Here is a 50,895-nt window from a genome sequence, read left to right on the forward strand (position 1 = left end):
GAATCAAGCCTGAGGATATCACAGTAACAAGAGACAAGAACGATATGGTACTTCTTGTTGGCAACAAGGGAGACAGCCTGAGGATAGTAAACCAGTTCAGCAACTATAAGTATCAGGTAGAAAACTTTGAGTTCGCGGATGGAACTGTTGCGCATATCGACCTTAATAAGTCTGAATTTGTTATTGACATTGAAGGAACAGTTACGGTTGAACAGACAGCAGCAGAATACCTCTCAAATCTGTATACAGATGATGTATTCAGCGGTGAGCTTACCACAGACAATGCAGTTATCTCAGAAGTAACAGACAGCATGAGCATTGGTGATGAAAGCGACGATATATCAGATATCGCCAATATCCAGGCAATGGTGCTTGCGGAGAATATGTCGGCATTCAGCAATGAAAGCCAGATATCCGACGGTATTAATATCAGCGATATCACATCAGATTCTTCAGCACTCGACCAACTCCTTGTAAACTCATCAATGCAGTGAATTTAATTAAAAAAAGTGCAGCAGTAAAAACTGCTGCATTTTTTTCATCGAACAATAATTACCATGATTTAAAGCTGTTTTTCGCGGTATAATATTAACACGGCATCAATAATACTTTACAAGGAGATAATGTTATGAGCAATAACAGCAATAATAAAGGTGTAATGACAGAAAAGGGCAGAGAGGCTCTCGAAAGATTCAAGATGGAGTCAGCAAATGAGCTCGGTATCAATCTCAAGCAGGGTTACAACGGCGACCTTACTTCACGTGAGGCTGGTTCTATTGGCGGCAGCATGGTCAAGAAGATGATCGATTCTTACAAGATGCAGTAAGAGCAGTATCATAATGGAAAAGGGAACGCTCAGGCGTTCCCTTTTGTATATTATCTGAAAAGCAGATATGCACAGATCGCAGCTGCGATAAAGCCGAATACCGCACCGCATATGACCTTTATAAGCGGACTGCCTATGCTTTTTATGCGTTCTGCAGATATCTCGTCAAGGGGCTTGCCCTCCATGAAAGCCTTTATCTCCTTGTAGGTCTGGATATTGTTTGCCTTTTTCATTTTTTCGACCTTCACAGCCGTGAACATTGTAACGGCGAACAGGATACCCCATATAACTCCGCCCAGCCAGCCGAGATACTTTATCAGCGGTATAATAGAAACGGGCAAAGCCAGGAACTCTGCTGCATACAGCCACGACAAAGCATTGAATTTCTTCACGTCATTTTTTTCGATTTCATTTTTCATAGATTCAACATCTCCTTTAACTAATTCGTCAAGAGAAATATTGAAAAGATTTCCAAGCAGCAGAAGGCTGTGTATGTCCGGGTAGCTCTTGCCGTTTTCCCAGTTTGAGACGGTCTGTCTGCTGACATATGCTTTTTCAGCAAGGGTCTCCTGTGACCAGTTCAGCTTTCCGCGGTACTTTTTGATCTGATTTCCTATCTCCATGTTTTTCCTCCTTGGAGTTTTTTCTCCTGACTGACAACAGTATAGCATCAGCCGGGAGAAAGGTCTATAAATTTGTTTTTACATTGACCGAAAAAGCTGTCAAAATGCTTTTACAAACCATGTAAAAGCGCTTTTACATGGCGAAATACAGGCATTTGTACTATATACAAAAAGGGCAGCTTAAAGGTCTGCCCTTTTTAATGAAAGCTTATTTATTTTTTCGTCTTATGACGATAGCGACAAGGTCCGGACCTATATTTGATGTGACCACAGCTCCTATGCAGCCTGTCATCTCAGCTTTTCTGCCGGTTTTTTTAACGAGTTCCTTTTCAACTTCCTTTGCGACAGTGTCATCTCTGCCGTGGATAAGGATATAAGGAGTCTGAGGAGTCATATTCTTCTCGACGATCTCCACAAACTTCGGAACGATATTTTTCTCGCCTCTGATCTTGTCAACTGTCTCTGTGGTGCCGTCGGCAAAGAGTATGATCGGTTTCAGTCCGAGGAGTTCACCGGCAAAAGCCTTGGCTGCGGATATACGTCCCGACTTCTTGGCATACTTCAGCGAGAACGGAACAGCATAGACTGCGCTTACATTGAACCAGTCCTCAAGATAAGCGACAATCTCTTCGGCGTCAGCGCCGCGGCGTATCTTTTTGGCAGCTTCCATTACAGGATAACCGTACAGAAGGGTGTAGCATTTTGAGTCAAGGTTGAAAATTCGGAGCTTGTCCTTGGCTTCGGGATTGTTCTCGAAGAAGTCGTTCTTTGCCATTATGGAATTGTTGTATGTACCCGAACCCTGTGAGTTTATGGAAACGCTGATGATATCAGTATAGCCCTGCTCGAAGAGCTCTTTGTAGGCTTCCTCGAAAGCAATTGGAGAGATCTGCGAATGCTTCGGGATCTCATCAGTTTCACTGAGGAGCTCGTAGAATTCCTGAGTTGATTTGTCATACATTTCTCTGAAGCTCTCACCGCCAACTGTAAGAGTAAAAGGAAGGACCTTTATGCCCAGCTCATCAACAGTCTCTTTCGGCAGGTCACAGCATGAATCGGTAAGTATTACGATCTTTGACATTTTAATATCTCCTTTACCATGTATATTGAGTAAGTTTTCCCTCACGGGAGAGGTCGGGGTAGTCCCATTGCCTGAGCACCTCGTATACCGCTATTGCTACGGAATTCGAGAGATTAAGGCTGCGCAGTTCATTGCGCATGGGGATACGCAGACAGCTTTCGGGATTATCATGGAGCAGCTTTTCTGGAAGTCCCTTGTCCTCACGTCCGAATACGAGGTAGGAGTTATCCGGAAATTCCGCGTCGCTGTGGACCTGCTTTCCCTTGGTAGTGAAGTAGAAAAAGCGACCGTCCTTGTTTTTTATGAAAAAATCGCTGAGGCTGTCATAGTAGGTTATATCGAGCTTGTCCCAGTAGTCCAGACCGGCGCGTTTGAGCTGTTTGTCGCTGACCTCGAAGCCGAGGGGACGGACAAGATGCAGCCTTGCGCCCGTAACAGCGCAGGTACGGGAGATGTTCCCGGTATTCTGCGGTATCTGCGGTTCTACAAGGACGATATTCAGGTTTTGCATATTTCACCTTTTCAGAAACGGAATATTTTATTCCTTGATTCAGATAATAATAGCGTCCGCACTGCGGACAATAATTATTACGGAGCAAATGATATGAACTATAGATCTCTTGCAAAGGGAGCGGCTGCGGGAGCTGCGGTTGGCATAGCCTTCTACGCTCTTTCAAGTGCCGGACCTATGAAGAAAATGAGCATAAAGCGCGACGCCGGAAAGGCTCTTAAAGCCGCAGGCAACCTTCTTGACGATATCAAGTCGGTGATTATGTAGCTTCGCCGGAATTGCGCCTGAAGCCGAGATAGCTCTCAAGTATGAGAACTGCTGCCACAGCGTCAACTACCGCTTTGCGTTTTTTGCCGCGGGTGTTGGTGACGTTCAGCGCATTATGGGCTGAAACAGTGGTGCAGCGCTCGTCCCAGAGCTTTATGGGACAGCCAGTGAGCTTTTCCAGCTCCTCGGCGAAGAGCCTGCATTTTTCGGCTCTTTCGCCGACTGTTCCGTTCATATTCATAGGATAGCCGACAACTATCTGTTCCGCACGCTGTTCTTTTGCGAGAGCGGCGGTTTTTTCTATACATTTAACGAAGTCCTTTTCGGCGATGACGGTGACGGGAGAAGCTATCATTTCGCTTTTTCCGCAGACCGCGATACCCGTTCTTGCGTCGCCGAAGTCAACTGACATTATTATCATTGTTACCTCCGATAAATCAAAGTTTTGATAAGCAAAATTATGATTTAGTTTAGAGTTGAGAATTGAGAGTTGACAGTTGTGGCGTATCGCCTGCGGCGGTATAATTTAAATAATATGAGCGCAGCGAACTCATTAACTCTTAACTCTTCACTCTCAATTCTCAACTAAATCAAAATTTAGCAAAGCTGAATTTTGATTTACCAAGGCTTGACTGTGCCTATTATTTCCTTGACGGAAGCAATGCCCTTGCTGTCAAGCCATTCGTTCATTTCCTCAATTATCCTTACAGGAGCATAAGGGTCGGTGAATATGGCAGCTCCCACCTGTACTGCGGAAGCGCCTGCCATCATGAGCTCTATGGCGTCACGTCCCGATGATACGCCGCCCATGCCGATAACAGGGATATTTACCGCATTTGCTACCTGCCATACCATGCGAACAGCTATGGGGAATACCGCAGGACCGCTCATGCCGCCTACATTGTTGCGGAGTATTGGTCTGCCTGTGTTTATGTCTATCCTCATGCCGAGGAGAGTATTTATAAGTGAAACTGCGTCTGCGCCGGCTGCCTCAACAGCCTTTGCGATTTCCGCAATGCTTGTTATATTGGGAGAGAGCTTTACCACAAGGGGCTTTTTTGTGGCTGCGCGGACCCTTTTCGTGACTTCAGCCGCCATTTCGCAGCTCGTACCGAAAGCCGCTCCGCCCTGTTTTACGTTGGGGCAGGAGATATTCAGCTCAATCATGTGAACGTCTGTAGGTTCGAGCTTTACGGCTACCTCGGCACATTCATCGGGAGTTGAACCAGCTATGTTGGCAAGTACCACAAGATCCTTTGTAAGAAGATAGGGGAGCTCAGTCTCTATGAAATGGTCTATGCCGGGGTTCTGAAGTCCTACGGAATTTAGCATACCAGAGGGGGTTTCAGCTATTCTCGGCGCGAGATTGCCTGTGCGGAGATGAAGGGTAGTTCCCTTTGTGGCGATACCGCCAAGCTTGTCAAGCGGGAAGAGCTCCTCGTACTCTCTGCCGTAGCCGAAAACGCCGGAGGCAGGGATTACAGGGTTTTTGAAGTCAACGCCGCAGACTTTTACGGAAAGATCAGCCATTACCAGAGCACCTCCTCAGCATTGAAAACAGGACCGTCCTTGCAGACGTGGGCAAAGTATTCCTCGTCGTTGCGGACTGTACGGCAGGCACAGCCGAGACAGGCACCAATACCGCAAGCCATACGCTCCTCAAGGGATATCTCGCAGAATATGCCGTTTTTCTTGCATATATCTGCAACGCCCTTTAGCATAGGCATAGGACCGCAGGCGTATACCGCGTCTATACCGCCTTTTCCGGCAAGCTCCGCAAGAGGCTGGGTAACAAAGCCGTGTATACCGGCTGAGCCGTCGTCGGTGCAGAGAATGGACTCGGCACCTGTGCTGCGGAAGTCGTCCTGCAATATCACTGCGGAAGCGTTCCTGAAGCCGCTTATGGCTGCAGCCCTGCTGCCGTAGAACTTCGCAAGTGGAAGCATGGGCGGAGTACCTATACCGCCGCCGATGAGTATTACCTTATTATAATTATTATCTAACGTAAAGCCATGACCGATGGGAGCCAGCATATCTATGAGCTCGCCCTTGTTGAGCTTGGCTATTTCGGAGGTGCCCTCGCCGCGTATCTCGAATACTATCCGGAGAGTGCCTTTTTCCTTGTTGATACCGCAGATAGATATAGGTCTGCGGAGAGTGAAGCCCTTGGCTCTTATATGTACGAACTGACCCGGACAGGCAATTGCTGCAATTTCGGGACAGGAAATGGTGAAGCTGTATATTTCACGGGCGATAGCGGTTTTTTCCGTGATCGGGTATTGACCCTGGATATATTTCATATTTACCTCCCTTGATTTAGTTGAGAATTGAGAGTGGAGAGTTAAGAGTTAATGAGTTCGCTGCGCTTATATTATTTAAATTATATCGCCGCAGGCGATACACCACAACTGTCAACTCTCAATTCTCAACTCTAAACTAAATCATAATTTTGCTCCGCAAAATTATGATTTATACTATTATAACATATATGGTCAAAAATTGCAACAGGCAAGGCGGGACCCCTTTTAATATAGTATATATTGATTGGTCGGACCAATATGAAAAAGTGAGAAAAAAGCTGAAAATTAATGAAATACAATGATAAATCCAAAAAAATATTCAAAAAAACCCGAAATCGTTAAAAAACAAGATTTGCGGTTCAGATGAACTTATGTTATAATCATATCATCATCAGAGAGGAGTTAAAGACTATGAACAGACTGATACCTGGTACGACAATGAAATTTAATGAACAGGCAAGAGAATCCGCGTTTTCGCTTATTTCTCCGGTGCTTGAAGCAACTGGCGGACTTACGCTCTCACAGCTCTCAAAGCTCACAGGCCTTGAGGGCACGACCATCCAGAACTGGATAAAGAGGGGGTGGGTATCAGCTACCAAAGGCAAGAAGTATTCTGAAAAACAGATACTTCGTATACTCCTTATCAATATGCTCCGCAAGGCTATGAAGCTGGAGGATATTGCGAATCTGATGCGTTACATCAACGGTGACGTTGAGGACACTTCGGACGATATCATCGATGATATACTGCTTTATGACATACTTTGCAGGATAATATTCACAGCTGAGGACGAGGGCGCGTTCGATACGGAACACGTAAAACAACTCGTTGCAAATGAAGTCGCTGAGAACAACAAGGATATCACTGACGGTGAAAAGCTCAAGAAAGCTATGTACGTCATGGTAATGGGTTACAGAAGCGGCTGCCTCAGGACTGAGATGGAAAAGGGTCTTGAAGTGATACTTGACGAAATGTGATGTGATTTTGGGGTAAACAATACGTGGTATAGAATTATGGGAGGTTTTGAAAATGAATGTTGTAACTGCATTACTAATGAGCAAGAAGAAAATAATCAAGCTGTTTGAAGTATCAAAGGCGTTTTCGGCAGACAGTGCCAAGACTCTTCACGAAATGGGTATCTACAATCCCGAAGCCACCTTTGAGCTTCTCTACGACAACGTGATATCAGCCACGGGAAACGGAAAATATTATCTTAACAGGAATTAAAGCATAAGAAGTATTAAAAGAGGTGAACAGATATGGCTTTTTTCGTACCACCTGTATTCCTTATAAGGAAAAAAAGACTGATAAGATCGCTGATGAAAGCAAATGCTTATTCAGCTGACACTGCAAAGAGGCTTGATGAGCTTGACTTGCTGAATCCGTATGCGTTTCCCTTTCTGACAGTACGTATGGTAAGGCGGAACGAGATATCGGTCACTAACGAAGGAAAATACTATCTTTGCAAATAAAAGGAGAATTATTATGTCTGTAAATGTAAGAGAGATCAATAACAATATCCCTAAGAAGGCAGGCTTCAAGGGAATAAAATGGATGATAGCGGGAATTGCCGCAATATTTCTTGCCGCAAATTCTTTCACGATCGTTCCCGCAGGTCATACGGGAGTTGTCCTCACACTCGGTGAGGTATCCAGCAATCCTCTGTCTGAGGGCTTCCATGTAAAGGCTCCCTTCATTCAGACTGTAGAGAAGATGTCCAACAAGATACAGGTGTATCAGACAGACGCTTCAGCGGTATCGAGGGACCTCCAGACCGTAAAGAGCACCATAGCTGTAAACTACAGGCTCGTTTCGGATATGACTCCTAAGATGTACAAGGATACGGGCATGGAGTATGAGACCATTCTTATGATGCCTGTGGTACAGGAGTGCATGAAGTCCGCGACAGCCAAGTACAATGCAGAACAGCTCATAACAGAGCGTGAGTCTGTAAGCAACGAGGTCAAGGCTTCACTTGACGAAAAACTCAACGGCTACGGCGTTTACATAGAGAAGTTCAATATAGTAAACTTTGATTTCTCAAAGGAGTTCAACGAGGCTATCGAGGCAAAGCAGGTAGCTGAGCAGAACCTTCTCAAGACCAAGACGGAGCAGGAGCAGGAAAAGGTAGTCGCAAAGACAGATGCTGAGAAAAAGGTCATCGCAGCAAAAGCCGAGGCAGAGGCTATACTTGCTCAGGCTAACGCTCAGGCTGAGGCCAACAGGCTCCTTGAGGAGTCACTTTCAAACAAGGTCATCGCTTATGAGCAGATCCAGAAATGGAACGGCGTAATGCCTAAGGTAACTGGCAGTGACGGCGGACTGCTCATAGATGTTAATATAGATGATGCAGCGCCCGCTTCGGCAGCTGCAAACTGAAATGAATAATACCGGGGATAGGTTGGCTGCTCTCGGAGCGGTATAAAGATCTCTATCTCCGTCGGGGGGCGGAGATAGAGAAACTCATCTGACCAAAGTAGGGATCCGAAGCTGCTTTATTAGAAAGCTTCGCATTAATAAAAAAAGTGCAGCAGTCTGGGGAGACGGGCTGCACAGGGGTTGACATTTGATACAAGACGCATTTGACAGCGACATAATAAGCCATGATATAGGGGTGATCGGGGGTAAACGATCACTCATGCCGCAAGGCAAAGCATAAAATGCGGTGGTTTTCTTGAAAAAAAGCAGAGACAATTTAGGGTTCGGGTCTCTGAGGGATGTATTGGGCATCTCTTCACAACATTATAAGGGGATCAAGGAGAGCTTATGTAGGGGTACATAAGCTCTTCTGCATTTCTGAAGAAAATACGCTCCTTTTCATATTCTGTGAGAGGGAGCCTTTCTATCATGGCTATCTCGTTTGCCGGGTCGTCCCAGGGACAGTCGCTGCCGAAGAGGATCTTATCCGCTCCCTGCATACGGATTATGCGCAGAAGCTGTTCATCACTGATATAGCGTGAAATAACGCTGACGTCGAACCACAGGTTGTCATATCTTCCCGCGGTATATTTTTCCGTATCGTCCCACAGCTTCAAGCCGCCAAGGTGTGCGGCTATTATTTTGAGCTCCGGGAAGGCATCTGCCACAGCCGCAAAGCTCCGGGGCGTGGCTCTTATTATATCTCCGGAGTAGGGATCCCAGCCGCCGTGAAAGACCACAAAGAGACCGAGTTCAGATATTTTTTCGTATATCGGGAACATTCTCTTCTCGTCGGGACAGAAATTCTGATATTCCGAGTGGAATTTCACTCCGCACAGTCCCAGGGACTTTATCCTTTCCGCTTCTGAAATGGCGTCCCCGGCGTCAGGGTGTACCGTACCGCAGCAGAAAAGACCGTCTCCCATGACGGAGGCAGCCCAGTCGTTGATAGTTTTCTGCTGTGAGGGCTTTGTAGCCACAGGCAGCAGCAAGGCACGGTCTATGCCGTTTTCGGCAAGTTTTCTGCGGAGCCCGGCTATTGTACCGTCCGTTGCAGGAGCTATGCCGCTTGTCTCTGCAAGTCCTGAGAGAGCACGGTCTGCGAGCTCGTCGGTAAAAGCGTGAACATGAAAATCAAAATACCTCATTTATTACTCCATTACGTGCTCCATAGCGTGATAGAAGATAGTTTTTACATGATCGTCGCAGAGGGAATAGAATATGGTTTTTCCGTCCCGGCGCGAGCTGACGAGGCGGGCCTGTTTCAGCACTCTCAGCTGATGAGAGATCGCAGACTGAGTCATGCCGAGCAGCCTTGCGATATCGCATACGCACATCTCACTCTGGCAGAGGACGAAAATTATCCTTATCCTTGTTGCGTCACCGAATACCTTCAGAAGCTCGGCGGCTTCATACAGCTTTGCTTCGTCTGGCATGACCTTTGACACCTTGTCTACTATATCCTTATGTACTCCGTGAGTGCCGCAAATATGTTCTTCCATGTAATGCCTCCTTTATATCCTTGTTATTATGAGAACTGCCGCCAGAGCCGTGACAATACCGAGAATAAAACCGATAGTGCAGGTGGCGCAGGAGAATTTGTCGAAAACGAATTTTTTGTTCCTTGAGAGGAAAACTGTACAGCTTTTGTCGCTTCTGTAGAGCCTGTTCTGCATGAAGCCCTCTTCCGGGAATATATTGGGGTATTCCGCATCGTCTATTTTGTAGTAGGCGACCTTGAAATTGCTCCGTGGGCTTTTGTCTATACGTGAAAAAACAGCCTTATGCTTTTTTGCGAACAGCATACGCACGAAAAAGAACATCAGCAGAAGCAGGGAAACGGTGTAGATAAGTCCGAGGAGGGCTGCTGCCGCAGCGAGCAGATAAATGGGCTTTACGCCGATAACAAGGCAAAGAACGGCGATAATAGCTAAAACAAGTATGAACTCCACAGCGATCCCCCCCTGTACTGAAGTCTGACTGTATTTTTATATCATTTAAATCAATTAAGATGAATGCTTCGCATTCAATTATATCACATCAGGAATGAAATTTCCACTCTTTTTTGAAAAAAGTGGTTAGCGAGCTGAGCCAGCTCGACCGCTTGCCACGTTTCGCTCGTAAACTCGCTTACCCTTAACAACGCCCTTACCTGTACATCGCTTACGGTACTATTAATGGCGGATATTATCCGCCCCTACATACATTCTATCTATCTATCTATGTACTCCCTAAGCAATATACTTTAACGGTTTAACTCGTTATAGATACATAGATAGATTGAAACATTCAAGCTTAGTTGAGAGTGGAGAGTGGTTAGTGATCAGTGCTTAGTGATTAGAATTGTAGGGGTGCTTGACCAGCGCCCGTGCCTACACACTTACACACTTTCTGAGAGTAAGTGATGATCTGATAATGTGATAATGCTGACAGCTAAATAATACTTGCTTTTTTACCGGCAGTGTGTTATAATTATATCAATCATTCGGGATACACCGGATAACAAGAAAACGGAGGTTTTTATTATGAGAGCAGTCGTAACTGTTATTGGTAAGGACACTGTAGGTATCCTTCATAAAGTAAGCGGTATCTGCGCTGAATACAATGTAAATGTAATAGAGGTGACACAGAGCGTTCTCCAGGATATGTTCGCTATGATAATGCTTGTTGATATATCCGAAATAAAGGGGGATTTCTCCGAACTTGTTGACCGCATGACAGCTCTCGGAACAGAGCTCGGTCTTTCGATACACACAATGCACGAGGATATCTTCAACTCCATGCACAGTGTCTGATGAAAGGAAGTCCGCTAAATGCTTAATGTATATAATATACTTGAAACTATCCGCATGATACAGGACGAGTGCCTTGATATACGTACTATCACTATGGGTATCTCGCTTCTTGACTGTATCGATACGGACATAGACAAGGCTTGTGAAAAGGTCTACAATAAAATAGTGACGAAGGCTGGAAATCTTGTTCCTGTCGGTCAGCAGATAGAAAAGGAATATGGCATCCCCATCGTTAACAAGCGTATTTCTGTTACTCCTATCGCTATGCTTGCCGCAGCCTGTCCTGACAGTGATACCGTAAAGTTCGCAAAGGCTCTCCAGAGAGCAGCCGACACCTGCGGAGTAAACTTCATTGGCGGCTATTCGGCACTTGTACACAAGGGCTTCAGCGCAGGAGATATGGCTCTTATAAAGTCTATCCCGGAAGCTCTTGACGTAACTCAGAATATATGCTCATCAGTAAATATCGGCTCTACAAAGTCGGGTATCAATATGGACGCTGTCAAGCTCATGGGACAGATAGTCAAGGAAGCTGCAATAAAGACCGCTGACCGCGACTGCATAGGACCTGCAAAGCTTGTGGTATTCTGCAACGCCGTTGAGGATAACCCTTTCATGGCAGGAGCCTTCCATGGTGTGGGCGAGCCTGACTGCGAGATACACGTGGGCGTTTCGGGTCCGGGAGTTGTACGCGCAGCTCTTACAAAATACCCTGACGCTTCAATAAATGAAATTGCGGATATAATCAAGAAGACCGCGTTCAAGATAACACGTATGGGACAGCTGGTTGGCGCGAGAGCTTCCGAGCTCCTCGGTGTGCCCTTCGGTATAGTTGACCTGTCACTTGCTCCCACACCTGCCGTCGGCGACAGCGTTGCCCATATCCTTGAGGAAATGGGACTTGAGATGTGCGGCACTCACGGTACTACAGCCTGTCTTGCAATGCTCAACGACGCTGTAAAGAAGGGCGGCGTTATGGCTTCCTCCACAGTCGGCGGACTTTCCGGTGCTTTTATCCCCGTATCCGAGGACGCAGGCATGATAGACGCGGCTGTTGCAGGCGTTCTCAGCCTTGAAAAGCTTGAAGCAATGACAGCTGTATGCTCTGTCGGACTTGACATGATAGTTGTTCCCGGAGAGATTTCCCCGGAGACTATCTCCGCTATTATCGCCGACGAAGCGGCTATAGGCATGGTCAACTCCAAGACCACGGCGGTCCGCCTTATCCCTGCTATCGGCAAGAAGGAAGGCGATACTCTCGAATTCGGCGGACTCCTCGGAAGCGGACCTGTTATGCCGATACGTGAGAAGTCGCCTGCCAAGTTCATCAACCGCGGCGGACGTATCCCCGCGCCTATGCAGAGCCTGAAGAATTAGTAATCAAAAAGCAGTGAACACCGGGGCGGCGTTCCGTAATGATGAGGGCGGATATATCCGCCCTTTTCAATTACCGAGCTGAGCCAGCTCGACCGCCTCCACGCTGCCGCTTGCAAGCTCGCTCACTCTTATCAATATCCTTACTTGTACATCGCTTACAGCACATTTGATGTAATTGACGGGCGAGCGAAACTTGCCCCTACACTTAGTTCTTAGCTCTTAGTTCTAAGCTCTGAGGAAGCTGTCCCTACAATTACGCATTAAACAAGAGGTGATACTATGGATATCCGCAATATACCTGCGCTTTTCGGGCTTCCCGAAGCCGAAAGTCTCACAGAGCTGTCGGCAGGGCACATAAACCGGACCTTTCTTGTTGTCTGTGAAAATAAAAAATATATCATGCAGTCGCTGAACAGCTCCGTTTTTCGTTCTCCCGGAACTGTTATGGACAATATAAGCCGTATCGAAGCGGCTTTTCAGACGGTTCCGGATATTGCCGTCCCGCATTTTATCGCCTGCGGCGATAAAAACTATGCGGTCGCCGACGAAAGTGTATGGCGTATGTACAGGTATATCCCGGCGACCGCAGGCGCCGCGGCAACTGCCGCGGCGGCGGGACGGGCATTTGGCACATTCATCAGGGCGATGGACGGACAGGAGCTTTCACACACTCCCGCTATTGAAGGCTTTCACGACTTTGACCGCTATTTTGCGAGGCTTTCCGAAAAAAACGGAGCAGAACGCAGCATAATGACAAAGCTTGACAAGCTCCGCGATGCTCTCGGACAGGTCTTTACGGATACGCTGAAAAAACGTGTGATACACGGCGACGCAAAGCCGGATAATATCATAATCGGTGATATTCCGACTATCATCGACCTTGATACTGCAATGTACGGCTATGCAGCCATAGACTACGGCGACCTTGTTCGCTCGGTCTGCCGCGGAAAAGAGCAATTTACGGCGGAAATACGCGATGTCACGCAGGGCTTCGCTCAGGGACTTGCCGAGCTTCTCGGTGGGGACGAGGTAAAGTCGCTGTATTACGGTGTGCTTTGGCTGACGGGTGAACTTGCCGCAAGATATCTTGCCGACAGCCTGAGTGAAGAGAGATATTTCCGCAGTAAGAGCGCTGCGGAATGTTCAGCCCGTGCAGAGGAGCTGCTTCGGCAGCTGGATATGTTTAACGAACGCGGCGAGGAGATAAGAGAGATAATATATTCACATATGGGCTGAGCGGCAGTTGCATTTTTTACCTTAATATGTTATAATGAGTGCAATGAACTATGTTCAGGGAGCGCAGATCCTCTATAAGTCGGGGAATCTGCGCAGTGCCCTGATCTGTGTCAAGCCCGTTTTCACTGAAGGGCTGGGCGGACATTGATTATATAATAAATAAATGGGGCTGAGAAAATGAAACTTATGGACTGCCATACACATACACAGTTTTCGGTGGATTCCGAGGCAGATATCAACGAATGTGTCAGGCGGGCGGCTGAGCTTGAGCTTGCGGCTTACGCTATAACGGACCACTGCGAGTGCAATGCATGGTACGGCAGAGAACACTATTCCGAAGCCGAGCAGCAGGTCAGGGAGAGCTTTGATTATGCCTCTGATTTTGAAAGGTCAGTATCTGCGGTAACTGCAATGAAAGAAAAGTACGCAGGTAAGCTGAATCTTATCTGCGGCGTTGAGCTGGGACAGATACTCCATGATACTGACGCGGCAAAGACAGTGAACGCCGACAATAGAGTGGATTTTATAATTGGCTCGGTGCATCAGGTGCTTGGAGAGCAGGACTTTTACTTCATAGACTATGAGAAACTGACCATGGACGAGATATACGACCTGCTGGAGCGCTATTTCAGGGAAGTATACGACCTGAGCAGAACAGACCTTTTCGACGTTGTCGGTCATATCACCTACTGTCTGCGCTATATGAAGCAAAGGCACGGCATATGCGCTGATATAAGCCGCTTCGATGATATGATAGGTGAGACCTTCCGCAATCTTGCGCAGAACGGCAAGGGTATAGAGATAAACACTTCGGGACTGAGACAGGGCTTCGGCGACTGCTTCCCGGATCTTAAATATGTCAAGCTGTTCCGTGATCTTGGCGGAGAGATAATCACCATAGGTTCCGATTCCCATACCGTTGAGGACATAGCCGCCAATGCGGCAGACGGTGCGGAGCTTGCGCGAGCCGCAGGTTTCAGGAGACTTGCTTATTTCAGGAAGAGAAAACCGTATTTTACAGATATCGTGTGAAATGGAGCGGATATAATGGGTAAGCGCACTTTTTTGTTCGGACTTGTTCTTCTTGCAGCCGTATCGGCTTCTGGCTGCAAATCTTCATCTGAGAAGACCGGGAAAGAAGATAACAGCACCACTGCTGCGGAAGAGACTACTGCCGCAGAGAAGACCACTGCCGCGGAGGATACCGCTTCCGCAGAGACCACGACCCGCAAAAAGAAGAAGGAAAAGTCAGGTATGCGGGGCTATCTTGAAAAGAGCAGAAAAGCCAGAGCGTCTTCTTACGCTATGAGTATGCTGCATGAAGCTGAGTTTTTTTTGCTCGATAAGGAATGCGTCGCGGATCAGGATATATTGTATTCATGTACGAGTGAGGGCGAATTGGGAAAGTATCTCCGGGAAAACTGTCTGCTGAAGGACGACAATGATATTGAGTTTATCATGATGTTCAGCGATAAAGGCGTTCCTGACAGGCTGATACTGTGTAAGGAATACGACGATGATGACTATGTGGGCTTCTGCGGAGATGTAAAGGATTCCGATATACTTTCAGATGTGAAATGGAGCGAGGTTTTGAAGCAGTACGGCTTCACCAAGGGAGAATATACCGGACTGAAGCTGAAAAAGGACAATACCGTGTATACTACAGAGCCGCGCAGGGAACTGGACCTTGAAGACGAGGATATGCTTGAATCATGCATACTTGCTTCATCGATCGGCTGGGAGTTCAACCGTGGCACATCGGATATCCCTTTTTACCTTTACGGCAAATGGAGCAAGGATGCTCCGTTTACAGCGGATTTTGACTGGGAGGTCCCGGAGCACGGAGACATAGAGTATATCCTGGTATTCAACGGTTTCAGCGTATCACAGGTTTTCTGCTGGGACACCGAACGGGATAAAAAGTATGTCGGTGATTCTGATATGGGATTCGGCTATACGAACTTCATTGAAAAGACCTGGGACGACGTGCTTGAATACTACGGTTATACTCAGGGCGAATACGTTGAATACTGATAATAATGAAAGGAACTGATACTATGAACGATATTATAAGGATATTACAGCAGAACGCCCGTATTTCCGACAGAGAACTGGGCGAAATGCTCGGCGTTTCAGCGGAGGAGGCAGCAGCTGAGATAGAAAGGCTGGAAAAGAGCGGCGTCATAAAGGGCTACAGCGTTATAGTAAACGATGACCTCTACGATGATTCCGTAGTTTACGCCACTATCGAGCTGAAGGTAACTCCTCAGCGTGACTGCGGCTTCGACGATATCGCAAAGACTATAATGATGTACGACGAGGTTGAGAGCGTCAGCCTCATGTCCTCCGGAGCATACGACCTTGCGGTAGAGGTAAAGGGCAGCAATCTGAAGGACGTGGCTTTCTTCGTCTCGGAGAGACTTGCAACAATAGACGGTATTCTTTCCACATCGACCCATTTCATACTGAAAAAATACAAGGAAAAAGGCATTTTCATTGACGGTGAAGAGCCTGACGAAAGGGGACTCGGCTGATCGTGATAGATTACGACAAGGTCCTTTCGGACAAGATAAAGAGCATAAAGCCGTCAGGAATACGTAAGTTCTTCGATATCGCAGGAACTATGGAAGATGTCATCTCCCTCGGAGTCGGCGAGCCGGACTTCAATACTCCTTGGGCTATAAGGAAATCCGCTATACAGGTGCTGGAGAGAAAGCACATAATTTACGGTCCCAACAAGGGTATCGCTCCACTGAGAAATACCATTTCCGCCCATATCGAAAAGGAACACGGCGTGAAGTACGATCCTGACAAGGAGATAATCGTTACCGTCGGAGGCTCAGAGGCTATAGACCTCACTGTACGCGGACTTCTTGATCCGGGTGACGAGGTGCTTGTGGTAGAGCCCTGCTTCGTTTGTTATGCTCCCCTTGTGGAGCTGGCGGGAGGCGTACCTGTTTCCGTACCCACACATATCGAGAACAATTTCAAGCTGACCCTTGAAGATTTCAGGGATAAGGTCACTGAGCGGACAAAGCTGCTCATACTGCCTTTCCCGAACAATCCCACGGGAGCGGTAATGACGAGGGATGACCTTGAACCGATAGCGGAATTTCTCCGTGATACCGGTATAATGGTGCTGACTGACGAGATATATTCCGAGCTCACCTACGGCATGAAGCACTTCTCCATTATCGAGCTGGAGGGCATGAGGGAGCGTACCATATACGTAAACGGCTTCTCAAAGGCTTATGCCATGACAGGCTGGAGGCTCGGCTATGTCACCGCGCCCGCACCGATCATATCACAGATATCAAAGATACATCAGTACGGTATCATGTGCAGTCCCTTTATCAGTCAGAACGCCGCTGTTGAAGCTCTTACCTCATGCGATGAGGAGGTAGCGAAAATGGTGGCTGAGTATAATACCCGCCGCCGCTATCTTGTGGGCGAGTTCAACCGCCTCGGACTGACCTGTTTCAATCCGGAAGGAGCCTTCTATGTATTTCCGTGCATAAAGAGCACAGGTCTTACAAGTGAGGAGTTCTGTGAACGACTGCTCTTTGAGGAAAGAGTGGCTACAGTTCCCGGAAGCGCTTTCGGCGAGAGCGGAGAAGGACATATACGCATATCCTACGCTTATTCTCTCAAGCATCTTATGGAGGCGATAAGGCGCATTGAGAAGTTCCTGAAAAAGCTGGAGGCTGAGAAAAAATGAAAATAAAAACGGCAGCAAAGATAAATCTTGCCCTTGACGTCACCGGGAAGCTCCCCAACGGCTATCATACCATAGAGAGCGTTTTCCAGACAGTAGGGCTGTACGACGAGATATCCGTTGAGCTTACGGAAAGCGGCATAAAGCTTACCTGTGAAGTGCCGGAGGAGTTCGCAAGCTCCGACCCGATACCCTGCGACGAGAGAAATATCGCGTACAAAGCGGCAAAGCTGTTCTTTGAGGAGAACAGCATGGACTGCGGCTGCCGTATACATATAAAGAAGGGCATACCTTCTCAGGCGGGTATGGGCGGCGGCAGCACCGACGCTGCGGCTGTGCTGTACTGTCTCGGCAGACTTACCGGAAAAAGCGTCAGCAAGCCGGAAAAGCTGGGAGCGGACGTCCCCTTCTTCCTCACCGGCGGTACAGCCTATGTTGAGGGCATAGGCGAGAGGATAACTCCCATAGCCGATTATTCGGGAAAGATACTGGTCATAGCCAAGGGCAGGGAGGGGGTATCCACTGCTGAGGCATACAGGAGCATTGACGGACTTATATCTCCACGGCACCCTGAGACGCAGAAATTGGCAGAGGCTGTGATTAGCTCTCCGAGGACGGCTTATCAGTTCTTCGGCAACCTGTTTGAGCAGGCTGTGGAGCTTCCGGAGGTGGAGGACATAAAGACTGCCATGCTTGACGGCGGCTCCTTCAGAGCCGTTATGACGGGAAGCGGCTCGGCTGTATTCGGTATATTCGGCTCTGCGGAGCAGGCTGGGATATGCGCTGAACAGCTCAGGAGCAAGGGCTATTTCGCCTGCGTATGCGAGACTGTTCCCGACAGCTTTATCGAACTTGAAAAATAGAGTATAATGGCGGCGGCAGCGATAGCAGCCGCCATTTTTATTTGTTTCCCTGTCCTTGGAGAGTAGGATTTGTTATACATTTTGATGAAAATTAACAAAATCTATTGACAAGTCTGCTCATTTAAGTTATAATTATGATACAAAATCGAATAAGTCTCGATTTAATAATACTTTTGCTGAAAGGTGTTGAATAGTAATTATGGGAAAATTTATCATCAAGGCTACCAAGACGGGCTATACGTTCAGTCTGAAGGCAGGTAACGGAGAGATCATCGCTACAGGCGGAGAGGTCTACAATACACTTGCAAGCGTAAAGAATGGTATCGCAAGCGTTGCCAAGAACGCTCCCGTTGCTAATCTTGAGGATCAGACGATCGAAGGCTTCCAGTCGGAAAGCAATCCTAAGTTTGAGATCTACAGGGACAAGTCAGGCGAATTCAGATTCCGCCTTAAAGCAAAAAATGGTGAGATCATCGCTGCAAGCGAGGGATATGTCAAGAAGGACAGCTGCAAGAAGGGTATCGCCAGCGTAAGGAAGAACGCCGTTGACGCGCCTGTTATTGAGCCTGAGCCGGAGAAAAAGTAAGCCCTTGACGGGAGAATAAAATGCCGCAGTATTTTTGCTATTAAGTCTGAAAAATACTGCGGCTTTTGTGTTTTAGGGGGGGATATTGCTATGAACGGGAAAATAAAGACGGTACACCGTATACTTCTGACCGTGAGTATACTTATACTCGGTGCAAGTCTGGTGTTTTACCTTATAAAGTGGGGAGACTATCCTGAGGAGATAGGCGTACATTTTGACTCTGACGGCAGTTTCGATGTTGTGGCGTCAAAGTTTTTCGGCTTTTATCCCCATGTGATAGGCGGTATCGCCATTGCAGGCATAGCGCTTGCCTGCCGCCTTATAGGAAAAAAGAAGACAGGTCTGAGGATAAGCGAAAAGGGTGAGGAGCGCTTCCGGACGGAGCTCTGCCTGACCCTTGACTGTATCGCTCTGCTGGTGAGCCTGTTTTTCGCTTACTGGTCAAGCTGTGTAGCTCTTCAGCAGCCTCTTGATACGGATAAGGCAAGGCTTGTTTTTGGACTTATAGCAGCTGCGTCAGTTACAGGAATTATGGCGGAGACGGTCACATATATCAGATACAGGGAGAAAGCGGAAAAATCCGCTCCCTCAGGACTTTTCCACCGGCTGTGCCGCCTGATACCGTGGCTGCTGACCGCAGGTGCGGCGGCGGCTCTGGCGGAGTGCTGGGGGCGATATCCCTCAGATGAAGCGCTTTATGAGGATCCTGCATACCGGGGACTGGTCTATTCGGCAAATTTTGACGCTTATTACGACAGAAAGCTCCTGCTGGCAATCCTGCTCGCGTTTTTGGTACTGCTCACAGTCCTTGAAATAATATCCGTCAGAGTGGCAAAGGCTGAGAAGCAGTCCCTTGTTTCGCTGACCGACAGACTAAAGCTGCTGACGGGAGTATTCTTCTTCTGGTGGTATTTGCAGCTTTTGACGCAGTTAGCTATAGGACCGGTCTCCGTTGGTGCTTTTGCACTGCTATTCACTGTGTCTTTTGTGCTATATGCCAGAAGCCGGAAATGACAGGTAATGTACGCAGATAAAATGAAATGATAATCAAGGACGGACCACCCGTCCTTTTCTTCTTGTCTGAAAATAATTTGTGAACGCAGCGTTTTAATTCATTGAAATCTATTGACAGGAACACTAAAATATTATATAATAATTATGTTGTATTTATTTGCATAATATTACTATGGCAGTATATGCAGCTTTGTTTTACATCATTATCCGCAGTCTGAATAAATATATAAATCAAGCGGTTCAAATATGATTATGGAACAAATCTTGGGCGGGGATTATAACGTCCGTCTAATTTTTTGCCGGCTGAGGTATAAGCTCAGCTGTTGATCTATATACTCACAAATGAATAAAATAATGCGGCATTTACCGCCTTTAAGTAATAATTAAAAATTATGATACAAACTTTTGATTATTTTTACGAAAAAGGAGGTAATGCACTGTATGAACCCAGGTCTTGCTATCGCTCTTATTCTCATAGCGCTTGCAGCAGGCGTAGGCATAGGATATGCTCTTTTCTTCAAAAAGGGCGTTGAAGCAGGCGTCGAAAAGCGCAAGCACGATGCAGAGGCTATAGTAGGCTCTGCCGAGCAGCAGGCTGAACGTATTGTCGAGGACGCCGAAAAGGACGCCGACAATAAGAAGAAAAGCGCTCTCATAGAGGCTAAGGACGAGATACATAAGCTCCGCACAGAAGCGGACAAAGAGATCAAGGATCGCAGAGCAGAGCTGTCACGTCAGGAAAGACGTATGCAGCAGAAAGAGGAGAATTTAGACAAGAAGACAGATAACCTTGAGAAAAAGGAGGAAACGCTCAACCAGAAGATAAAGTCGGCTGACGAAAAACTGAAGGAAGCCGATTCCATCAAGAAAAGCCAGATGGATATACTGGAGCGTATCTCAGAATTCACAAAGGATCAGGCTAAGGAGTACATAATCTCAAAGCTTGAGGATGACCTCGTACACGAAAAGGCTGTAAAAATAGCAGCCTATGAGCAGCTTATCAAGGACGAATGTCAGGAGAAGGCAAGAAGCTATATCTCACTTGCCATCGCCAAGGTCGCTGCCGATCAGGTGTCTGAGGCTGCCGTCTCGGTTGTCCCTCTCCCCAATGATGAAATGAAAGGCCGTATAATCGGCCGCGAAGGTCGCAATATCAGAACACTTGAGACACTTACCGGCGTCGATCTCATCATCGACGACACTCCCGAAGCAATAACTATTTCCTGCTTCGACCAGATAAGACGAGAGGTGGCAAGGATATCCCTCGAAAAGCTCATAGCTGACGGACGTATCCATCCCACACGTATCGAGGAAATGGTCGAAAAGGCTCGCCGTGAGGTAGAGTACCGTATCAAGCAGGAAGGTGAACGCGCAGTTATCGAGACCAATGTTCACGGTCTCAACCACGAGCTTATTAAGCTCATCGGACGTCTTAAATTCCGTACAAGTTACAGACAGAACGTCCTCGATCATTCTATCGAGGTCGCCAAGCTCTGCGGAGTTCTTGCTTCCGAGCTGGGCGTTGACGCAAATATCGCAAGACGCGCGGGACTTCTCCACGATATCGGTAAGGCTCTTACTTCCGAGATCGAGGGCTCTCATGTTCAGATAGGTGTTGACGTTTGTAAAAAATACAACGAAAATCCTGTTATTATCCATGCTGTTGAAGCTCACCACAACGATGTCGAGCCTAAGACAGTAATCGCCTGCATAGTTCAGGCAGCCGACGCTATCTCAGCTGCAAGACCTGCCGCAAGAAGCGAAAACTACGAAAGCTACATCAAGCGCCTTCAGAAGCTTGAGGAGATATGCAACTCCTACGAGGGCGTTGAAAAGTGCTTCGCTGTTCAGGCAGGCCGCGAAGTCAGGATCATGGTCACACCTGAGATCATCGACGACGAGAAGATGGTACTCGTGGCAAGACAGATCGCGCAGCAGATCGAGACTGAAATGGATTATCCGGGTCAGATCAAGATCAATATCATACGCGAGAGCAGAGTCACTGACTACGCAAAATAATGCACTATACTGCGGAACGGGATCCGTTTGCGCAGTCGTCTTGGCTGTCGGGCTTTATGCTCGACAGCCTTGTTTTATTTCACTGTGGAGACACCGGGAGTTTCCCTGTGCCTTCAGAATGAAATGCAAAAAGGTGATATGATTATTAGGAGGGGCTTGTGCATGAAAAAGAAACTATGGGGGATATTTGCATCGGCTGCCGCTTCAGTGCTGCTTGCTGTATCGCTGCTTCCTCTGTCTGCGGGAGCCGCATGGAAGCACGCAGATGTCGTAGGCGACCTGAACGGCGACGGTTTAGTCAGCGTCGCTGATATCGTACTGCTTACAAAGTACCTTCACGGTACGGAAAAACTGGGCGAAAAAAGCGTTCTAAGTATGGAGGCAGGCGTCAAGTACCTTATCAGAATGGACGGCAGGGCTGATTCTCTGCTGACGCCAAAAGGGGATAAGATACAGAAAGCCGATATGGATCAGAACGGAACAATTGAAATATTTGACCTTGTAAAGCTCCGCAAGGTAGCGATAGCTTCTGTCCCGCAGGCGGAGATACTCCGCTGGGAGAGCGAAACTACCACCACAACAACAACTACCACCACCACAACAACTACCACCACAACGACTGCCCCACCGAAAAATGATTTCATAACTCCCCCTGTAAAGGATATGTACGGCAGTATGCCGTCACAGGGCGATGTGAATATTCTGATATTCTACGTTGATTTCCCTGACTGCAGGTTCGAGTATGAGCCCTCTACGGATACGATAGAGGAAATTGCCTTCGGCGCTGAGAACGATCAGTCCTCGGCTTATCCCTTTGAGAGCTTCAGCGCTTTTTATTCGAGAGCTTCAAAGGGCTCTCTCAATCTGAGCGGCAAGGCTTACAGATATACCTGCAAGAAGAATATTTCCGCATATGAGGGCGATATATATAAATCCGACTTCACTACAGAGGTCATAAGGAATATGGACAGTATTGTCGATTACAGCAAATTTGACGCAAACAGCGACGGCGTCATCGACGCTATGCTGTTCTGTGTGCCGTCCTCTTCCGACACTGATGACTGGTGGCCCTGCGCGGGAGGCTACTACGGCGATGACTGGCTGAAGCCCGACGGAATGACTCCGGGACACGTCATCACAGGCAATACCGCAATAACACAGTATAACGACTACGTTGACTTTATAGCGACCTATTCACATGAAATGGGACACTGTATGGGACTTCCCGATTTCTATCTTTACGGTGTTGAGGATTTCGAGGGTATGCACGGTTCTGCCGGCTACGACCTTATGGACGAGGCTTTCTCGGATTATTCCGCAGTTTCAAAGCTGATGCTCGGCTGGATGAAGGAGGATCAGATACAGGTGTACGATCCCGCAAAGGGAGAGCAGTCCTTCATACTTACCAACGGACAGACAGACGAGGGCAACTGCCTTATCATACCGCGAAAGCCTTTTGACGGAAGCTACAAGACTGAGTTTATCATCGTGGAGTACCTTACTCTTGACGCGAACAACAGCAAGGTAAAGACACATTTTTACTGGCGTCCTACCGGAAGCGGCATAAGCGTAAAGCATATAGAAGCTACAGAGCTTGATGACGGCTGGCGGAAATACTTCATGTATGAGAGCGGAAACGACCAGTATACAAACAAAGATAAAGGCAAACGCTTTATCAGGCTCGTCAATGACGGCGACAGGGACAATTTCTTCAGGGACGGTGCTGAGATATCGAATAAGTACAAGGGCTTTGCATGGTATGACGAAGCAGGCCGTGAGAATTTAGACCCCGGAATTGTCATAAAAGTCAGTGAAAACAACGATAATACCTATACTGTTACAGTTTCAAGAAAATGATGTTAATAATGTGTACCGTTTGACCGGCGCCGGTCTTTTCATGGTGCGCAGGAAGGAAAGATTATAAATGGCAAAAACATTGAAAAAAGACCCGAAAACCATTTTTCACACAACGGAGAAGTCAAACTTTATCCTGAATATGACCGAGGAGCAGTATTCCAGACTTGCTTCCCGAGGACTTGTTATAGGAATGTTACTGATACCGCTGTTCACCATATTCCCTGAGGTAAACGATTATAAATTCTCGTATGCCATGACTGCCGGCGGACTTGCCGTGGGCGGAGTTATCAGCATGATACTCGCCATTATAGCTCTGATGAAGAAGTATTTGCCAAAAGCGGCAAAGCTTCCCGTATGTGCTTTCGGAGCCATGATACTATGGGGAATAGTCTCGCTTATCAACGGTTATGACGCAGGAGTAGGCTTTTACGGCTTTACAGAAAGATATGAGGGACTTCTTGCAATAGCCTTCTATGGCTGCTTCTTTATAACTGCCATAACTCTCAAGCGCAGGAGCGCTGTGAAACTTGTGATAAACGGCGTTATTGCTGTGGGTGCACTGAATGGGATCATATCGCTGGTACAGATACTGACACGCAAACTCTCTCATTATGATTATGTAGGCTGGATCGGTGAAGAGGATCTCTTTTTGAACGCAGCCTCAGGACTTTCATTGTCTCCTCTGTTTCTGGCAATGCTGCTGACGCTCTCACTGACGGCGGCTCTCATAGCTTTCATAAACTCTGACAATAAAAAGTGCAGGATAATATATCTTGTTTCGGCTGCTCTGTTTTCATTCGTAATGATGTACACATATTCGCTTTTGGGTATATGCGGATTCGCTTTCGCGCTTATAGCGGCTGCTGTTGTGGCGTTCAGGCAGAAAGCTCCTAAGCTCCGCCTTGTGGCACTGCCTGTTGCGGCTGCATTCGCAGGTCTTGCGGTATGTCTTATAAATGCCGGAGCTTTCGGAGTCAAGGATTCCTACGAACTGCATGACGGAAAAATAGCATGGTATGCTGACGGCTATATCAGGGCAGGCGCTTCCGGACCTGTTAATGATTCGATCCTTGAAATAGACGATACTTCGACATACTACTGGTATACCATTGAAAAGACGATGGATATCATAGGAGACAACAAGCTGGTGGGAACCGGTCCGGAGCAGCTTGTATATCCTCAGCTCAGATCAGCCGCAGGCTATGAGGATGTTGTGGATATGCTCCGCCACACAAAGAACAGCATGGTCTTTGACAAGGTAAACAACGAATACCTTTATACTGCGGCTACAAGAGGTATACCCTCACTTATAGCGCTTATAATGATACTCGTGCCTGTGCTCATCGCAGGCGCAAAGGCTGCACACAGAAAGAAGTATACAGAGGTGACGCTGCTGTTCACATTGACAGTGGGAGGAGTGCTCCTCTTCCTGATAGGCTGCAGCAGTATAGCTTATGCTCCGGTATTCTGGACGGTTGCAGGAGCCTCCTGCGCGGAATTTGAAAACGATGCCGTAACCGCTGCGGAAAAGACTGAGGATAAAAAATCAGGGACCGAAGACTCGGAAGCTGTACAGACTGTGAAAAAGCCTGCAAATGCTTCCAAAAAAGGCGGAAGCAAAGCAAAGAAGAAAAAATGATGAAATAACAGCCTGAGAGGCAGACTCTCAGGCTGTTTTCAGCGTAATACAGCGGAATAGCTTTTAATGTAAGTACAGACTAACAAAAAAGTATTGATTTTTTACTCAGATATGTTAAAATGAAAATACGAGGAGCGCAGGCTCCCGAATAACACGGAGGTGTATGAAATATGGCATATATTATTTCTGATGATTGTGTAAGCTGCGGCGCTTGTGCAGCAGAGTGCCCTGTAGGCGCTATCTCTGAGGGCGACGGCAAGTACGTTATCGACGCAGACGCTTGCGTTGAGTGCGGTGCTTGTGCAGGCGTATGTCCTGTTGGAGCTCCCAACGCTGAGTAATCAAAAAAGGACGATAAGCAGTTCCGTAAGAGGAACTGCTTATTTTTTTTGCCCTTTTAATCGCAGCAGCCTGAACGGACTACGAATGAATTGCAGTCTGTACATTCCGGCACAGTGGGATCGTCCTCGTGAGTTCCCACTGATATGCAGTCGAGAGTGCAGTAATGCTCTGATACCAGATTGTGTCTGCACTGAGAAACATCACATTTGATACTTTTGTTTTTCTTCTGTTCTTCCATGAGAAAATCTCCGTTCTGATTATTGGATCCGCATCGGACCGTAAATAGTATTGCCCTGTTTTTTCAGGATATACAGTCAAATTGTGAACGAATTCAAAATTATTTGTTACAGCATGAAAACAAATATAGGGAAATATTGACTTTTGAAAAAGTTTGTGATATTATTGACATAAGGAGCGCAGTGCTCCGAGTGATATAATATTATGGAGGGAATTACAATGTTTGAAAACGAAAACAAAAATGTATTCAATAATACCCAGTTTGATAACCAGTTCTCAAACAGCTATGAAACTACTGTTTCAGGCGTAGAGAATGTTACCAGAAAGGGCAGGGGCAAGAAGGCAGCTCTGATAGGGGGTATATCAGCAGTTGTTTTAGCAGGCGGTTCCGTAACTGCATACGCAGCATCCGATACTGTAAAGAATCAGGTAAAGCTGCGTCTGAGCAAGCCCGAAAAGTATTATGCATGGGTAAATGAAAAGAATTCAAAGACATTAGGCGAGAAGGTAAGCGACTATTACAAGAAGCGCCTTGAACAGTATGAACAGGGTCAGTCCGTAGATGTTTCGCTGTCCTATGAGCCTTCACAGACTGCAAAGGATTTTGCGACCAACAATTTAGGCGGTTCTGAAAGCGACGAAATGCGGCAGCTTATTAATATCATTGATAATACCGATAAGTATGCGTTTACAGTCAGCGGAAAGACCAAAAAGGGCAGTGTGAATTCAAATGCAGGCTTTGAAATGGACGGAAAGCGCATTCTGAGCGTTGACGTTGCGTCAGACGCGCAGTCTATGGATTACTTCTTCCGTATCCCCGAACTCAAGGAGCAGTGGATCTGTTTGGATCTTGATGAAGATGATTCTTCTTTGCGCGGTGTGAGTAGCAGTATATTAAATACATACAAGGCAGCTCTTGATGATCCTTCTACATTCATAACTCCTGAGGAGATAGAGGAAGAGGTCAACAGATACGTTACTGTATGGAACGATTTCGTTGAAGAGGTAAAGGTCGAAAAGAGCGAGAGCATTGATATATGTGATATACAGGTAAAGTATACTGTGGCTACAGTTGATATTACCGATAAGGACGCTGACAGACTTGCTCTTGAGTTTGCCAAGGAAATGAAGAACGACAAGGTCATCAGAAATATCGTTGTCAATAAGATGGGCGAATGTGATGACGATGACGAGTTCGCTGACAAATTAGATGATGTCATCAAGAGTTTGGAGGAAGACCTTGAGGAAGACGATTACGATAACGATATAGTTTTCTCAATGGATACATATATTGATGCTACGGGTACTATCCGCGGCTTTGGTTTCTCTGACGACGACGACGAGTCCCTGACCGCTCTCATCGGCAAGGACGGAGACAATATCAGAGGCGAGATAGTTTCTGTATCTGACGGCGAGAAAGAGTTTGGCGCAAAGCTCAATGCCGTAGCAAAGAAAAAGGTATTTACAGGAGACATCACATTCGACTTCTGCGATTATGATTATCACTATGATGAAGATGAGGACGATTACGTAAAAGATAAGGTCAATAAGGATGTTGTTCTCAGCTTCAGCGATGTAGAGCTGAAGGACGAAGACAAGTTACTGTTCAGCGGTGATTTCACACTTGATATCCCAAAGGTAGATCCTATAAAGATATCATTCGATACTGACGGAAACAGAGAAGTCATTTCCTATGATCTCCGTATCAAGGACACTGATTACGGTAAGATCAGATTATCATACGCATATGATTACGGCGTAAAGGTCGATCTCCCTGACAAGAGCGGAGCTTTTGTACTTGATCCAGAGACTATGGACGACTTAGATATAGATGACTATATCAACGAAAAGGATCTCACAGCATTTGTAAAGCTCACACTTGAAGATATCGGTTTTGACAAGGCTTCGGCTTCAAGCGCTGCAAACAGCTTTACTGAAGGCTATGAAAGACGCAAGGCATACAGTAGCAAGTGGGAAGATGACGATTATGACTATGACTGGGACGATGATGAGGAGGATTACGACTGGGACGATGATGATGATGATTACGACTGGGACAGCAGCGGCAATTTCTCCTTTGAGTTTGACCCCAGTGAATACAATTATGAGGACTACAAGGACAACATGACAGAAGAAGAGTTCAATGAATGGATGAAGCTGATGGAAGAGTTTTCCAACAAGGCATCATAAATGAATGATAAAAGACCTCCGTCTGATACGGAGGTCTTTTTTGATGTAAAGGGGACGAACACTGTTCGCCCCGCTATTTGCTGTTCATTAGTAGTAAAAGCTGTTCTGCTCCCTTTTATTGATGCGGTACAAAAGCGTCATGGCCAATCCGACTAAAAGTAAGAATATTCCGATCATCGGCAGGAAAATGAATTCTCCCGTATCATTATTGAGGTAGTATGTGTTCGGGTTATCGGGATCGTAGTTTATGACCACTTTGTCTCCCGTTTTCATTTTTTTGCTCGTGATGATAGTGCCTTTGGTGAAAACACCGTCTGTTTCTACCGAAATATATGTGGTCATAGTGGTTTCGGTGTATCTTTCTTTTTTGCCGTTTTGATATCTCCATTTGTTCTGTCTGTCGACCCTGATGTATGAGACTGTACCGTAAACCGTAGCGGTGCAGTTTTCTTTTTTGCTTAGCGAGGAGCAAAAGCTGAAGACCGATAACGATAACAACAGCGCCGATAATACAAATACCGCTACGATATGGTATATTTTTATCTTGTAGGTAAGCGCTTTGAACTCGCCGAATAAGATGTCGTTAGCCATTATTTTTCAGATATCTCTTTAAGCTTTGTGAGGATAACATTTGCCGCGTCGAATTTGGACATGAGCTCCATTTCCTCGGTATCGTTCCTGGTTATCATCGTTATGATATTGGTATCGGTACCGAAGCCTGCACCTGCACTTCTGAGAGAGTTTGCACATATCATGTCGCAGTTCTTCTTTGTGAGCTTTGCGCGGGAATTCTCGATAACATTGTCCGTTTCCATAGAGAAGCCGCAGACAACCTGTCCCTTGCGGCGGTTCTCGCCGATATATTTGAGTATATCAGTAGTTCGCTTCAGGGGTATGCTCATATCTCCGTCGGACTTCTTTATCTTGCTGTCGGCAGTTGTAACGGGAGTATAATCCGCGACTGCTGCCGCTTTTATTACTATATCCGTTTCCGCAAGCCGCTCCTTTACGGCATTGAACATATCCTCAGCGGACTTTACGGGAACTACATTTACGAACATAGGCGGTTCAACGTCGGTATGCGCCGCAACTACAGTAACGTCGGCGCCTCTCAGCATAGCTGCTCTTGCAAGAGCGAAGCCCATTTTTCCGCTGGAGTGGTTGGATATGAAGCGTACCGGGTCTATGCTCTCACGGGTAGCGCCTGCGGTAACGAGTACCTTTTTGCCTGCAAGGTCCTTTTCAAAGGCAGCCTCACGGACGATGTACTCAAGGAGAGTATCCTCGTCAGGGAGCTTTCCGTCGCCGATATCCCTGTTTGCCAGCATACCGCGGACAGGCTCCACTATCTCATAGCCGAATTTTTTCAGCTTTTCGATATTGTCCTGAACTATAGGGTTGTGGAACATATTATGATTCATAGCCGGAGCTATTATTTTTTTGCAGGTACAAGCCATTACCGTGGTAGTCAGCATATCATCTGCGATACCGTTTGCAATCTTGCCGATGACGTTTGCGGAAGCCGGAGCTATCATTACCACGTCAGCCTTTTTCGCAATGGAGACGTGCTCCACGCTGTACTCGAAATTGCGGTCAAAGGTATCTATAAGACACTTGTGCTGAGTAAGGGTCTCAAAGGTAAGCGGGTGAACGAAGTTCAGCGAATTGGGGGTCATGGCAACGTGTACGTCAGCTCCAAGCTTTGTGAGCATACGTGCGAGGTTGCATATCTTGTATACGGCGATAGAGCCTGTGACGCCAAGTAAAACAGTTTTTCCTGTAAGCATTTCCGTCACCTCATATATGGAGCTCGTTAGGGCATTCCTCGCCCTTGTGGCAGGCGATTATGTTATTCACCGTAGTTTCGGCGATATTGCTGAGAGCCTCTTCCGTAAGAAAAGCCTGATGCGAAGTAACGATAACATTAGGCATGGAGATAAGTCTTGCAAGGGTATCGTCGGCGATGATATGACCTGAGAAGTCCTGGAAGAAAACGTCCGCTTCCTCCTCGTATACATCGAGACAGGCAGCGCCTATCTTACGTGCCTTTATGCCTTCGAGGAGAGCCTCTGCGTCTATGAGAGCACCTCTTGAGGTATTTACGATAACTACGCCCTTTTTCAGCTTTTCTATGGACTTTTCATCTATCATGTGGTAGGTCTCGTCTGTGAGGGGACAGTGGAAGGAAATGATATCGCTGCGGCTGAAAAGCTCGTCCAGCTCAACATAGTCTATATCGCTGTCCTTGGCAGGGAACTTGTCGTAAGCAATGACGTTCATGCTGAAACCGCGGCAGATATTTATGAAGATACGACCGATCTTACCTGTTCCCACTACACCCATGGTCTTTCCGTGAAGGTCAAAGCCGGTAAGTCCGTTCAGTGAGAAGTTATGGTCTCTTGTACGGATAAACGCCTTGTGGACGCGGCGTATCGACGTAAGGAGAAGTGCCATTGCGTGTTCTGCGACAGCATAGGGCGAGTAAGCAGGAACGCTGACTACCTTTATCTTATCCTTTGCGTATTTGATGTCCACATTGTTATAGCCGGCGCAGCGGAGCGCGAGAACCTTTACGCCGAGAGCGCAGAGCTTGTCGATAACGGCTGCGTTGACGGTATCATTTACGAAAACGCAGGCAGCCTCGCAGCCCTTTGCGAGTTCTGCTGTATCCTCATTGAGCTTTGTCTCGTAGAATTTGAACTTTATACCCTTCTCCTTGCCGAATTTCTCGAAGGAGGGAGTATCATAGGGCTTGGTATCAAAAAAAGCGACTTTCATTGTATCCACCTTCCTGTGACAGATTTAGATATTTGTGTTGGTAAATGCGAGGCTCTAAGAGTAGATCTTAGAGCCTTATAAACTGTTATTAATGTACGGAGCCTGTCCCTTCAGACGATCTCCGCAAATGTTCCCGAAAGGGAAGCGATATAGGTTTTCTGAACTGTTTCAGCGGGTATGATCTCGCCTTTGTACTCAATGTCCTTTGTAGCGCAGGCGTCGGCAACGAGAGCTACCTCATAGCCGTGGTCCATTGCGGCGCGTACAGTAGTATCTATGCATATATGAGTCATCATTCCGCATACTATCAGCTTTTCAACGCCGAGACTGCGCAGACAGTCGTTCAGCTCGGTGCCGAGGAAGCTGTTCGGGCAGTACTTGTTTATGACGATATCGTCCGGCAGCGGAGCGATACGCTCTGATATCTCGCAGCCGTATGTACCCTCGTTGAAGAAGGCTTCATCGTCGGAGTTGATGTGCTTTATATAGATAACAGGACGCCCTGCCTTCCTGCTTTCGGCAATGAGCTTGATTATACGCTCTTCAGCCTTTTTCGGTTCATGGAGCGGACAGGCTCCGCCCTCGAAGTAATCGTTCTGGACGTCGATAACAAGTAATGCTTCTTTCATAATCATATCTCCCTAAATGCATTTGCGTTTTTACATAATATGTAAAAACAACTTTTTAATAGTATAACATATTGGAGCGCCTGTGTCAATCAGTTGCACAGTGGTAATAATCACGAAATATTACGTTTCCGGACCCGTAAAAATGTAAGGAGTTGGCAATGGGAACAGCCATAAAGAAGTTCAGCACCTCTTTATGGCTGTTTGTGGCGGCAGCAGTTATGTACCGCTCCGGCTTTTTGTATCAGAAATCAAGCTCGTCGGTGATACCGATAGTGTTTATATCAGCCGCAACGAATTTCTTTGAAGAGAGAGCATAGACATAATCGCCTATATATACAGCACGGTTGAAGGGCTCGGTGTAAAAGGCATACTCATTGCTCTCGTTCAGTATATTGGTGATATCGCCCTTGAGTACGAATTCACCGTTTTCGTAGCTGAAGAATACATACTGTGACCTTTCGGTATACTCAGCCATCTTGCCCCAGTCAGAAAACGCATATCTGCTGTATTCTACCGGAACGCCGATAAGGTTCTTTCCGGGAGCTATGAGCAGGCTTTTTCTCTCGTATACAGCAGGTGAATTATAATATTCTTCCGACCATTCCGAATTGTTTCCATAGTTATAATTGCTGGGAGAATTGTTCCATGTATATACAGCTTCCGCCTTCAGGTTGTTCGGATCGGAGTTATCGAACATAGTCATCCTTATGCCTGTTATCCTGCCGTTCTCGTCGGCGTCCTGACCGAAGCCGAGGAGCAGGCCGTCGCTCCACTGCTGCATATAGGTACTGAAACCGTTTATCTTGAACTCGTCAAGCACAACAGGGTTTGCAGGATCGCTCAGGTCGACCGCATAGAGAGGATCGGTCTGGCGGAATGTGACCACATAAGCCATATTTCCGCTGAAGCTCGCTGATTTCAGTTGCTCGCCGACACCGAGACCGTCTACGCTTCCTATTGTGTTCAGATCCATATCAAGGACGTAAACACGGGTATCAGTCCTGATATCCTCATAGGTATAATAGCCTTTTCTTTCTTCGTCTGTTAGATAGTCCCAGAATTCCTTTATGAAATTGCTGTCATCATCGTCGTAGCTGTGGAAGGTCTTTTTTACTTCTGTATATGTAGCGGCAACGCGGAAGTAACCGTCATACTCGCTCATTGAAAACTGATCCTTGACCTCTCCGTTGATGGTAGTGCCTGCCATTGGAACGATATCTCCGCCATTTATGGAGATACGGGTGATATCCGTGCGGTAATCCTCGCTCCAATCGGCTGTGTAGAGGTTATCAGCCGAGCAGTATATGCTTCCGGTGTAGCCGGCGAGAGTCTTGATATCCTTTTCGGCAGGAGCTCCCTCAGCATTCAGGTCAATGCTGCCTATGACAGTATATGAGAGCCTGTCAGTGCTTCCGAAGCCGCCGGCGGGAAGGAGTATATCCTCCGGAGGTATGATATCATAGCTTTCGGCAAATCCGCAGTAGGGGATATAGTGCCTTGTATCATCACTGTCCTTGATACGGTCGAAAACAGTGGTGTTGTATGTTGAGGTGAGTAGCATATATCCGTCAGGAGATATCCTTACGTCGCTGTAACAGCCGTCCTGTTTGTATACATCTATCAGCTGAGGCTCGTCGCCTGTGGTATAGAAGGCTACAAAGGTGTTCTGGACATTATACCCGATCTCGTCATAGTCGTCGCTGTAGTAGAGGCCGTATTGATTATTGCTGCATATGACAGCTATCATATCATTGTAGACATACATATCAACAGCTCTGATGTTATAGCCGCTGTTCTGCATATCAACGGACTCACAGATATCCAGTACAGAGCTGCCTGTGAATTTTCCGTCCTTGACGTCTGCTGTGCGCAGAACGGGGACGGTTTTATAATCCTCGTCCCTGTCGTTTGCAAGGTAGTATATATGCTTTCCGTCTGTTTTTACGATATCGGCTTCGAGAACGTCCTGTTCCTGATAGTAGGTCTCGGAGTGTTCGGGGTCCTCTTCCTTTACCGGTTCTTCGGGAGCATCGGTAGTATCCTCAGGAGGGACGGTTTCGGGTTCCGGACCTGGTTCTGTCGTATCCTCGGTTATTACAGGAGTTTCGTGCAGCTCACTGTCATAGCCGTTGATACCTTTGATTCTGCCGCTGAGGTTCGTATCTTCTTCATCGAAAGCTCCGGCGGCAACGGTCGCATCTGCCACTGCTTCCTCCATTATATCATTGGTATAGTAGTATTTCTTCTGTTCCTTTTGGGCTTTTTTTGCAGCCTTATTAAACATTGTATAGATCTGTTCGTAGTCGGAAGCACCGCTCATGTAGCTTGTAAGCACCTTGCTTTCCGGCTTATCGGTCGCGGGAGCTGTAGTGGTCACATCGCCCTTTTTAACGGGCACCGAAGTTTTTATGTCTGTTCCCCTGTTGTTCAGTGTATAGACCGCAGTGCCTCCTATAACTGTGCAGGCGGCAGCTGCTGCTGTGATACGGCCTGCCATGGAGATACGGCTTCTCTTTTTCTTTGCTATTTCATTATCGAGCATTATCTTTATATTCTCAGGTTTTAACCTTTCGGGAACAGGAGCGGATTTCATCTGCTCTCTGAGCTTTTCATCGTTTGTCATAAACATTCTCCTTTCATGGATCATATTTCGGGGGTGAGCTCAAGCCGCAGCTTATGCTTTATCCTTGAAAGCTTTGAACGCACTGTTGCGGAATTTATACCGCACAGTGATGATATCTCGTCGCTGGTATATCCTCCGAGCACGGACATTGACAGCAGCAGACGGGATTCTTCGTCCAGCTTTTCCATAGCCTCGCGGAGTTCTACCGATTCGTAGCTGAAGCTGTCGGAAAGCTGAGTATTCTCGTTCAGTTCTTCTGACGGTTCAAAATATGTACGCTGCTTTCGTTTTATCTTTGCTGCAAGGATCGTCATTATCCAGCTCCGGAATTTGTCCGGGCTGCGAAGCTTTTTTATGTAGCGAAAAGCGTCAAGTATCGTATCGCTCACTGCGTCAGCTGCGTCGTGGGTACTTCGCAGGCTGTTCAGGGCGATATGATAAAGATCCTCGTATACGGTGCCGTACAGCCGGGCAAATGCTTCGGTATCGCCTTTGCCTGCAAGTCTGACATCGTTTGACAGGTCATTCATGCGGATTCCTCCTTTGAATTCGAATTCATAACATATGTGTCCGCGATGGGATGGTTTGTTGCATGGGGTGTGCAAAACAGTCGTTTTATACAAAAAGCGACATTATCGATTGTTTAATATAACAATGATTTTTCTTTCAACCCACAAAAATACCCTTATGGTGGAAAAAATGCAGAAAACTTCATTGACAATTCTTAATAAATAATGTATAATTATTGTAAGTTATTAAAGCTATCTGACCAAAAATATAGATAAATATACCGAGGAGTGGGTATTTTGGTAAGAAAAAAACGAATGATCCTCGGCGTTGTTACTGCAGAGGCGAACAGTATCGAGCAGCGTCAGATCATAAAGGGGATTGCAAGGTTCGCTCAGTGCGTTGGAGTGGATACCATTGTTTTTTCCAACAACTATAACCCTAATGTCAGAGAAAAGGAGCTTTTCTGCGAAAACAGGATATATGACCTCATACTCTCCGATGAGCTTGACGGTCTTATCGTTATATCCGAATCGTTCGTGAGCGAGGAACTTAAAAAGCTGATCGCTGATCTGCTTTCAAAGAAGACTATACCTACAGTTATTGTGGGAACTCATGTAGCCGAACTCAATTTCCCGCATTGTATGTTCATAAATACCAGCGACGAGAACGATATTATGGACCTTACGGATCATCTGGTGGAAAAGCACGGATTCAGGGAGATCGACATAATCACTGGTTACGACTTTATCGAGGCTTCAAATCTCCGCGTCAGCGGATACAGGAAGTCACTTGAAAAGCACGGCATAGAGTACGATGAGAAACGTGTACACTACGGAAATTACTGGATGAACTCCGGTGAGGAGCTCGCGGAGCGCTATCACAGCGGAGAGCTGAAGCTGCCTCAGGCGATAGTCTGCGCAAATGACTATATGGCATACGGACTGATAGATAAGTTCGATGAGCTCGGTATAAAAGTCCCGGAGGACGTTACGGTGGTAGGCTATGAATATGTAGGTGACAGATTCATGCATACGCCGCTTCTTACTACTTATAAGAGAAACCGTGAGACTATAGGCGAGGACGCGGCAAATATGGTCTACAGCAGCATAAAGGAGAGAGAGTTCCTGTTTGCGCCGCCTCAGGGCGAGATCATCTGCGGTACGAGCTGTACCTGCGGAGTTGACCGCATACTTTATACTGAGGAGCTGAAAAGCGCCAGAGCAAAAAAGGATTACGATAACTGGAACCTTTTCAATCCTCTCGACCAGAAACTCACGGAGTGCCGTACTCTGAACGAGTTCACGGAAATATGCGGAACTTTCCACTGGCAGGTAAGGGGGATCCAGAGCTTCTATCTCTGCCTTTACAAGAACTGGTACGATACGGACGCTGAACTGAGCGATATTCTCTCGTGCCAGAGCATGGTTAAGTGGGACGATAATACCCCGTTCGATATGCAGAAATACAACTTTTCTGCCCTTCTTGCAAGAAATTATGAGCCGGCGGTATACTATTTCAATCCGCTCTTCTTCAATGACAGGCTTTTCGGTTATCTTGTGCTGAAGTATCACGATCCGGATACCTATGACGATATTTACAGGAACTGGCTGAAATCCGTATCCAACGGACTTGAGTTCCTGAGAATGAAGAATGATATCCAGTATCTTACTCAGTGCCAGAACCTTTCAGACCTGCGGGATACCCTTACCGGTATGTATAATGAGACAGGCATGAGAAAGGCTTACCATACTATCGACATCTCAAAGAATGACAGCACGCTCGTCATGCTTAGAATAGGCATCTCAAATGCGGGCTTCTATGAACTCAACGGCAAGATACCGGCTATAATGGACGCCGCGGAGGCTGTGAAGCAGTTCTGCGGAAGCAGCGATGTCTGCGGCAGAGTCAACGATAACACCTTTGCCTGCATTATACAGGGCGATGTTGAGGAGGAGCTCCTCGAAAACAGGCTCAATTCCATAATGCTGCAGCATAACGTATATATAGAGCAGTACGGACTGGATTCATTCGTGCTTGCGGCTGTAAAATGTACGGAAAAATCATATACGAAGATGATAGGTATCTGTTCTGAGCTGCTTGCGCAGAGACAGTGCGATCAGATGGAAATGCGTATGCGTCCCCACTATGAGGATATGCTGAGTATAAGAAACTATATCTACAGCAATCCCCAGGACAGCTTTGAGTCGGAAAAGCTCCAGAAGCTTTATCCATACAGCGCCGGACATCTGCGTGAGGTATACAAGAAGTGCTTCGGCGTCAGCATACATAAGGACTGCATAAACGCGCGTATGGCAAAAGCGACCTACTGCCTCATGGTAACTACTCTGAGCATGGCTGAGATCGCGGAGCAGTGCGGCTATGTAGACAGCAAGTACTTCCTCAGACAGTTCCTTGCAACAGTGGGAGTAACGCCGAACCAGTACCGTAATATGGCTAAATAAGGGCGGCAGGTACGTTATGATAATCCTGCCGGATTACAATTTCAGATCACAAAAGCCCGGAAGCTGTTGATGTAACGCTCTCGGGCTTTTTGCTGACAAAATAACTGTGCAGGTCAGTGTTCAGACTGAGAGCAGAGCGCACACAAAGAACAGACAGGATAAAATAATATGCGGTCTGCATTTTGACACAGCTTCCTGCAGTGAAAGCTGTCTGCCGAGCACTCTGTAGCCTATTCCGGCAATAACCGGCATGAACACGGCAAAGAGGGAAAGAACTCCCGGCAGGTCGTTTACAAGACTGAAAATGAATATGATAAGTGAAATGATTTCAAGTATAACGAGTTCAGTGACTAACGATGACAGTGCGCTTTTTCCTGCGGCTTTTTCCTCAGTGCCTGCGCGGGCAAATATCTCTGCGGCTTTTTCAGCAGCCTCGCTGAAGTTGTCCTGAGTTTCGCCGGATAAAGAGCTGTTCTCAGCTTTGCTTAATGGTCTTGTGCCGGCAAATATCCCGTCTGATGCTGAATTGTATTGCTTTTCATCTGTTTTGGGATAAGGCAGTATCTCTCTTGAGAGTATGCTGTCTCCCATACTTTTGCGAGGCTTCCTCTGGGATCTTGCGCTTGCAAATATCGCATCGACCTTTTTCTGCGCCTCGTCATAGCTGAATTTCTGACTTAGAAATTCAGAAGACATGAGATATTCATCTGAGGAGAGGTATTTACCGGGAGCGGCAGTTTCCTGAGTGCCTGTATTGGCGAAGCTTTCTTCTTTATTATAAGTATAATCGTTTTTGGACGGCAGCGGAGCGGAAAAGGTCTCTTCAGAGGACGTGAAGCTCCTTTTTTTGCGGACTGGTTTTCTCTGAGCCCTTGCGCTGGCAAATATTTCATCTACCCTTGCTTCTGCTTCCTTATGCCTTTTCTGCTGTTCGGAAAAAGATGTAACTTCACTGTTGTCCGCAGTCTCCGGCGCAGTGTCGCTGAACTCATTGTTACCGTTAAGCTCCTGCATTTTTACCGCCCTCCTTTTTTCAGCTCCTGCCAGAATATGTTACTAAAATTATACATCAAAAAAAATGATGTGTCAACAAAAAGCCGCAGCACGGAAAATGCTGCGGCTTTTATATTGTATTCAGCGGGCGGATAATATCCCCCCTATATGGAAAGCCGAGGACGGCGTTCCATACAATAAGCTTAAATTACTTAGCTTTGCCGAGGAAGGCTGCACCTATGATACCTGCGTCGTTGCCGAGCTTGGCGATGACGATATCGGTATTCTTTTCTGAGTTGCGGGTATATACTTCCTTAGCAACAAGCTCCTTCATGGGCAGGAGAAGAGGATCGCCCTCGTTGCATACGCCGCCGCCGATACAAAGCACGTCGGGCTGGAAGATATTGATGGTATTTGTGATACCTGCTGCGAGGTACTTGATGTACTTGTCAACTACAGCCTTTGCGTACTTGTCGCCGGCTCTCATGCAGTCAAAGGAGGTGCGTGCAGTTATCTTGCCCTTTTCCTTTTCTGACTTTGCCATTACAGAGTCGGGGTGCTCTGCGATAGCTTCCCTTGTCATGCGGATAAGTCCTGTTGCAGAGGAGTAAGCCTCGAAGCAGCCCTTTCTGCCGCAGGAGCACTGTGCTCCGTCTACCTCGATGACGGTATGTCCTATCTCAGCGCCTGCGAAGTTGGAGCCTGAATATATCTTTCCGTCGATTATTATGCCGCCGCCTACGCCTGTTCCGAGAGTAATGCATACAGCGTTTCTTGCTCCCTTTGCAGCACCTGCTACGAACTCGCCGTATGCGGCTGCGTTTGCGTCGTTCTCAATAAATACGGGCTTGTCGATAGTCTCCTGTATGTACTTCACCATAGGCGTGTTTTTGAAGCCGAGATTGTTGGAGTATTCGATAATGCCCTTTTCACTGTTTGCGATACCGGGAGTACCTACGCCTATCCATTCGATCTGGTCCATTGTAAGTTTTGCGTTCTTTACAGCTTCAACAGCCATTCTCGCCATATCGTCCGCGATCTCTTTTTCGGGGCGGGGACAGTTGGTCTTGGTGCTTGCCTTTGCGATGATGTTGTATTCCTCATCAACTACGCCTGCAACGATATTTGTACCGCCCAGGTCGATCCCTACGTAATATTTCATTTTTATATCCTCCTTATGGAATAGTTGTGATTATCACATCACAATTTCCTTTTATAGCGTATGCGCCTGTTCCTGCCGGAACAAAAACGCTTGTGCCCATTCTGAGCGGCAGTTTGTAATTGTCTGCGACGAGTTCCCCGCCGCTTCCGCCTATCATAAGGATATGAGCGAAGGAACTGCTGTCTGCCAAGAATTCTGCTTCCTTGATTATCCTGTGGCGGTTTACTATAAAGTAGTCGCAGTCCGCAAGGAGCTGAGTGACTACTCCGTCAAGCTCAAGTCCATAGACAGGTCTGCGGTGGTCGGCAGGCTTTGTGTTCGTTACCTCAAGGGCTTTCTCCACATGGAGCTGTCTCGGCTTTCCGTCAGCGCCCAGTCTGCCGTAGTCGTAAACACGGTATGTGACGTTGGAGCTCTGCTGTATCTCGGCTATGATTATTCCCTTGCCGATAGCGTGGAGAGTTCCCGGTTCTATGAAGAAAACGTCGCCCTGCTTTACGGGGACGCGGTTTACCTTGTCCATGAGGGTATTTTCCTCCACGGCACGGCGAAACTCCTCCTTTGTGAGCTCTTCTTTGAAGCCGTATACCAGCTCTGCGCCGGGTTCTGCCGATATGATATACCACATCTCGGTCTTGCCGTTGTCATTTTCGTACTTATGGGCGTATTCGTCATTGGGGTGTACCTGTACCGACAGGTCGTCCCTTGCGTCTATGAGCTTCACCAGTACAGGGAAGCTGCTGCCCTTTCTGAAGCTGCTTCCCACTGCTTCGGGGTGCAGAGCTGCGAATTCACTGAGCTTCATTCCCTCTGAATCTCCGCTTGCAATGACGGATTCGCCGTCAGGGTGGCAGCTGAGCTCCCAGCTCTCGGCGAGACGTTCTGTGTCACTTTCCTTGCCGAAGAGTTCACGGAGCTTTGTTCCGCCCCATATATAATCCTTTACGGGTGCTTTTAATAAAAATGGTCTCAATTTATTGCCTTTCTTTCTGAAAACACGGATATATCCGCTTTTTTTACGGCTCTCCGAACTCTTTTTCAAAGTCCTCAGCCGAGCCGTTGTATACGTTCAGGTCGATGTGTTCCTCATCGCCGTCATAGCCTCTGAGGATCCCCTTGTCGCTGTACTGCCAGAACTTCCAGTCTATAAGGTCGGGCTCGACGGTCACGCTCCTTATCCACAGCGGATATTCGCCGAAGCTGTCATGCACGTACCTGTAGTAGACGGGGAGAGTGGTATATATCACGGGCTTTACGCCGTAGAATTCCTCAAGTCTTTCCAGCAGGGGACGAAGTATCTTTTTGGTTTCCTCACGTGAAGGCTTGTTTCTGCGCTTGTCGCCGTAATACTCGATATCGACCACAGGCGGCATATCTATCTCGTCCCTGCCTACAGCAGCGATGAAATTGTCAGCCTGAGTTTCGCCTGCGCTGTCAAAGCTGAAAAAGTGGTATGCCGATACCTTTATCCCTGTTGAGGCTGCACGGTCGAGATTGCGGCGTACAGACTCGTCGGTGTGACCGCTTCCCTCAGTAGCTTTTATGAAAGCGAAGGAGACATTCTGAGCTTCAAGCTCATCCCAGTTTATATCTCCCTGATAATTTGAGACATCAACGCCGAAAACCGGATATTCTGATTTGTTTACTTTTGCTTCCGAGAATATCAGCGCTGCTGCCGCCGCGGCTGCTGTCAGAATGCCGCCTGTGACAGTACAAAGGATATTGCGCTTCAGAATATGCTTATTGATAGGAAACAACTCCCTGATATCCCTGATTTCCTTTTTTGAGGAGCGGGATAAGCTGAACTTATGATATGTCAAAAGTCATACAATAATATAATAAACTATAATCGCAAAATAGTCAACAGTTTTTTTGTCCTGAGAATATATTTTTTCAATAACCAAAAAATGCGAAAAAGCACTATACCGATAGTTTAATATCATTCTCCTTGTACAGCTTGCTCAAAATTTTATTATTTCGTTCATAAAATATAGTAGAATTTGTAATGTGAAATGGGGTATTATAAAAACAGAGGAATTGGGTAACGCTTTTTTAGAGATGTATATTAGAGAAGATCTTAGGAGGAATGATTATGAGAAAGGTTATATCTGCTTTATTATCAGCGGCATTGTTGCTGTGCATGATGCCGGCGGCTTCTGTCGCAGCTGAAAAGAACGCTCCGATTACGGAGACTTCTTATGAACGCTACGATTTCAATGATGACGGTTACATAGACGCCCTTGATGTTGCGTTTCTGTTCAGGTACTATCTTATCCATTCCATGGAGAAGGTAACAGATGTCATAAATCTTGGCATCACAGATCAGATAAGCGAGCGCATAGCTCAGTACGGCGATTTCAACAAGGACGGAAGGATAAATACGGTTGACGGAGCGCTTTTCCTTCAGTACGTTATCAGCTTTACCGACTGCAAGATACAGGATTTTGAGCCGCAGTGCTATACTGCGATCGTAAGTGAGAGCATAGAGAAGGGCGACGTCAACGGTGACGGTTATATCGACGCTATCGACGCAAGCAATATCCTCTCATATTATTCAGTTGTTAGCACAGGGTCTGACATCACGACTTCAGAGCAGGTCGTATGCCGCCATAAGGGCGACATAAACGGCGACGGCGAAGTAAATGCTGTTGACGCTTCACAGGCTCTTGCTATATACGCAAAGAATTCTTCAAATTAAAAAAATTATGCCATTTTAGTAATAATTCCGTGACGAAAAATTCCCGTGACTGTGGCAGTCGCGGGAATTTTTTTATATAATACTGAAAAGCTGCTCCGGATCACGCGGATCGAAGCTGACAAGGCTTTGTCTGCCCTTTGATAATACAAGACCTTCTGAGCTGCCGGCTGGAGATAGCGAGAAAAGACCGTTCCTTCGGTGAGCGGCTCTGAATATACTGCCAAAGCGGGTATTTACGGGGATTCCGTCAAGTTCAAAGGTTATCCCGCGGTCTTTCACTCTGACTTCAAGAGCAGGAAGATCAGAAAACGGCCGGCAGGTCATGCCGTCTGCTATATAATGTCCGCGCAGGGGAGTAACGAGCGTATCGCGGTAGAAGCGGTAAAGCAGCGCTGCAACTGCGGCTTCGGTATCATATAACCGGTGCTTTATCTCCTTTTCAGGGGAAGTGAGTATCTGCGGTACTTCCTTGCAGATCAGCTCCGCATTTCTGTTGAGAGCCGAGGAAAAGCTGCCGCGGTAAGCAAAACGCCGGAGCTGACCTGACTTTATATGCTGCTCCGGTATGAATTCGGGATACATGGCGCGGGCGAGTTCCTCATACTGTATGTGGACATTCCGTTTTGAGGAGAAGTACGTCATTTTTGCGGCATGGGGCAGGCAGCACATATCCGACAGCATATGTACTGCACGGGCGAGATATACCGCTCCCTGCTTTTGGAAGCCGCTTTGGTACATGGTCAGTGCCATGGTGTAGTCTTCCTCGAACATGGTACGTGCGCTTTTGGCGAAGAGATCCTTGCCGTTCCTGAGGTAGCCGCTCACAGGCTTTTTACGTATGCCGCCTGTGCTGCAGCCGCAGTAATAATGCCTGCCTGCGCCGTTTTCCCGGTCACCCTTGTCGTCAGCGCGGTAGGTGTAGGGGAATATTATTCCAAGGTAGGGACGTATGAGCTTTTCCGCTTCGGGAGAGTGTTCTCCGAGAAGCTTTAATGCACGGATCAGTATTTCCTTGTGTATAGGCACAGGTGGAAGAGTTTTTTCAGTGTTGTAGCTGTCCGCGAGTTTTTTCATATCCGCAGCAGCCTTGTTCCATTTGTTCAGCATATAAAATCCCCCAATATATAAATCCAAATTTAGCTTTGCTAAATTTGGATTTAGTTGAGAATTGAGAGTGGAAAGTTAAGAGTTAATTAGTTCGCTGCGCTCATATTTTTTAAATTATATCGCCGCAGGCGATACACCACAACTGTCAACTCTCAATTCTCAGCTTTAAACTAAATCGTAATTTTGCGTAGCAAAAATATGATTTACTTTAATTATACTGTCTGAGCGTGGAAATGTCAATCGTGACAGGATACAAAAAGGGCGTTCGTATGAACGCCCTTGATTATTGCATTTATATCAGCTATTAGCCGAGCTCTGCAAAGTACTTGATTGTTCTTACCATCTGTGATGTGTAAGAATTCTCGTTGTCGTACCAGGAAACTACCTGTACCTCAAAGAGATCATCAGCGATCTTGCATACCATTGTCTGTGTAGCATCGAAGAGTGAACCGAATCTCATACCGATAACGTCAGAAGAAACGATCTGATCCTCATTGTAGCCGAATGACTCTGAAGCAGCAGCCTTCATAGCAGCATTGATTCCGTCAACAGTTACATTTGCACCCTTAACAACAGCTGTAAGGATTGTTGTAGAACCTGTAGGAACAGGAACTCTCTGTGCAGAACCGATGAGCTTGCCGTTGAGCTCAGGGATAACAAGGCCGATAGCCTTTGCAGCACCTGTGCTGTTAGGAACGATGTTAGCAGCGCCAGCTCTTGCTCTTCTGAAGTCACCCTTTCTGTGAGGACCGTCAAGGATCATCTGATCGCCTGTGTAAGCATGGATTGTGCTCATGATACCGCTCTGGATAGGAGCATAATCGTTGAGAGCCTTAGCCATAGGAGCAAGGCAGTTTGTTGTGCAAGAAGCAGCTGAGATAATCTTGTCATCCTTTGTGAGAGTCTTCTCGTTAACGCTGTAAACGATTGTAGGAAGATCGTTACCAGCAGGAGCTGAGATAACAACCTTCTTAGCACCAGCGTCGATATGAGCCTGAGACTTGTCCTTTGAGCAGTAGAAACCTGTGCACTCGAGAACAACGTCTACGCCGATTTCACCCCAAGGGAGCTCTGCAGCGTTAGCCTTTGCATAGATTGTAAGTGTCTTGCCGTCAACTGTGATTGTGCCCTTCTCGTCGTCTGCTGAAACAGAGTGAAGATTCTCACCGATCTTTCCGCAGTAACCACCCTGAGCTGTATCATACTTGAGAAGCTGAGCGAGCATTGAAGGCTTTGTAAGGTCGTTGATAGCAACTACCTCATAACCTGGAGCATCAAACATCTGTCTGAATGCAAGACGGCCGATACGACCGAAACCATTAATAGCAACTTTAACTGACATGGGATATACCTCCTAAAAATTTGTATGGTATTATTATACAGCAACTCGGAAAAATTTTCAAGAGGTTCGACAAAAAAATAACAGAAATTTCGTGAAAAGTGCATATTGTACAAACATATAATTGTTGGTCCAAAAATTTTTGTTGCAGTTTCTTTTGCAATAACTCGGCTTCATAAGAGTATTCGGCATGGTTGAAAACTTTGAACATTTTGGTCTTTCGTTTGAGGACATTTGTGGACTTTTTAAACTTGATTATATATAAAAAATACATCATTTATGAGTTTTAAATATGACATATACAATTTTAAATGAGAGCGTCCGATTTATCAGACTTAAAATTGACTACAGTCGTAATACCGCAGATGGGCAGCAGTGGTAATACCATTTTTTTATCCTGTGTTAATAAAAAACAGCAGGTGTTCATTCTGCTTTTGCACGTATATACGTTGATATCGGAAGCTGTATGTGATAAAAATGTGTCCACTGAGTAAAATTTAGCATATTAGACAGAATATTACGAATATTTTGTTGACATTATTCAAAAAAAGTTGTATAATAAAAACGTTGAAAGACATCAACGTAAAATCGTCGTTTTCGGAGTGTGTTTATGGGAAAGAATTATGAGATTGAGCGTAAATTTCTCGTTGAATTTCCTGACGTATCAGAGTTGAATGTAAAACGCAGGATAGGAATCGTGCAAACCTATCTCAAAAGTGGAGAGAACGGACTTCAGCGAAGAGTAAGATCTGTGAATGAAAATGGAAATGTGAAATATACCTATACGGAAAAACTGTTCCTGAGCCCCGTGACCAGGGAGGAGAACGAGTACGAGATAAGCGGTGAAGAGTATAAAGTGCTTCTAAGCGAGTTCCGTAAGGACTGTCCGCCTGTGGAAAAGGTGAGATACTGTTTTGATTATCACGGACAGCTTTTTGAACTGGATACTTACCCGTTTTCTGATAAGCTTGCAATTATGGAGCTTGAACTTTCTTCGCCTGATCAGGCAATAGATTTCCCGAAAAATGTTAGGGTACTGAGGGATGTTTCAGCGGATCATCGCTATTCCAATGCCGCTCTTGCCCAAGCAGGAGCTTTCCCCGAACAGAAGATTGGAGAAAAAGATTAATGTCGGAAATATTCGTACCCGCTGACAGCCCTGAGCAGCTTTCCGCCCTCTTCGGACAGCTTGATGGGAATATCAGCAAACTTCAGAAAGATTTCAATGTCACCGTTGTAAGCAGAGACGGAGGCATAAAAATAATCGGAGACGGTGATACCGCAGGAGCCGAAAAAGCTCTCCGCGCGCTTATGAGCTTTGCTAATAAAGGTAATGCCGTAAACGAACAAACGGTCCGCTATGTGACCTCTATGGTAGCTGACGGTATCGAGGAGGAGCTTCAGGAACTCGGCGGTGACGGCATCTGTATGACTGCGTCAGGAAAGATACTACGTCCGAGAACGGTCGGACAGAAAAGATATACTGACGCTATCAGAAACAATACTATCGTACTCGGTATAGGCCCTGCGGGTACGGGAAAGACTTACCTTGCCGTTGCTATGGCAGTAAAAGCGTTCCGTGAACATAAGATAAAGAAGATCATCCTTACCCGTCCTGCTGTGGAAGCAGGTGAAAAGCTTGGTTTCCTTCCCGGTGACCTTCAGGATAAGGTGGATCCTTATCTTCGACCGCTATATGATGCTCTTTTTGATATGTTCGGAGCTGAGAGCTTTGCACGATATATGGAAAAGGGGATAATCGAGGTTGCTCCGCTAGCTTATATGCGCGGACGTACTCTTGATGAAGCGTTCATTATCCTCGATGAAGCTCAGAACACTACTTCAGAGCAGATAAAAATGTTTCTTACACGACTCGGAAACGAGAGCAGAATGGTAATAACAGGTGATATCACCCAGATAGACCTCCCCGATACAAAAAAATCAGGGCTTGTGGAGGCTATCAAGGTCCTGAGGGGGATAGACGATATCGAAATACATCGCTTCACGGAGAAGGATGTAGTAAGACATAGACTTGTACAGGATATTATCAAGGCTTATGAAAAATATAATGAAGGGAGAAAAAATAATCATGGCTAAGTTAAAGGTATATGTCAAGAATAATCAGACAGAGGTGAAGGTTCCCGTAGGTATAAGGCTTCTAATAAGAAGATGTTGTCAGGCAGTTCTTACAACTGAGAATTTCGGCAAGGATGCAGAGGTTAGCGTGTCATTCGTAAGCAATAATGAGATCAAGAATCTTAACAAGATATACAGAAACAAGGACGCTGTTACAGACGTTCTCTCATTCCCTCTAACGAGTGAGGACGGTGCAGTTGAGGTTAATCCCGAGACAGGTGCCGTACAGTTGGGAGATGTTGTTATATCATTGGAAACAGCTGTAAAGCAGGCTCAGAATTACGGACATTCGTTGGAGAGAGAAGTAGGATTCCTCACAGTACATTCAATGCTTCACTTGTTGGGTTACGATCACGAAACAAGTCAGCTTGATCAGCGCATAATGCGTGAAAAAGAAGAGTCAGTACTCGAAAAACTTGGTATATCAAGAGATGTAACATTTGTAGTTAACGGAGAAAACAGCTGATGCCGAGAACAGCCTTCGTTACCATTGCTGGACGGACAAATGCAGGTAAATCCTCACTTCTTAATGCTATCGTCGGGGAGAAGATAGCCTCCGTCAGCAATAAGCCCCAGACCACACGTACCCGTATAACGGGTATACGCAATATTGATGATGTTCAGCTGGTATTTTTTGATACTCCGGGACTGCATAAGCCTGTGAACAAGCTCAGTGAGCATATGCTGAACACCGTAAAGGAGTCAGTTAGCGATATAGACGCAGTCGTTTTTGTAATGGACTGCACCAAAAAGATAAATCAACAGGAGCTTGAGCTGCTAAAATCTTTGAACAGTTCAAAAATGCCTGTCATACTTGTACTCAACAAAATAGACTTGCTGAAAAACAAGGATGAGCTTGCTCCCATTATCGCTGAGTTGACATCAAAGATTGAGTTTCAGGCATTAGTACCCGTCAGCATTACTGAAAACAGTGGTGTGGATATAGTCATCGATGAGATAATCGCTCTCGCGGAGGAGTCTGTGCACTTTTTCCCTGAGGATATGATAACCGACCAGCCTGAAAAAGTGCTTGCTGCTGAAATGATACGTGAAAAACTACTTACACTCCTGAGCGACGAAGTGCCCCACGGTATTGCTGTGGGTGTTGAAAAGATGAGTGAGCGTGATGATAAGGATATACTTGATATATCTGCTGTTATCTACTGCGAAAAGGAGTCACATAAGGGCATAATCATAGGAAAAGGCGGCGCAATGCTGAAAAAGGCTTCGACTGCTGCAAGGATAGAGCTTGAGGAATTCTTTCAGATAAAGGTTAACCTCAAGTGCTGGGTCAAAGTCAAGGAAGACTGGCGTAACAGGGAGAATCTTATACGCAGCTTCGGATTATCAGAGAAATAATTACCTTAAATATTCATAGCTTTTTCGCGGATAATAATTCCATAGAATTTTATCTGCGGAGGTGAGCTGTGAACGAGGATTTTTTATGGAGTGTGTTCGCTGAAAGTGGTAGCATAGAGGATTATCTGCTGTATTCGGCGAATAAGGATGAAAACCATGACAATTGTTGAAGGCATAGTCCTGAAAGAGCGTCCTGTGGGAGAACAGGATAAATTTATTGATATAATGACCAGAGACAGCGGAGTTATCGAGGTTTCCGTAAAAGGCGCAAGGAAAATTAACGGAAAATCGAGTAGCTCTACTCAGCTTCTGGCATATTCACGGTTCTGCGTAGACAAGAGAGGAAAATACCTCTATCTCAACAGCGCAGAGCCGATACATATTTTTTACGGGCTTCGCGATTCACTTTCCAAGATATCTTTGGCGAGTTACTTTGCGGAGGTTGTGCGCTTCTGCATAAAGCCAGAAGCTCAGAACGGCGACATCATGCGCCTGTTGCTGAATTGCCTGTACTTTCTGGAAATCGGTAAGCGTGAGGAAAGGCAGCTCAAGGCTTTATTTGAGTTCCGCCTCATGTCAGAGATAGGATATATGCCTGATGTAGTGGCTTGCCGTAACTGTGGAGTTTACGAGCCTGAGGAGCTTTTTTTCTGTATCGGAGACGGTGGCTTTTATTGTGCCGACTGTTTTGATAACGAGATAGAAGAGAACTATATGAAGATTAAACTGCCTGTACTAACTGCAGTAAGGCACATAGTGCTCAGTGACTTTGACAGGCTGTTTGGCTTTCGTGTGTCGGAAGCAACACTGGAAAAGCTTTCAGCACTGGCAGAGAATTATATGCTCACACATCTGGAGCGCAATTTCGGAACGCTGGATTTTTACAAATCGATTAAATAATTTGTTTATGGGCACAGTCTGTGCATAAAAGTATGCCATATTCGGTTAATTGCTATTGAATTATTGCCAATTACTTGTGCTAGAAGGAAGATTATGGATAAATATTTGAAAACACTTGAACTGGATAAAATACTTGAAATGCTTGCGGAGCTCACTTCCAATGAGGAAACTCGCCGCATGGCACTGGCGGTACGTCCTGATAATGACCTTGAAAGAGTACGCTATGAATGTCTGAAAACTTCGCAGGCTCTGTCTCTTTCGGTGCAGTTTGGAACACCGCCTTTCAGTAATTTCAAGGACATTAGTACTGTTGCTGCAAGAGCAAAGTCCGGAGCAGTCATTTCTCTACGGGATCTCCTCGATATAGCAGCAATGCTCAAACAGATAAAGGCTCTCGCGGATTGGTATGCTCACTGCGAGAACGTGGAAACAGAGTTAAGTTACCTTTTTTCAAGGCTTCAGCCTAACGACTGGTTGCTGGAAAAGCTTGAACGCTCAATAATCTCGGAAAATGAGATATCTGACGCGGCAAGTCCCGAGCTTGCGACTATACGCAGAAAGATAAATCGTGCAGGTATGCAGCTTCGCGAAACTCTCGATAAAATGATAAAGAATAAGACTACTCAGCAATACTTGCAGGAGAGCAATGTCACAATTCGTGACGGACGTTTCGTTTTGCCAGTAAAATCTGAGTATCGCGGACAGGTCAGCGGTCTTATTCACGACACCTCCGCCACTGGTCAGACTATTTTCATCGAGCCTATGGCGATAGTTGAAGCCAATAACGATATTCGCCTCCTTGAAGCAAAGGAACAGGAGGAAATTGAGCGTATAATTCATCAGCTCTGTCGTGACTGCGGCGACTACGCGGATATTCTTGCAGAGAACTACAAGGTCTGCACGGAGCTTAACCTTTATTTTGCAAAGTCTAACCTTGCTGCGAAACTTAGATGTTCGCTGCCTGAAATAACCGATGACGGTAAAATGCATCTTAAAAAAGCTCGTCATCCTCTTATCGACAGAAATAAGGCTGTTCCCGTTGAAATTAGTCTTGGTGAGGACTATCAGGCTCTCATCATAACTGGTCCGAATACGGGTGGTAAGACAGTAACACTTAAAACTGCGGGACTTCTTGCGGCTATGACTATGTGTGGACTTCTTATTCCCGTTGCCGATGGAAGTAAAATATCCGTTTATGATCATATTCTTGCAGATATCGGTGACAGTCAAAGCATCGAGCAGAATCTTTCTACATTCTCTTCACACACGAATAAAGTTATTGAGATACTTAAAACAGCCGACGAACAGTCATTAGTTCTTCTTGACGAGTTGGGCTCGGGAACAGATCCGGTAGAGGGAGCAGCTCTTGCAATATCCATTATACGTCGGCTTATGGAAAGCGGCGCAAATGTGATGGTGACTACTCATTATCAGGAATTGAAAGTGTTTGCAATTGACAGTGACGGGGTTGAGAATGCTTCCTGTGAGTTTGATATTGAGACTTTGAGACCAACTTATAAGCTTATCGTTGGTTCACCCGGTAAGTCAAACGCTTTTGCTATTTCTGAGAGCCTTGGTATGCCTTCTGATATCATAGAAGATGCAAAGATGCGCGTCAGCGAGGCTAATACGAGACTCGAAGAGGTTATTGGAAAACTTGAGGCTGCCCGTGTTGAGCTTGAAAAGCAGAAGGACGAAATAACCCGTTTGCGTATACAGACCGCAGAGCATGAGGAGTCTATCAGAAAGGAACGCGAGGAACTAGAAGCAGCTAAGGCTGAGGAACTTGAAAAGGCAAGGCTTCGCGCTATGACCATCATTGAGCAGACAAAGGCAGAGTCTAACGAACTTCTTGATGAGCTTGACAAGCTGCGCAAGGAAAAGGAGAAGAAGGATTTCAGTGCCAATGTTTCGGGTATGAAAGCAAAGACGAAACAAAGCTTCAACAAGATGTACGATACGGCAAATCCCGTAAATAAGCAAGACCCTAATGAGGGATATGTTCTGCCTAGAAAGCTTCGCAGGGGTGATACGGTCTACGTTGTAGATCTTCAGCGCAAAGGAATAATATCTGGAGAGCCTGACGGAAGCGATTTCGTATACGTTCAGATGGGCGTAATGAAAACGAAAATGAACATATCAAGGCTTAGACTTGAAGAGCCTGAAAAGGTCACAGTCGGTAATAAGTCCATACGTCCAAACAGGAAGATGAACAAAGTGGGCGTAAAGGTTGAGCGAAGAGGAAAAATGGAACTTGATATACGTGGATGCCCTTGCGATGACGGCGTTTATCAGCTTGATG

At 46.4% G+C, this 50,895-nt stretch carries 52 protein-coding genes; 30 read left to right on the forward strand and 22 right to left on the reverse strand.

All coding sequences use genetic code 11. The features are described from left to right. On the forward strand, window positions 1-494 hold a 494-nt coding region (locus QZZ36_RS09085), incomplete at its 5' end, for a calcium-binding protein (RefSeq protein WP_295080329.1). Between the two features lie 134 nt (window positions 495-628). Further along, the gene (locus tag QZZ36_RS09090) at window positions 629-826 is read left to right on the forward strand and encodes an alpha/beta-type small acid-soluble spore protein (RefSeq protein WP_173458810.1); all 198 of its coding nucleotides are present in this window, start codon (window positions 629-631) and stop codon (window positions 824-826) included. Window positions 827-876: 50 nt separating this feature from the next. Here the strand turns inward: QZZ36_RS09090 and QZZ36_RS09095 are convergent, their stop codons facing one another. The 3 genes from QZZ36_RS09095 to trmL form a co-directional block, all read right to left on the reverse strand. Beyond that, window positions 877-1,449 carry a helix-turn-helix domain-containing protein gene (locus tag QZZ36_RS09095; RefSeq protein ID WP_295080334.1) on the reverse strand — a complete coding sequence of 191 codons (573 nt, stop codon included), beginning with the start codon at window positions 1,447-1,449 and terminating at the stop codon, window positions 877-879. Window positions 1,450-1,657: 208 nt separating this feature from the next. Then, window positions 1,658-2,530, reverse strand: a complete 873-nt coding sequence (locus QZZ36_RS09100; protein WP_295080337.1) for a DegV family protein — start codon at window positions 2,528-2,530, stop codon at window positions 1,658-1,660. A 13-nt stretch (window positions 2,531-2,543) separates the two neighbouring features. After that, entirely contained in the window at window positions 2,544-3,041 is a 498-nt protein-coding gene (gene trmL / locus QZZ36_RS09105; protein ID WP_295080341.1) for a tRNA (uridine(34)/cytosine(34)/5-carboxymethylaminomethyluridine(34)-2'-O)-methyltransferase TrmL, read from the reverse strand. A gap of 93 nt (window positions 3,042-3,134) precedes the next feature. Here trmL and QZZ36_RS09110 point away from each other — a divergent pair, with 93 nt between their 5' ends. Beyond that, window positions 3,135-3,308 (forward strand): hypothetical protein, encoded by a 174-nt coding sequence (locus QZZ36_RS09110; RefSeq protein ID WP_295080344.1) that lies wholly within the window; start codon window positions 3,135-3,137, stop codon window positions 3,306-3,308. On the opposite strand, the gene ruvX is transcribed toward QZZ36_RS09110, so the two are convergent. The 3 genes from ruvX to QZZ36_RS09125 form a co-directional block, all read right to left on the reverse strand. Then, window positions 3,301-3,729 carry a Holliday junction resolvase RuvX gene (gene ruvX, locus QZZ36_RS09115; RefSeq protein WP_295080348.1) on the reverse strand — a complete coding sequence of 143 codons (429 nt, stop codon included), beginning with the start codon at window positions 3,727-3,729 and terminating at the stop codon, window positions 3,301-3,303. The two genes, QZZ36_RS09110 and ruvX, sit on opposite strands and share 8 nt — an antisense overlap. A gap of 197 nt (window positions 3,730-3,926) precedes the next feature. Continuing rightward, entirely contained in the window at window positions 3,927-4,838 is a 912-nt protein-coding gene (locus tag QZZ36_RS09120) for a dihydroorotate dehydrogenase (RefSeq protein WP_295080353.1), read from the reverse strand. Then, window positions 4,838-5,608 (reverse strand): dihydroorotate dehydrogenase electron transfer subunit, encoded by a 771-nt coding sequence (locus QZZ36_RS09125; RefSeq protein ID WP_295080356.1) that lies wholly within the window; start codon window positions 5,606-5,608, stop codon window positions 4,838-4,840. The genes QZZ36_RS09120 and QZZ36_RS09125 overlap by 1 nt, the downstream gene beginning before the upstream one ends. A 411-nt stretch (window positions 5,609-6,019) precedes the next feature. On the opposite strand from QZZ36_RS09125, the gene QZZ36_RS09130 reads away from it, so the two are divergent. From QZZ36_RS09130 to QZZ36_RS09145, 4 genes are read left to right on the forward strand one after another with little or no spacing between them, the layout of a single operon-like run. After that, window positions 6,020-6,586, forward strand: a complete 567-nt coding sequence (locus tag QZZ36_RS09130; RefSeq protein ID WP_295080359.1) for a DUF1836 domain-containing protein — start codon at window positions 6,020-6,022, stop codon at window positions 6,584-6,586. A gap of 52 nt (window positions 6,587-6,638) precedes the next feature. Then, complete coding sequence (locus tag QZZ36_RS09135) at window positions 6,639-6,836, forward strand: hypothetical protein (protein ID WP_295080362.1); 198 nt, start codon at window positions 6,639-6,641, stop codon at window positions 6,834-6,836. A 32-nt stretch (window positions 6,837-6,868) separates the two neighbouring features. Further along, the gene (locus tag QZZ36_RS09140) at window positions 6,869-7,081 is read left to right on the forward strand and encodes a hypothetical protein (RefSeq protein ID WP_295080365.1); all 213 of its coding nucleotides are present in this window, start codon (window positions 6,869-6,871) and stop codon (window positions 7,079-7,081) included. Window positions 7,082-7,094: 13 nt separating this feature from the next. Then, on the forward strand, window positions 7,095-7,988 hold the full coding sequence (locus QZZ36_RS09145; protein WP_295080368.1) for a prohibitin family protein: 894 nt from the start codon (window positions 7,095-7,097) through the stop codon (window positions 7,986-7,988). A gap of 374 nt (window positions 7,989-8,362) precedes the next feature. Here the strand turns inward: QZZ36_RS09145 and QZZ36_RS09150 are convergent, their stop codons facing one another. The 3 genes from QZZ36_RS09150 to QZZ36_RS09160 are packed head-to-tail and all read right to left on the reverse strand — an operon-like array spanning window position 8,363 to window position 9,979. Then, on the reverse strand, window positions 8,363-9,175 hold the full coding sequence (locus QZZ36_RS09150) for an amidohydrolase family protein (protein ID WP_295080373.1): 813 nt from the start codon (window positions 9,173-9,175) through the stop codon (window positions 8,363-8,365). A 3-nt stretch (window positions 9,176-9,178) separates the two neighbouring features. Further along, window positions 9,179-9,529 carry a metalloregulator ArsR/SmtB family transcription factor gene (locus QZZ36_RS09155; protein WP_295080376.1) on the reverse strand — a complete coding sequence of 117 codons (351 nt, stop codon included), beginning with the start codon at window positions 9,527-9,529 and terminating at the stop codon, window positions 9,179-9,181. A 12-nt stretch (window positions 9,530-9,541) separates the two neighbouring features. After that, on the reverse strand, window positions 9,542-9,979 hold the full coding sequence (locus QZZ36_RS09160) for a hypothetical protein (protein ID WP_295080379.1): 438 nt from the start codon (window positions 9,977-9,979) through the stop codon (window positions 9,542-9,544). A 573-nt stretch (window positions 9,980-10,552) separates the two neighbouring features. Here QZZ36_RS09160 and QZZ36_RS09165 point away from each other — a divergent pair. The 14 genes from QZZ36_RS09165 to QZZ36_RS09230 all read left to right on the forward strand — a co-directional run bounded on the left by QZZ36_RS09165 (window position 10,553) and on the right by QZZ36_RS09230 (window position 25,469). After that, window positions 10,553-10,822 (forward strand): ACT domain-containing protein, encoded by a 270-nt coding sequence (locus QZZ36_RS09165; protein WP_295080382.1) that lies wholly within the window; start codon window positions 10,553-10,555, stop codon window positions 10,820-10,822. Window positions 10,823-10,840: 18 nt separating this feature from the next. Continuing rightward, a complete protein-coding gene (locus QZZ36_RS09170; RefSeq protein WP_295080385.1) occupies window positions 10,841-12,199 on the forward strand; it encodes a PFL family protein in 1,359 nt (452 codons plus the stop codon). A 279-nt stretch (window positions 12,200-12,478) separates the two neighbouring features. Next, a complete protein-coding gene (locus QZZ36_RS09175) occupies window positions 12,479-13,435 on the forward strand; it encodes a phosphotransferase (protein ID WP_295080388.1) in 957 nt (318 codons plus the stop codon). A 177-nt stretch (window positions 13,436-13,612) separates the two neighbouring features. Beyond that, entirely contained in the window at window positions 13,613-14,467 is an 855-nt protein-coding gene (locus QZZ36_RS09180; protein WP_295080391.1) for a histidinol-phosphatase HisJ family protein, read from the forward strand. A gap of 15 nt (window positions 14,468-14,482) precedes the next feature. Next, entirely contained in the window at window positions 14,483-15,469 is a 987-nt protein-coding gene (locus QZZ36_RS09185) for a hypothetical protein (RefSeq protein ID WP_295080394.1), read from the forward strand. Between the two features lie 23 nt (window positions 15,470-15,492). Further along, window positions 15,493-15,969, forward strand: a complete 477-nt coding sequence (locus tag QZZ36_RS09190) for an Lrp/AsnC family transcriptional regulator (RefSeq protein ID WP_295080397.1) — start codon at window positions 15,493-15,495, stop codon at window positions 15,967-15,969. A 2-nt stretch (window positions 15,970-15,971) separates the two neighbouring features. After that, window positions 15,972-17,153 (forward strand): aminotransferase class I/II-fold pyridoxal phosphate-dependent enzyme, encoded by a 1,182-nt coding sequence (locus QZZ36_RS09195; protein ID WP_295080400.1) that lies wholly within the window; start codon window positions 15,972-15,974, stop codon window positions 17,151-17,153. Continuing rightward, entirely contained in the window at window positions 17,150-18,013 is an 864-nt protein-coding gene (gene ispE / locus QZZ36_RS09200) for a 4-(cytidine 5'-diphospho)-2-C-methyl-D-erythritol kinase (protein ID WP_295080403.1), read from the forward strand. The genes QZZ36_RS09195 and ispE overlap by 4 nt, the downstream gene beginning before the upstream one ends. 199 nt (window positions 18,014-18,212) lie before the next feature. After that, a complete protein-coding gene (locus QZZ36_RS09205; RefSeq protein WP_295080406.1) occupies window positions 18,213-18,599 on the forward strand; it encodes a YegP family protein in 387 nt (128 codons plus the stop codon). 90 nt (window positions 18,600-18,689) lie between these two features. Continuing rightward, complete coding sequence (locus QZZ36_RS09210) at window positions 18,690-19,613, forward strand: DUF1648 domain-containing protein (protein ID WP_295080409.1); 924 nt, start codon at window positions 18,690-18,692, stop codon at window positions 19,611-19,613. Between the two features lie 441 nt (window positions 19,614-20,054). After that, on the forward strand, window positions 20,055-21,632 hold the full coding sequence (gene rny, locus QZZ36_RS09215; protein ID WP_295080412.1) for a ribonuclease Y: 1,578 nt from the start codon (window positions 20,055-20,057) through the stop codon (window positions 21,630-21,632). 162 nt (window positions 21,633-21,794) lie between these two features. Further along, window positions 21,795-23,489, forward strand: coding sequence for a dockerin type I domain-containing protein (locus QZZ36_RS09220; protein WP_295080415.1), 1,695 nt, complete (start codon window positions 21,795-21,797; stop codon window positions 23,487-23,489). A gap of 67 nt (window positions 23,490-23,556) precedes the next feature. Further along, the gene (locus QZZ36_RS09225) at window positions 23,557-25,128 is read left to right on the forward strand and encodes an O-antigen ligase family protein (RefSeq protein ID WP_295080419.1); all 1,572 of its coding nucleotides are present in this window, start codon (window positions 23,557-23,559) and stop codon (window positions 25,126-25,128) included. Window positions 25,129-25,298: 170 nt separating this feature from the next. Further along, a complete protein-coding gene (locus QZZ36_RS09230) occupies window positions 25,299-25,469 on the forward strand; it encodes a 4Fe-4S binding protein (protein WP_295080422.1) in 171 nt (56 codons plus the stop codon). A gap of 56 nt (window positions 25,470-25,525) precedes the next feature. On the opposite strand, the gene QZZ36_RS09235 is transcribed toward QZZ36_RS09230, so the two are convergent. Then, window positions 25,526-25,708, reverse strand: a complete 183-nt coding sequence (locus QZZ36_RS09235) for a DUF1540 domain-containing protein (RefSeq protein WP_295080425.1) — start codon at window positions 25,706-25,708, stop codon at window positions 25,526-25,528. Window positions 25,709-25,926: 218 nt separating this feature from the next. Here QZZ36_RS09235 and QZZ36_RS09240 point away from each other — a divergent pair, with 218 nt between their 5' ends. Beyond that, complete coding sequence (locus QZZ36_RS09240) at window positions 25,927-27,897, forward strand: DUF6583 family protein (RefSeq protein ID WP_295080428.1); 1,971 nt, start codon at window positions 25,927-25,929, stop codon at window positions 27,895-27,897. An 87-nt stretch (window positions 27,898-27,984) separates the two neighbouring features. Here QZZ36_RS09240 and QZZ36_RS09245 read toward each other — a convergent pair whose 3' ends face one another. From QZZ36_RS09245 to QZZ36_RS09270, 6 genes are all read right to left on the reverse strand, one after another. Then, complete coding sequence (locus QZZ36_RS09245; protein WP_295080431.1) at window positions 27,985-28,488, reverse strand: DUF3592 domain-containing protein; 504 nt, start codon at window positions 28,486-28,488, stop codon at window positions 27,985-27,987. Next, window positions 28,488-29,684 carry a bifunctional phosphopantothenoylcysteine decarboxylase/phosphopantothenate--cysteine ligase CoaBC gene (coaBC, locus tag QZZ36_RS09250; protein ID WP_295080434.1) on the reverse strand — a complete coding sequence of 399 codons (1,197 nt, stop codon included), beginning with the start codon at window positions 29,682-29,684 and terminating at the stop codon, window positions 28,488-28,490. Before coaBC ends, QZZ36_RS09245 begins: the two co-directional genes overlap by 1 nt. Before the next feature lie 10 nt (window positions 29,685-29,694). Further along, entirely contained in the window at window positions 29,695-30,675 is a 981-nt protein-coding gene (locus QZZ36_RS09255) for a 2-hydroxyacid dehydrogenase (RefSeq protein WP_295080437.1), read from the reverse strand. 110 nt (window positions 30,676-30,785) lie between these two features. After that, on the reverse strand, window positions 30,786-31,304 hold the full coding sequence (locus QZZ36_RS09260) for a cysteine hydrolase family protein (RefSeq protein WP_295080440.1): 519 nt from the start codon (window positions 31,302-31,304) through the stop codon (window positions 30,786-30,788). A gap of 241 nt (window positions 31,305-31,545) precedes the next feature. After that, the gene (locus QZZ36_RS09265; RefSeq protein WP_295080443.1) at window positions 31,546-33,927 is read right to left on the reverse strand and encodes a beta-propeller domain-containing protein; all 2,382 of its coding nucleotides are present in this window, start codon (window positions 33,925-33,927) and stop codon (window positions 31,546-31,548) included. Between the two features lie 20 nt (window positions 33,928-33,947). After that, the gene (locus QZZ36_RS09270; protein WP_295080448.1) at window positions 33,948-34,457 is read right to left on the reverse strand and encodes a sigma-70 family RNA polymerase sigma factor; all 510 of its coding nucleotides are present in this window, start codon (window positions 34,455-34,457) and stop codon (window positions 33,948-33,950) included. A 267-nt stretch (window positions 34,458-34,724) separates the two neighbouring features. Between QZZ36_RS09270 and QZZ36_RS09275 the strand changes: the two genes are divergently transcribed. Next, complete coding sequence (locus tag QZZ36_RS09275; protein ID WP_295080452.1) at window positions 34,725-36,899, forward strand: substrate-binding domain-containing protein; 2,175 nt, start codon at window positions 34,725-34,727, stop codon at window positions 36,897-36,899. A 120-nt stretch (window positions 36,900-37,019) separates the two neighbouring features. On the opposite strand, the gene QZZ36_RS09280 is transcribed toward QZZ36_RS09275, so the two are convergent. The 4 genes from QZZ36_RS09280 to QZZ36_RS09295 form a co-directional block, all read right to left on the reverse strand. Further along, on the reverse strand, window positions 37,020-37,913 hold the full coding sequence (locus QZZ36_RS09280) for a hypothetical protein (protein ID WP_295080455.1): 894 nt from the start codon (window positions 37,911-37,913) through the stop codon (window positions 37,020-37,022). 187 nt (window positions 37,914-38,100) lie between these two features. Continuing rightward, window positions 38,101-39,054 (reverse strand): ROK family glucokinase, encoded by a 954-nt coding sequence (locus QZZ36_RS09285; RefSeq protein WP_295080458.1) that lies wholly within the window; start codon window positions 39,052-39,054, stop codon window positions 38,101-38,103. Window positions 39,055-39,067: 13 nt separating this feature from the next. After that, the gene (locus QZZ36_RS09290) at window positions 39,068-40,096 is read right to left on the reverse strand and encodes a type I phosphomannose isomerase catalytic subunit (protein WP_365686149.1); all 1,029 of its coding nucleotides are present in this window, start codon (window positions 40,094-40,096) and stop codon (window positions 39,068-39,070) included. Next, a complete protein-coding gene (locus QZZ36_RS09295; RefSeq protein ID WP_295080462.1) occupies window positions 40,071-40,811 on the reverse strand; it encodes a GH25 family lysozyme in 741 nt (246 codons plus the stop codon). The genes QZZ36_RS09290 and QZZ36_RS09295 overlap by 26 nt, the downstream gene beginning before the upstream one ends. A gap of 335 nt (window positions 40,812-41,146) precedes the next feature. Between QZZ36_RS09295 and QZZ36_RS09300 the strand changes: the two genes are divergently transcribed. After that, window positions 41,147-41,752 (forward strand): dockerin type I domain-containing protein, encoded by a 606-nt coding sequence (locus QZZ36_RS09300; RefSeq protein WP_295080465.1) that lies wholly within the window; start codon window positions 41,147-41,149, stop codon window positions 41,750-41,752. Window positions 41,753-41,824: 72 nt separating this feature from the next. Here QZZ36_RS09300 and QZZ36_RS09305 read toward each other — a convergent pair whose 3' ends face one another. Beyond that, entirely contained in the window at window positions 41,825-42,859 is a 1,035-nt protein-coding gene (locus QZZ36_RS09305; RefSeq protein ID WP_295080468.1) for a hypothetical protein, read from the reverse strand. Between the two features lie 304 nt (window positions 42,860-43,163). After that, window positions 43,164-44,201, reverse strand: coding sequence for a type I glyceraldehyde-3-phosphate dehydrogenase (gene gap, locus QZZ36_RS09310; protein ID WP_295080472.1), 1,038 nt, complete (start codon window positions 44,199-44,201; stop codon window positions 43,164-43,166). A gap of 607 nt (window positions 44,202-44,808) precedes the next feature. Here gap and QZZ36_RS09315 point away from each other — a divergent pair. The 6 genes from QZZ36_RS09315 to QZZ36_RS09340 all read left to right on the forward strand — a co-directional run. Further along, window positions 44,809-45,327 carry a CYTH domain-containing protein gene (locus QZZ36_RS09315; protein WP_295080477.1) on the forward strand — a complete coding sequence of 173 codons (519 nt, stop codon included), beginning with the start codon at window positions 44,809-44,811 and terminating at the stop codon, window positions 45,325-45,327. Next, window positions 45,327-46,295, forward strand: coding sequence for a PhoH family protein (locus QZZ36_RS09320; RefSeq protein WP_295080481.1), 969 nt, complete (start codon window positions 45,327-45,329; stop codon window positions 46,293-46,295). The genes QZZ36_RS09315 and QZZ36_RS09320 overlap by 1 nt, the downstream gene beginning before the upstream one ends. Beyond that, a complete protein-coding gene (gene ybeY / locus QZZ36_RS09325) occupies window positions 46,288-46,800 on the forward strand; it encodes an rRNA maturation RNase YbeY (protein WP_295080484.1) in 513 nt (170 codons plus the stop codon). The genes QZZ36_RS09320 and ybeY overlap by 8 nt, the downstream gene beginning before the upstream one ends. Continuing rightward, window positions 46,800-47,693 (forward strand): GTPase Era, encoded by an 894-nt coding sequence (gene era / locus QZZ36_RS09330; RefSeq protein ID WP_295080487.1) that lies wholly within the window; start codon window positions 46,800-46,802, stop codon window positions 47,691-47,693. The genes ybeY and era overlap by 1 nt, the downstream gene beginning before the upstream one ends. Before the next feature lie 156 nt (window positions 47,694-47,849). Then, on the forward strand, window positions 47,850-48,593 hold the full coding sequence (gene recO, locus QZZ36_RS09335) for a DNA repair protein RecO (protein WP_295080490.1): 744 nt from the start codon (window positions 47,850-47,852) through the stop codon (window positions 48,591-48,593). Window positions 48,594-48,686: 93 nt separating this feature from the next. Beyond that, window positions 48,687-50,895: endonuclease MutS2 (locus tag QZZ36_RS09340; protein ID WP_295080493.1), on the forward strand; the 2,209-nt coding region annotated here is incomplete at its 3' end.

Origin of the sequence: Ruminococcus sp., assembly GCF_016287535.1 — a bacterium.
Lineage (GTDB): Bacteria > Bacillota > Clostridia > Oscillospirales > Ruminococcaceae > Ruminococcus.

What these genes read in the sequence shown, in the direction of transcription:
- QZZ36_RS09090 (WP_173458810.1), top strand. Translation starts at nt 629, where the DNA reads ATGAGCAATAACAGCAATAATAAAGGTGTAATGACAGAAAAGGGCAGA.
- QZZ36_RS09095 (WP_295080334.1), bottom strand. Translation starts at nt 1,449, where the DNA reads ATGGAGATAGGAAATCAGATCAAAAAGTACCGCGGAAAGCTGAACTGG.
- QZZ36_RS09100 (WP_295080337.1), bottom strand. Translation starts at nt 2,530, where the DNA reads ATGTCAAAGATCGTAATACTTACCGATTCATGCTGTGACCTGCCGAAA.
- trmL (WP_295080341.1), bottom strand. Translation starts at nt 3,041, where the DNA reads ATGCAAAACCTGAATATCGTCCTTGTAGAACCGCAGATACCGCAGAAT.
- QZZ36_RS09110 (WP_295080344.1), top strand. Translation starts at nt 3,135, where the DNA reads ATGAACTATAGATCTCTTGCAAAGGGAGCGGCTGCGGGAGCTGCGGTT.
- ruvX (WP_295080348.1), bottom strand. Translation starts at nt 3,729, where the DNA reads ATGATAATAATGTCAGTTGACTTCGGCGACGCAAGAACGGGTATCGCG.
- QZZ36_RS09120 (WP_295080353.1), bottom strand. Translation starts at nt 4,838, where the DNA reads ATGGCTGATCTTTCCGTAAAAGTCTGCGGCGTTGACTTCAAAAACCCT.
- QZZ36_RS09125 (WP_295080356.1), bottom strand. Translation starts at nt 5,608, where the DNA reads ATGAAATATATCCAGGGTCAATACCCGATCACGGAAAAAACCGCTATC.
- QZZ36_RS09130 (WP_295080359.1), top strand. Translation starts at nt 6,020, where the DNA reads ATGAACAGACTGATACCTGGTACGACAATGAAATTTAATGAACAGGCA.
- QZZ36_RS09135 (WP_295080362.1), top strand. Translation starts at nt 6,639, where the DNA reads ATGAATGTTGTAACTGCATTACTAATGAGCAAGAAGAAAATAATCAAG.
- QZZ36_RS09140 (WP_295080365.1), top strand. Translation starts at nt 6,869, where the DNA reads ATGGCTTTTTTCGTACCACCTGTATTCCTTATAAGGAAAAAAAGACTG.
- QZZ36_RS09145 (WP_295080368.1), top strand. Translation starts at nt 7,095, where the DNA reads ATGTCTGTAAATGTAAGAGAGATCAATAACAATATCCCTAAGAAGGCA.
- QZZ36_RS09150 (WP_295080373.1), bottom strand. Translation starts at nt 9,175, where the DNA reads ATGAGGTATTTTGATTTTCATGTTCACGCTTTTACCGACGAGCTCGCA.
- QZZ36_RS09155 (WP_295080376.1), bottom strand. Translation starts at nt 9,529, where the DNA reads ATGGAAGAACATATTTGCGGCACTCACGGAGTACATAAGGATATAGTA.
- QZZ36_RS09165 (WP_295080382.1), top strand. Translation starts at nt 10,553, where the DNA reads ATGAGAGCAGTCGTAACTGTTATTGGTAAGGACACTGTAGGTATCCTT.
- QZZ36_RS09170 (WP_295080385.1), top strand. Translation starts at nt 10,841, where the DNA reads ATGCTTAATGTATATAATATACTTGAAACTATCCGCATGATACAGGAC.
- QZZ36_RS09175 (WP_295080388.1), top strand. Translation starts at nt 12,479, where the DNA reads ATGGATATCCGCAATATACCTGCGCTTTTCGGGCTTCCCGAAGCCGAA.
- QZZ36_RS09180 (WP_295080391.1), top strand. Translation starts at nt 13,613, where the DNA reads ATGAAACTTATGGACTGCCATACACATACACAGTTTTCGGTGGATTCC.
- QZZ36_RS09185 (WP_295080394.1), top strand. Translation starts at nt 14,483, where the DNA reads ATGGGTAAGCGCACTTTTTTGTTCGGACTTGTTCTTCTTGCAGCCGTA.
- QZZ36_RS09190 (WP_295080397.1), top strand. Translation starts at nt 15,493, where the DNA reads ATGAACGATATTATAAGGATATTACAGCAGAACGCCCGTATTTCCGAC.
- ispE (WP_295080403.1), top strand. Translation starts at nt 17,150, where the DNA reads ATGAAAATAAAAACGGCAGCAAAGATAAATCTTGCCCTTGACGTCACC.
- QZZ36_RS09205 (WP_295080406.1), top strand. Translation starts at nt 18,213, where the DNA reads ATGGGAAAATTTATCATCAAGGCTACCAAGACGGGCTATACGTTCAGT.
- QZZ36_RS09210 (WP_295080409.1), top strand. Translation starts at nt 18,690, where the DNA reads ATGAACGGGAAAATAAAGACGGTACACCGTATACTTCTGACCGTGAGT.
- rny (WP_295080412.1), top strand. Translation starts at nt 20,055, where the DNA reads ATGAACCCAGGTCTTGCTATCGCTCTTATTCTCATAGCGCTTGCAGCA.
- QZZ36_RS09220 (WP_295080415.1), top strand. Translation starts at nt 21,795, where the DNA reads ATGAAAAAGAAACTATGGGGGATATTTGCATCGGCTGCCGCTTCAGTG.
- QZZ36_RS09225 (WP_295080419.1), top strand. Translation starts at nt 23,557, where the DNA reads ATGGCAAAAACATTGAAAAAAGACCCGAAAACCATTTTTCACACAACG.
- QZZ36_RS09230 (WP_295080422.1), top strand. Translation starts at nt 25,299, where the DNA reads ATGGCATATATTATTTCTGATGATTGTGTAAGCTGCGGCGCTTGTGCA.
- QZZ36_RS09235 (WP_295080425.1), bottom strand. Translation starts at nt 25,708, where the DNA reads ATGGAAGAACAGAAGAAAAACAAAAGTATCAAATGTGATGTTTCTCAG.
- QZZ36_RS09240 (WP_295080428.1), top strand. Translation starts at nt 25,927, where the DNA reads ATGTTTGAAAACGAAAACAAAAATGTATTCAATAATACCCAGTTTGAT.
- QZZ36_RS09245 (WP_295080431.1), bottom strand. Translation starts at nt 28,488, where the DNA reads ATGGCTAACGACATCTTATTCGGCGAGTTCAAAGCGCTTACCTACAAG.
- coaBC (WP_295080434.1), bottom strand. Translation starts at nt 29,684, where the DNA reads ATGCTTACAGGAAAAACTGTTTTACTTGGCGTCACAGGCTCTATCGCC.
- QZZ36_RS09255 (WP_295080437.1), bottom strand. Translation starts at nt 30,675, where the DNA reads ATGAAAGTCGCTTTTTTTGATACCAAGCCCTATGATACTCCCTCCTTC.
- QZZ36_RS09260 (WP_295080440.1), bottom strand. Translation starts at nt 31,304, where the DNA reads ATGAAAGAAGCATTACTTGTTATCGACGTCCAGAACGATTACTTCGAG.
- QZZ36_RS09265 (WP_295080443.1), bottom strand. Translation starts at nt 33,927, where the DNA reads ATGACAAACGATGAAAAGCTCAGAGAGCAGATGAAATCCGCTCCTGTT.
- QZZ36_RS09270 (WP_295080448.1), bottom strand. Translation starts at nt 34,457, where the DNA reads ATGAATGACCTGTCAAACGATGTCAGACTTGCAGGCAAAGGCGATACC.
- QZZ36_RS09280 (WP_295080455.1), bottom strand. Translation starts at nt 37,913, where the DNA reads ATGCAGGAGCTTAACGGTAACAATGAGTTCAGCGACACTGCGCCGGAG.
- QZZ36_RS09285 (WP_295080458.1), bottom strand. Translation starts at nt 39,054, where the DNA reads ATGAAATATTACGTAGGGATCGACCTGGGCGGTACAAATATCGTTGCA.
- QZZ36_RS09300 (WP_295080465.1), top strand. Translation starts at nt 41,147, where the DNA reads ATGAGAAAGGTTATATCTGCTTTATTATCAGCGGCATTGTTGCTGTGC.
- QZZ36_RS09305 (WP_295080468.1), bottom strand. Translation starts at nt 42,859, where the DNA reads ATGCTGAACAAATGGAACAAGGCTGCTGCGGATATGAAAAAACTCGCG.
- gap (WP_295080472.1), bottom strand. Translation starts at nt 44,201, where the DNA reads ATGTCAGTTAAAGTTGCTATTAATGGTTTCGGTCGTATCGGCCGTCTT.
- QZZ36_RS09315 (WP_295080477.1), top strand. Translation starts at nt 44,809, where the DNA reads ATGGGAAAGAATTATGAGATTGAGCGTAAATTTCTCGTTGAATTTCCT.
- QZZ36_RS09320 (WP_295080481.1), top strand. Translation starts at nt 45,327, where the DNA reads ATGTCGGAAATATTCGTACCCGCTGACAGCCCTGAGCAGCTTTCCGCC.
- ybeY (WP_295080484.1), top strand. Translation starts at nt 46,288, where the DNA reads ATGGCTAAGTTAAAGGTATATGTCAAGAATAATCAGACAGAGGTGAAG.
- era (WP_295080487.1), top strand. Translation starts at nt 46,800, where the DNA reads ATGCCGAGAACAGCCTTCGTTACCATTGCTGGACGGACAAATGCAGGT.
- recO (WP_295080490.1), top strand. Translation starts at nt 47,850, where the DNA reads ATGACAATTGTTGAAGGCATAGTCCTGAAAGAGCGTCCTGTGGGAGAA.